Origin of the sequence: Burkholderia lata, from assembly GCF_000012945.1 — a bacterium.
Lineage (GTDB): Bacteria > Pseudomonadota > Gammaproteobacteria > Burkholderiales > Burkholderiaceae > Burkholderia > Burkholderia lata.
Genome location: NC_007511.1, coordinates 1,424,864 through 1,482,534, shown reverse-complemented (window position 1 = coordinate 1,482,534; position 57,671 = coordinate 1,424,864). Strand labels below are relative to the sequence as shown.

Annotated in this window: 45 protein-coding genes (2 of these 45 running past the window's edge); 25 read left to right on the top strand and 20 right to left on the bottom strand. The window is 67.7% G+C overall.

The genetic code is table 11. The features are described 5' to 3' along the window. Positions 1-342 carry the end of an MFS transporter gene (locus BCEP18194_RS29310; protein ID WP_011354910.1) on the top strand. It extends 1,023 nt beyond the left edge of the window, so 342 of the gene's 1,365 nt are visible here — the last part of the coding sequence; its start codon lies off the left edge, out of view; its stop codon occupies positions 340-342. A gap of 49 nt (positions 343-391) precedes the next feature. Here BCEP18194_RS29310 and BCEP18194_RS29305 read toward each other — a convergent pair whose 3' ends face one another. Further along, on the bottom strand, positions 392-1,360 hold the full coding sequence (locus tag BCEP18194_RS29305; RefSeq protein ID WP_011354909.1) for a LysR family transcriptional regulator: 969 nt from the start codon (positions 1,358-1,360) through the stop codon (positions 392-394). 363 nt (positions 1,361-1,723) lie between these two features. Here BCEP18194_RS29305 and BCEP18194_RS29300 point away from each other — a divergent pair, with 363 nt between their 5' ends. From BCEP18194_RS29300 to BCEP18194_RS29285, 4 genes are all read left to right on the top strand, one after another. After that, positions 1,724-2,899, top strand: a complete 1,176-nt coding sequence (locus BCEP18194_RS29300) for an HPP family protein (protein WP_011354908.1) — start codon at positions 1,724-1,726, stop codon at positions 2,897-2,899. A 132-nt stretch (positions 2,900-3,031) separates the two neighbouring features. Continuing rightward, entirely contained in the window at positions 3,032-3,445 is a 414-nt protein-coding gene (locus tag BCEP18194_RS29295; protein WP_011354907.1) for a MarR family winged helix-turn-helix transcriptional regulator, read from the top strand. Between the two features lie 20 nt (positions 3,446-3,465). After that, on the top strand, positions 3,466-5,253 hold the full coding sequence (locus tag BCEP18194_RS29290) for a chloride channel protein (RefSeq protein ID WP_011354906.1): 1,788 nt from the start codon (positions 3,466-3,468) through the stop codon (positions 5,251-5,253). A gap of 481 nt (positions 5,254-5,734) precedes the next feature. After that, positions 5,735-6,070: a hypothetical protein gene (locus tag BCEP18194_RS29285; protein WP_081436670.1), complete on the top strand. Its 336-nt coding sequence runs from the start codon at positions 5,735-5,737 to the stop codon at positions 6,068-6,070. An 88-nt stretch (positions 6,071-6,158) separates the two neighbouring features. On the opposite strand, the gene BCEP18194_RS29280 is transcribed toward BCEP18194_RS29285, so the two are convergent. Beyond that, on the bottom strand, positions 6,159-6,479 hold the full coding sequence (locus BCEP18194_RS29280) for a pyrimidine/purine nucleoside phosphorylase (protein ID WP_006478890.1): 321 nt from the start codon (positions 6,477-6,479) through the stop codon (positions 6,159-6,161). A gap of 209 nt (positions 6,480-6,688) precedes the next feature. Continuing rightward, complete coding sequence (locus BCEP18194_RS29275) at positions 6,689-7,591, bottom strand: LysR substrate-binding domain-containing protein (RefSeq protein WP_011354904.1); 903 nt, start codon at positions 7,589-7,591, stop codon at positions 6,689-6,691. A gap of 182 nt (positions 7,592-7,773) precedes the next feature. Between BCEP18194_RS29275 and BCEP18194_RS29270 the strand changes: the two genes are divergently transcribed. Together BCEP18194_RS29270 and BCEP18194_RS29265 are read left to right on the top strand one after the other, a co-directional pair. After that, positions 7,774-8,958 carry a M20 aminoacylase family protein gene (locus BCEP18194_RS29270; RefSeq protein WP_011354903.1) on the top strand — a complete coding sequence of 395 codons (1,185 nt, stop codon included), beginning with the start codon at positions 7,774-7,776 and terminating at the stop codon, positions 8,956-8,958. Between the two features lie 44 nt (positions 8,959-9,002). After that, positions 9,003-10,322 (top strand): MFS transporter, encoded by a 1,320-nt coding sequence (locus BCEP18194_RS29265; RefSeq protein WP_011354902.1) that lies wholly within the window; start codon positions 9,003-9,005, stop codon positions 10,320-10,322. Positions 10,323-10,409: 87 nt separating this feature from the next. On the opposite strand, the gene BCEP18194_RS29260 is transcribed toward BCEP18194_RS29265, so the two are convergent. The 5 genes from BCEP18194_RS29260 to BCEP18194_RS29240 form a co-directional block, all read right to left on the bottom strand. After that, a complete protein-coding gene (locus BCEP18194_RS29260) occupies positions 10,410-11,516 on the bottom strand; it encodes a porin (protein ID WP_011354901.1) in 1,107 nt (368 codons plus the stop codon). A 63-nt stretch (positions 11,517-11,579) separates the two neighbouring features. Beyond that, positions 11,580-11,999, bottom strand: a complete 420-nt coding sequence (locus BCEP18194_RS29255; protein ID WP_041493548.1) for a DoxX family protein — start codon at positions 11,997-11,999, stop codon at positions 11,580-11,582. Between the two features lie 185 nt (positions 12,000-12,184). Continuing rightward, on the bottom strand, positions 12,185-13,462 hold the full coding sequence (locus BCEP18194_RS29250; protein ID WP_011354899.1) for a cytochrome c: 1,278 nt from the start codon (positions 13,460-13,462) through the stop codon (positions 12,185-12,187). A 2-nt stretch (positions 13,463-13,464) separates the two neighbouring features. Beyond that, entirely contained in the window at positions 13,465-15,084 is a 1,620-nt protein-coding gene (locus BCEP18194_RS29245) for a GMC family oxidoreductase (protein WP_011354898.1), read from the bottom strand. Continuing rightward, complete coding sequence (locus BCEP18194_RS29240; RefSeq protein ID WP_041493268.1) at positions 15,084-15,590, bottom strand: sugar dehydrogenase complex small subunit; 507 nt, start codon at positions 15,588-15,590, stop codon at positions 15,084-15,086. The genes BCEP18194_RS29245 and BCEP18194_RS29240 overlap by 1 nt, the downstream gene beginning before the upstream one ends. Positions 15,591-15,894: 304 nt before the next feature. On the opposite strand from BCEP18194_RS29240, the gene BCEP18194_RS29235 reads away from it, so the two are divergent. Together BCEP18194_RS29235 and pbpC are read left to right on the top strand one after the other, a co-directional pair. Continuing rightward, the gene (locus BCEP18194_RS29235; RefSeq protein ID WP_011354896.1) at positions 15,895-21,954 is read left to right on the top strand and encodes an alpha-2-macroglobulin family protein; all 6,060 of its coding nucleotides are present in this window, start codon (positions 15,895-15,897) and stop codon (positions 21,952-21,954) included. Between the two features lie 10 nt (positions 21,955-21,964). Further along, positions 21,965-24,208: a penicillin-binding protein 1C gene (pbpC, locus tag BCEP18194_RS29230; protein ID WP_011354895.1), complete on the top strand. Its 2,244-nt coding sequence runs from the start codon at positions 21,965-21,967 to the stop codon at positions 24,206-24,208. A 23-nt stretch (positions 24,209-24,231) separates the two neighbouring features. Here the strand turns inward: pbpC and BCEP18194_RS29225 are convergent, their stop codons facing one another. Together BCEP18194_RS29225 and BCEP18194_RS38860 are read right to left on the bottom strand one after the other, a co-directional pair. Beyond that, complete coding sequence (locus BCEP18194_RS29225; RefSeq protein ID WP_011354894.1) at positions 24,232-24,858, bottom strand: LemA family protein; 627 nt, start codon at positions 24,856-24,858, stop codon at positions 24,232-24,234. A gap of 81 nt (positions 24,859-24,939) precedes the next feature. Next, positions 24,940-26,364, bottom strand: a complete 1,425-nt coding sequence (locus BCEP18194_RS38860) for a TPM domain-containing protein (protein WP_081436669.1) — start codon at positions 26,362-26,364, stop codon at positions 24,940-24,942. 213 nt (positions 26,365-26,577) lie between these two features. Between BCEP18194_RS38860 and BCEP18194_RS29215 the strand changes: the two genes are divergently transcribed. Continuing rightward, on the top strand, positions 26,578-27,267 hold the full coding sequence (locus BCEP18194_RS29215; protein WP_041493267.1) for a hypothetical protein: 690 nt from the start codon (positions 26,578-26,580) through the stop codon (positions 27,265-27,267). A gap of 39 nt (positions 27,268-27,306) precedes the next feature. Here BCEP18194_RS29215 and BCEP18194_RS29210 read toward each other — a convergent pair whose 3' ends face one another. The 3 genes from BCEP18194_RS29210 to BCEP18194_RS29200 form a co-directional block, all read right to left on the bottom strand. Beyond that, the gene (locus tag BCEP18194_RS29210; protein WP_011354891.1) at positions 27,307-27,828 is read right to left on the bottom strand and encodes a GNAT family N-acetyltransferase; all 522 of its coding nucleotides are present in this window, start codon (positions 27,826-27,828) and stop codon (positions 27,307-27,309) included. A 21-nt stretch (positions 27,829-27,849) separates the two neighbouring features. Then, positions 27,850-29,103, bottom strand: coding sequence for a multidrug effflux MFS transporter (locus BCEP18194_RS29205; protein WP_041493266.1), 1,254 nt, complete (start codon positions 29,101-29,103; stop codon positions 27,850-27,852). Positions 29,104-29,457: 354 nt separating this feature from the next. Next, complete coding sequence (locus tag BCEP18194_RS29200) at positions 29,458-30,354, bottom strand: glutamate/aspartate ABC transporter substrate-binding protein (protein ID WP_011354889.1); 897 nt, start codon at positions 30,352-30,354, stop codon at positions 29,458-29,460. A gap of 421 nt (positions 30,355-30,775) precedes the next feature. Between BCEP18194_RS29200 and BCEP18194_RS29195 the strand changes: the two genes are divergently transcribed. The 3 genes from BCEP18194_RS29195 (at position 30,776) to BCEP18194_RS29180 (ending at position 36,730) form a co-directional block, all read left to right on the top strand. After that, complete coding sequence (locus BCEP18194_RS29195) at positions 30,776-32,428, top strand: S8 family peptidase (RefSeq protein ID WP_011354888.1); 1,653 nt, start codon at positions 30,776-30,778, stop codon at positions 32,426-32,428. A gap of 712 nt (positions 32,429-33,140) precedes the next feature. Beyond that, positions 33,141-35,906, top strand: a complete 2,766-nt coding sequence (gene mgtA / locus BCEP18194_RS29185; RefSeq protein ID WP_011354886.1) for a magnesium-translocating P-type ATPase — start codon at positions 33,141-33,143, stop codon at positions 35,904-35,906. A gap of 80 nt (positions 35,907-35,986) precedes the next feature. Next, complete coding sequence (locus tag BCEP18194_RS29180; protein WP_011354885.1) at positions 35,987-36,730, top strand: transporter; 744 nt, start codon at positions 35,987-35,989, stop codon at positions 36,728-36,730. Positions 36,731-36,788: 58 nt separating this feature from the next. On the opposite strand, the gene BCEP18194_RS29175 is transcribed toward BCEP18194_RS29180, so the two are convergent. Further along, on the bottom strand, positions 36,789-37,073 hold the full coding sequence (locus BCEP18194_RS29175) for a hypothetical protein (RefSeq protein ID WP_011354884.1): 285 nt from the start codon (positions 37,071-37,073) through the stop codon (positions 36,789-36,791). Between the two features lie 99 nt (positions 37,074-37,172). Next, entirely contained in the window at positions 37,173-38,048 is an 876-nt protein-coding gene (locus BCEP18194_RS29170) for a LysR family transcriptional regulator (RefSeq protein WP_011354883.1), read from the bottom strand. A gap of 51 nt (positions 38,049-38,099) precedes the next feature. Between BCEP18194_RS29170 and BCEP18194_RS29165 the strand changes: the two genes are divergently transcribed. Then, positions 38,100-38,408, top strand: coding sequence for a hypothetical protein (locus BCEP18194_RS29165; protein WP_011354882.1), 309 nt, complete (start codon positions 38,100-38,102; stop codon positions 38,406-38,408). Between the two features lie 66 nt (positions 38,409-38,474). Here the strand turns inward: BCEP18194_RS29165 and BCEP18194_RS38855 are convergent, their stop codons facing one another. Beyond that, the gene (locus tag BCEP18194_RS38855; RefSeq protein ID WP_011354881.1) at positions 38,475-39,455 is read right to left on the bottom strand and encodes a hypothetical protein; all 981 of its coding nucleotides are present in this window, start codon (positions 39,453-39,455) and stop codon (positions 38,475-38,477) included. 253 nt (positions 39,456-39,708) lie between these two features. On the opposite strand from BCEP18194_RS38855, the gene BCEP18194_RS29155 reads away from it, so the two are divergent. From BCEP18194_RS29155 to BCEP18194_RS29135, 5 genes are all read left to right on the top strand, one after another. Further along, positions 39,709-40,803 carry a serine hydrolase gene (locus tag BCEP18194_RS29155; protein ID WP_011354880.1) on the top strand — a complete coding sequence of 365 codons (1,095 nt, stop codon included), beginning with the start codon at positions 39,709-39,711 and terminating at the stop codon, positions 40,801-40,803. Between the two features lie 43 nt (positions 40,804-40,846). Continuing rightward, positions 40,847-41,080 carry a DUF7661 family protein gene (locus tag BCEP18194_RS29150; protein WP_011354879.1) on the top strand — a complete coding sequence of 78 codons (234 nt, stop codon included), beginning with the start codon at positions 40,847-40,849 and terminating at the stop codon, positions 41,078-41,080. Positions 41,081-41,152: 72 nt separating this feature from the next. Then, positions 41,153-41,608, top strand: coding sequence for a MarR family winged helix-turn-helix transcriptional regulator (locus BCEP18194_RS29145; protein WP_011354878.1), 456 nt, complete (start codon positions 41,153-41,155; stop codon positions 41,606-41,608). Between the two features lie 67 nt (positions 41,609-41,675). Continuing rightward, positions 41,676-42,239 carry an isochorismatase family protein gene (locus BCEP18194_RS29140; RefSeq protein WP_011354877.1) on the top strand — a complete coding sequence of 188 codons (564 nt, stop codon included), beginning with the start codon at positions 41,676-41,678 and terminating at the stop codon, positions 42,237-42,239. Then, on the top strand, positions 42,236-43,690 hold the full coding sequence (locus tag BCEP18194_RS29135) for a DHA2 family efflux MFS transporter permease subunit (protein ID WP_011354876.1): 1,455 nt from the start codon (positions 42,236-42,238) through the stop codon (positions 43,688-43,690). Before BCEP18194_RS29140 ends, BCEP18194_RS29135 begins: the two co-directional genes overlap by 4 nt. Before the next feature lie 96 nt (positions 43,691-43,786). Here the strand turns inward: BCEP18194_RS29135 and BCEP18194_RS29130 are convergent, their stop codons facing one another. Continuing rightward, positions 43,787-44,386, bottom strand: coding sequence for a LysE family translocator (locus BCEP18194_RS29130; protein ID WP_081436667.1), 600 nt, complete (start codon positions 44,384-44,386; stop codon positions 43,787-43,789). Between the two features lie 95 nt (positions 44,387-44,481). On the opposite strand from BCEP18194_RS29130, the gene BCEP18194_RS29125 reads away from it, so the two are divergent. Beyond that, complete coding sequence (locus BCEP18194_RS29125; RefSeq protein ID WP_011354874.1) at positions 44,482-45,357, top strand: LysR substrate-binding domain-containing protein; 876 nt, start codon at positions 44,482-44,484, stop codon at positions 45,355-45,357. Between the two features lie 12 nt (positions 45,358-45,369). Here the strand turns inward: BCEP18194_RS29125 and BCEP18194_RS29120 are convergent, their stop codons facing one another. Further along, entirely contained in the window at positions 45,370-47,088 is a 1,719-nt protein-coding gene (locus BCEP18194_RS29120; RefSeq protein WP_041493541.1) for a SulP family inorganic anion transporter, read from the bottom strand. 493 nt (positions 47,089-47,581) lie between these two features. Here BCEP18194_RS29120 and BCEP18194_RS29115 point away from each other — a divergent pair, with 493 nt between their 5' ends. Then, complete coding sequence (locus BCEP18194_RS29115; protein WP_011354872.1) at positions 47,582-48,832, top strand: mechanosensitive ion channel family protein; 1,251 nt, start codon at positions 47,582-47,584, stop codon at positions 48,830-48,832. Positions 48,833-48,886: 54 nt separating this feature from the next. On the opposite strand, the gene BCEP18194_RS29110 is transcribed toward BCEP18194_RS29115, so the two are convergent. Beyond that, positions 48,887-50,308, bottom strand: coding sequence for a PLP-dependent aminotransferase family protein (locus tag BCEP18194_RS29110; protein ID WP_011354871.1), 1,422 nt, complete (start codon positions 50,306-50,308; stop codon positions 48,887-48,889). A 155-nt stretch (positions 50,309-50,463) separates the two neighbouring features. On the opposite strand from BCEP18194_RS29110, the gene BCEP18194_RS29105 reads away from it, so the two are divergent. Further along, the gene (locus BCEP18194_RS29105; protein ID WP_011354870.1) at positions 50,464-52,788 is read left to right on the top strand and encodes an FdhF/YdeP family oxidoreductase; all 2,325 of its coding nucleotides are present in this window, start codon (positions 50,464-50,466) and stop codon (positions 52,786-52,788) included. A 12-nt stretch (positions 52,789-52,800) separates the two neighbouring features. Continuing rightward, positions 52,801-53,721: a bestrophin family protein gene (locus BCEP18194_RS29100; protein ID WP_011354869.1), complete on the top strand. Its 921-nt coding sequence runs from the start codon at positions 52,801-52,803 to the stop codon at positions 53,719-53,721. A 36-nt stretch (positions 53,722-53,757) separates the two neighbouring features. Here the strand turns inward: BCEP18194_RS29100 and BCEP18194_RS29095 are convergent, their stop codons facing one another. Further along, positions 53,758-55,788 (bottom strand): FUSC family protein, encoded by a 2,031-nt coding sequence (locus BCEP18194_RS29095; protein WP_011354868.1) that lies wholly within the window; start codon positions 55,786-55,788, stop codon positions 53,758-53,760. Between the two features lie 145 nt (positions 55,789-55,933). Here BCEP18194_RS29095 and BCEP18194_RS29090 point away from each other — a divergent pair, with 145 nt between their 5' ends. Both BCEP18194_RS29090 and BCEP18194_RS29085 read left to right on the top strand, forming a co-directional pair. Beyond that, positions 55,934-56,836, top strand: coding sequence for a LysR family transcriptional regulator (locus BCEP18194_RS29090; protein ID WP_011354867.1), 903 nt, complete (start codon positions 55,934-55,936; stop codon positions 56,834-56,836). A 418-nt stretch (positions 56,837-57,254) separates the two neighbouring features. After that, a protein-coding gene (locus BCEP18194_RS29085; protein WP_011354866.1) for a DHA2 family efflux MFS transporter permease subunit crosses the window boundary here: on the top strand, positions 57,255-57,671 show its start. Its footprint extends 1,143 nt past the window's final position; only the first 417 of its 1,560 coding nucleotides appear in the window; it begins with the start codon at positions 57,255-57,257; its stop codon lies off the right edge, out of view.

The following is a 57,671-nucleotide window of genomic DNA, read 5'->3' as shown; positions in this document are numbered from 1 at the left end:
ATGGCGACGCTGCTCGTGCTCGCGAACGGTGCGTCGTCGAATACCGTCGTGATCGCACTGATGACGATCGCGTTCTTCGGCAAGGGGCTCGCGGCGGTCGGCTGGGCCGTGCTCGCCGACACGGCGCCGGAAGGGATGGTCGGCCTGAGCGGCGGCGTGTTCAACGGCCTCGGCAACATCGCCGGGATCGTCACGCCGCTCGTGATCGGCTATTTCGTCGCCAGCACGGGCTCGTTCGCGGGCGCATTGTGGTTCGTCGCCGCGCACGGGCTGCTCGGCATCGCCGCCTACGGATGGCTCGCGGGACGCTTCGAACGGATTCGCATCGCGCCGCGCGCATGAACCTCTCCGCGGCCCGTGCGGTTCGCGCGGACCACGCCCGCGCGTGTCGTCAGGCGCGCTTGCGGCCGCCCGGCGTCTGTTCGGTCGTCAGCCGGTCGAGTTCACGCAGGTCGTTCTCGAGCGCAGGCGTGAGCGTCGTGCGCAGGTGATCGAGGAACGTGCGGATCTTCGCGTCGAGATAGCGGCGCGTCGCGTAGACGGCATACACGCTCACCGTCTGCAGCCGGTACTCGGGCAGCACGCGGATCAGCCGCCCTTCGCGGATGTCGTCGAGCACCGTGTACAGCGCGACGCACGCGATCCCGCGCCCGGCGCGCACCGCGACGCACAGCGCGTCCGGCACGTTGACCTGGAACGGCGCGGGCTGCAGCTCGTAGACGGCCTCCTCGCCATCGCTGCGCTCGAGCCGCCATTCGCCGGCCGGCGACGCAGGCGTATCGAGGCGCAGGCACACGTGGTTCGGCAATTCGTCGGGCGACTGCGGCGTGCCGTGGCGCGCCAGGTATTCGCGCGATGCGACGAGCACGCTGCAACTCGTGCCGCAGGTCTGCGCGACATAGCCCGAATCGGGCAACTGCGACGCCGTCACGATCGATACGTCATAGCCCTCCTCGACAAGATTCGGCATCCGCTGCGCGAGCGTCAGCTCGACCGACACGTCGGGGTTGTCCTCCTGGTAGCGGACGATCGACGACACGACGTGACTCTGCCCGAGCCCCGTCATCGCGTGGATGCGCATCTTGCCGCTCGGCCGCAGCAGGGCGTTGCGCGCCTCCGCATTCGCGTAGTCGATTTCCGCGAGGATCGATTTCGCGCGCTCGAAATAGCGTTCGCCGCTTTCGGTGAGGCCGAGGTGGCGCGTCGTGCGATGCAGCAGCCGCGTCTGTACGTGCGCTTCGAGGTTCGATACCGCGCGCGACACCTGCGCGGTGGTCGCGTCGATTTCCTTCGCGACCGCGGTAAAACTGCCGCTTTCGACAACGCGCACGAACAGGCGCATGTTTTCGAGCATGTCCATTGAATTGGCTTGGGGAGAGTCAGTGGGGAGGCGTCGGCAGCGCTCGCGTCAGGTGGGGAACGGAACGCAGCCGCGAACCACGTCGAATCGATCACCGTGCCGGGAGAAAGGCGGGAGAGCGGGCATCGCGTACGTGGTTCTGGCATGACGGGGGATTCAGTGGCCCGAATTGTACGCCGCTGCAGACAAATTTGCGCGGTTCCCCGGCCTGCAAACTCTCATCGCATGAAAGGTTTTTGCAAGCAACGTGCGTCGTGCACGTGCAACGGCTTGATGCAGCGCGACAATTTGTATCACAACGCGATATAATTCGCGGCTTGTCGCTGCGCGCATCCGCGCTGTCACTTTTACCGCTTACCGTCCATGTCGTCAGGCTCCCCTTCGTCGCGCCGCTCGTTGCGCCAATGGCTGCACAGCTTCATTCCCCATCCGATGTCGCTGGGCTGGCGCGAGCGCCTGCGCTCGTGCACGGGCGCGCTCGTCGGCATCGCGACGGTCGGCGTGACGATGCGGCTGCTGCCCGGCGTGCCGGGCCTCGTGCCGCTGCTCGTCGCGCCGATGGGCGCGTCGGCCGTGCTGCTGTTCGCGGTGCCGGCGAGCCCGCTCGCGCAACCGTGGTCGATCATCGGCGGCAATCTCGTCGCGGCGACGGTCGGTGTCGCGTGCGCACAATGGATCGCCGATCCGATCACGGCCGCCGCGGTCGCGATCGCGTGCGCGATCGGCGGCATGTTCGTGCTGCGCTGCGTGCACCCGCCGTCAGGCGCCGTCGCGCTCACGGCGGTGGTCGGCGGCCCGGCCATCCATTCGCTCGGGTTCAGCTTCGTGCTGGAGCCGATCGCGCTGCAATCGGCCATCCTGCTGTCGGCCGCGCTCGCGTATCACGCGCTGACCGGCCACCGCTACCCGCACGGCGGCGCGCGGCCTGAAGCGAAACCGCAGGCAGGCGGCACCGCACCGGCGCGCGGCGGCTTCACGCGCGGCGACCTCGACGCGGTGCTGAAGCGCCGCGGCGAATGGCTCGACGTCGATCCGGACGATCTCGAAGCGCTGCTGCGCGAAACCGAGATGCAGGCCTATACGCGCACGTTCGGCCAGCTCTCGTGCGCCGACCTGATGACGAAGAATGCGATCGAAGTCGCGCCGTCGACGTCGGTGACGGCTGCACTCACGCTGCTCGATCGCCACCGCGTGAAGGCGCTGCCCGTCGTCGACGGCGAAGGCCGCCTGACCGGCATCGTCACGCGCGCCGACCTCACGCGCCAGCTGCGCCGTCCGACCCCGCTGTGGCAACGCCTGTCGGCGCGGTTGCCGCAATCGTTCGGCGGCCAGCCGGCGAGCGTCGCCACCGTGATGACGCGCGACGTCGCGTGCGTGCCGGAAACGATGCCGATCACCGCGCTCGTCCCGCTGTTTACGCATTCGGGCCACCACCACATTCCGGTCGTCGATGCATCGCGCCGGCTCGTCGGGATCATTACTCAGACGGATCTCGTCACGGGCCTTTATCGGCAGACCCAAATGCTCGAGGCCGCGTAACGCATGCGGCACACGTAACGCCATGTAACGGCCGGCGCAACGCGGAATGCATTCCATCCGCCCGAATTCGGCCATTTATATCATGTTGTGATATATTTCTCGCTACCGAAACTGACTGTCCGACCGCTCCCGATGAACGATACCCGACGCGCGCTGGCGAAAAGCGATTTCCAGCAACTGTCCGAGTTCCGCTACCAGATGCGCCGCTTCGAGCGCTTCTCCGAACGCGCCGCGCAAAGCGAAGGCGTGACGCCGCTGCAATACCTGCTGCTGCTGCATATCAAGGGCTATCCGCATCGCGAATGGGCAACCATCGGCGAACTCGCGGAACGCCTGCAGGCGCAGCATCACGGCGTCGTCGCGCTGGTCACGCGCTGCGAAGCGCTCGGCCTCGTGAAGCGCAAGACGAGCGAAGCGGATCGCCGGCAGGTCGAGGTTCACCTCGAGCACGCCGGCGAAACGCTGCTCGCGCGTCTCGCGGCCATGCATCGCGCCGAGCTGAAGTCGCTCAAGGACGCGTTCCAGGTTCCCCAGATCGATTACTGACCCTTGCCCTTTCCACTCCGATGAACGCACCACACAAACGCGATTTCGCGACCAACGACCGCCTGCCCAGGATCGCGTTGCTCGCCGCCGGGATCGGCCTGCTCAGCACGCTTGCCGCATTCGTGCTGTTGAGCCTGATCCACCTGTTCACGAACCTGTTCTTCTTCCAGCAGTTCTCGTTCGCCGATCGCTCGCCGGCGAACAACACGCTCGGCGCATGGGTGATCGTGATCCCGGTGATCGGCGGGCTGATCGTCGGGATGATGGCGCGCTTCGGTTCGGAAAAGATCCGCGGCCACGGCATTCCCGAAGCAATCGAGGCGATCCTGTTCGGCAAGAGCCGCATGTCGCCGAAGGTCGCGATCCTCAAGCCGCTGTCGTCCGGCGTCGTGATCGGCAGCGGCGGCCCGTTCGGCGCCGAAGGCCCGATCATCATGACGGGCGGCGCGCTCGGCTCGCTGATCGCGCAGTGCGTGCACGTGACCGCCGCCGAGCGCAAGACGCTGCTCGTCGCCGGTGCGGCCGCCGGCATGACGGCCGTGTTCGGCACGCCGGTCGCCGCGGTGCTGCTCGCGGTCGAACTGCTGCTGTTCGAATGGCGTCCGCGCAGCTTCCTGCCGGTCGCGCTCGCCTGCGCGGTGGCCGGTTTCGCCCGCGCCGTGTTCTTCGGCGTCGATCCGCTGTTTCCGCTGACCACGGCGGCGCCGACGCCCGTCGCGCTGCTGTCGTGCATCGTCGCGGGCCTGCTGTCGGGCATGCTCGCGTGCGGCCTGTCGGCGGCGCTGTACCGCGTCGAGGACACCTTCGCGAAGCTGCCGGTGCACTGGATGTGGTGGCCCGCGCTCGGGGCGATCGTGATCGGCATCGGCGGCTGGCTCGAGCCGCGCGCGCTCGGTGTCGGCTACGACGTGATCGGCGACCTGCTGCATCAGCACATCGCATTGAAGATCGCGCTCGCGCTGTTGATCGTGAAGGCCGTGATGTGGGTGATCGCGCTCGGCTCGGGCACGTCGGGCGGTGTGCTCGCCCCGCTGCTGATGCTCGGCGCCGGCCTCGGCACCGTGCTGTCGCCGATGCTGCCGGGCGGCGACCCGGCGCTGTGGCCGCTCGTGTGCATGGCCGCGACGCTCGGCGCCACGCTTGGCGCGCCGCTGACCGCGATCGTGTTCGCGTTCGGCCTCACGCATGACGCGAACGCGCTGCTGCCGCTGCTCGCGGCGACGCTCGTCGCACACGGCTTCGCGACCATCGTGATGAAGCGCTCGATCATGACGGAAAAGATCGCGCGCCGCGGCTATCACATCTATCGCGAATACGGCGTCGATCCGCTCGAGCGGCACGACATCGGCGAAGTGATGACGTCCGCCGACCTGCTCGTCGCGATCGACGGCGCAGCGACGCTCGATGCCGTCGAGTCGCAATACTTCGGCGCGAAGCAGACGCACCGTGCGTACCCGGTCGTGCAGAACGGCCGCCTGCTCGGTCTCGTCGATCGCGCGACGCTCGATGCGCAGCGCGCACAGGCCGCGGCCGACACGCCGATCTCCGGTGCATTCGCCAACCGTGAGCCTGCGGTCGCGCAAGCGCACGAAACGTGCCGCGTCGTCGCGTCGCGACTCGCGGTGCTCGGCCTCGAACGCCTGCCGGTCGTCGACGACGAGCAATCGATGCGCATCACGGGCATCGTGTCGCGCAGCGACCTGATCAAGCCCGCGCTCCAGCACTTCGACGACGAACAGAAGCGCGAACGCTTCCGCCCGATCGTCCCGGCCAACCTGCGCGACATCGGCACGCGCAAGGCCGGCTGACCCACCGCGCGGCGCACCACTCTCGCCGCGCACGCCCCGCTCGCATCACCGCTTCCTTTCGATGCGGCATGCCCCTCGCGTGCCGCATCGCCTTCCGCCGCTTCCCGTGTTTAAAGTTGGTTAACAATTCGACGGACGAAAGTTTGTCATCATGGTGCTCATGCGACGGGGCCATCAATCAGCCATTCCACTTCGCGATCAAAAAATGAGTTGCGGCACGGCATGCACACGCATGCCGCTCGCCGCGACCGTCACGTCACCACACGACCAGGCAGCGCGCCGACCACGCAACGCATGACGTCGTGCCGCACACGATGCATGCCGTGCCGCAGCAAAGTGCACAGCATCCGAGCCGTCATTTGGCAAGCGCGTTAACAACTTGTTTCGGAATAGCCGGAACCGTGCTCGCCCAATGCAATCTCACTGTTACGCAGTCCTGCTGCGCATCCCACTCAATCAATCACGACTCGAGGGAGATAACGTGAACGCGAAATACTTACCGCTCATCGCATTGACCGTGGCATTTTCTGCTCATGCAGCCGATTCTGCCCTGCAAAACGTGGGACAAAGCCAGAAACCCGCCGACCAGGTCGCGCAGTGCATCGCCAAGACCTGGGCCGACAAGTCACAGCAGCAAGTGACGTCGCAGTATGAACTCGCGAACGGCCTCGCCATGGCCGTGTATGCGCCGGGCCAGCAGCCGCCGAATGGCGCTGCCGCCATCGTGCGCCCGGCCAACGCCGCCAATGCGAAGACCTGGGTGGGTTTCCGCGGCGGCGATGCATCGTCGGCCGGCGACATCAACGCCTGCCTGTAAAGAGAACAGGCGCTCCGGAAGGCCTTGCGCCCTCCGCTTGCGACAAGCCCCGCTTCGGCGGGGCTTTTCTTTTGCTGCGCGGGTGGTGTTACAGGTAGCTGCAGACGTAATCGAGCGTCTCGAGCACTTCGATGTCGAAGCGGCTCTTGCCCGGCACCGAGAACGATTCGCCGGCGCCGTAGGTCTGCCATTCGCTGCTGCCGTCGAGCTTCACGCGGCACTTGCCGGCCTGCACTTCCATCAATTCGGGTGCGTCCGTGCCGAAGTTGAGCGCGCACGGCAGGATCACGCCGAGCGTCTTGCGCGTGCCGTCCGGGAAGAGCACGGTATGCGACACGCACTTGCCGTCGAAATAGACGTTCGCGCGCTTGACGACCGATACGTTGTCGAATTGGGTTGCACTGGTCATGAAATGCCTCTGATTGCTGGATGCCGGATGGCGATGTTGTTGGAGGCCGGCCGGAGCGGCGGGCCGGCCGCTATGATACCGGCTCGCGCGGCAAGCGCCGGAATGGCCCGACCGCTGCGCAAGCCGCGTGCCTGTCAACCGACGGCAATGCCGCTCGGGCAATCGTCAGGATGACGATGCATTGAAGGTCGCCAACCGCGGGCACCGGTTCACCCCAGCCCCTTGCGCCGCGCGGAATCGCGCAGGCAGTCGAGCAGCATCGCCGCGGCCGGCGTCAGCGGGCTGTCGCGACGCGTGATGACCTGCACCGAGACGCCCGGCAAGCGCTCGCGGATCGGCAGCACCGCGAGCTGGTCGCGCGCCCACTCGCCGTGCAGCAGTTGCTCGGGCATCGACGCGATCAGGTCGCAACCGGTCATCAGGCTGTGCGCGAGCCCGAAGCTCGGGCATTCGACGACGCGTGCCGGCACCGGCAGCCCGTAGGCGACGAACGAATTGAACAGCACCTGTGTCGAGCTTTCCGGCGACGGGTTCATCAACCAGTCGGCCTCGACGAGATCGGCGAGCGACGTGGCCGACGCAAGCGGATGCCCCTTGCGGGCGACGATCAGCGACCGGCTCGAATAGAGTTCGGCGTGATCGAATTCGGCTGCCAGCAGTTCGGGCACGACGACGGCCACCGCGAAATCGAGTGAGCCATCGTGCAGGCGCGGCAGTGCGACGCCCGGAAACCCTTCGATCAGGTTGACGCGCGCCACCGGGAAGCGGCGCCGGAATGCGCGAAACGCATCGGGCAGGATCGTCACCGCGGCGGCCGGCGTGATCGCCGCCGCGACGGAGCCCGTCATTGCGCCCTGCGCCTGCTCGATGTCGTCGCGGGCGCGCTGCATTTCGGCGACGATCAGCCGCGCGCGCACCTGCAACTGCTGGCCGAACGCGGTGAGCTGCACGCCGCGCGCGGTGCGCACGACGAGCGACACGCCGAGCGCGATCTCCAGTTCCTTGACCGCCTTCGTCAGCGCCGCAGGCGACACGTTCAGGCGCCGCGCGGCCGCGCGAATGCTCCCCTCTTCCGCGACGGTGACGAACGCTTTCAGCTGATGGTATTTCATGGCGGCGACGCGTGATCCGTGGAAACCCTGTGCTGCGCGGCACACGCTGGCTCAGGGTATTCCCGAGCGGCAACCGGTGGTGAGCACCAAAGCAATTTATCAGCTTCTGGTACACAAAAGAAATTTATATGCTTGCTCGTCATATGTGCGCCAAACGCCCCACCTGCCCCACAGGAGACACCATGCTGCAAGCCGTGAACCCCGTCATCCCCGGTATCGCCGCGATCGCACCCGAGCTGGTCGAAGTGCGCCGCCGCATCCACGCTCACCCCGAGCTCGCATTCGAGGAAACGCTCACGAGCGATCTCGTCGCCGAGCTGCTCACCGGCTGGGGTTATGAAGTGCATCGCGGCATCGGCAAGACGGGTGTGGTCGGCGTGCTGCGCGAAGGGCAAGGCACGCGCACGGTCGGGCTGCGCGCCGACATGGATGCACTGCCGCTCGCGGAAACCACGGGCCTGCCGTACGCAAGCCGCCACGCGAACAAGATGCATGCATGCGGCCACGACGGCCACACCGCGATGCTGCTGTGCGCAGCGCGCCACCTCGCAGCCACGCGCCAGTTCTCCGGCACGCTGAACCTGATCTTCCAGCCGGCCGAGGAAAACTTCGGCGGCGCGAAGGCGATGATGGACGACGGCCTGTTCGACCGCTTCCCGTGCGACGCGATCTTCGCGATCCACAACATGCCGGGCCGCGCGGCCGGCGACATGGCCTTCCGCACCGGCGCCGCGATGGCGTCCGCCGATCGCGTGACGATCACGCTGCGCGGTGTGGGCGGCCACGGCGCGATGCCGCATTTCGCGCGCGATCCGATGTCGGCCGCGGGCAGCATCATGGTCGCGCTGCAGACGATCGTCGCGCGCGAGGTCGACGCGCAGCATGCGGCCGTGATCACGGTCGGCAGCGTGCAGGCCGGCGAGACGTTCAACATCATCCCCGAAACCGTCACGATGAAACTGTCGGTGCGTGCGCTGAACGCCGACGTGCGCGCGCTGCTCGCGCGCCGCATCGAAGCGCTCGTGAAAGGCCAGGCGGAAAGCTTCGGCGTCACGGCGGAAGTCGACTACGACTACGGCTACCCGGTGCTCGTCAATCATGGGGAGCCGACCGCGTTCGCGGCCGGCATCGCGCGCCAGATGCTCGGCGCCGAACGCGTCGAAACCGACGCCGCGCCGCTGATGGGCAGCGAGGATTTCGCGTTCATGCTCGAAGCGCGCCCCGGCTGCTACGCGTTCATCGGCAACGGGATCGGCAGCAAGGGCGGCTGCATGGTGCACAACCCCGGCTACGACTTCAACGACGACATCCTCGCAATCGGCGCGAGCTACTGGGTTCGCGTCGCCGAAGCCTGGCTCGCGGCCTGACGGCCCTTCATCCCATCGTTTCGCGCCCAACCGGGGAGCCCCACATGGAAACGTCCGCCCTTTCGTTCGCCGGCACGCCGGTCGATGCACGCGCCGCCGCGAAGAAACGCCGGCTGATCGCGGCCGCCGCCGTCGGCAACGCGCTCGAGTTCTACGACTTCACGGTCTACAGCTTCTTCGCCGTCCTGATCGGCAAGCTGTTCTTTCCCGTGCATTCTCCGTTCGGGCAATTGATGCTCGCGGTTGCGAGCTTCGGCGTCGGCTTCGTCACGCGTCCGCTCGGCGGGCTCGTGATCGGCATGTATGCCGACCGCGCCGGCCGCAAGAAGGCGATGATCCTCACGCTGTTGCTGATGGCGCTCGGCACCGCGATGATCGCGGTCGCGCCGACCTTCGCGCAGATCGGCCTCGCCGCACCGCTGCTGCTCGTGCTCGCGCGCTTGCTGCAGGGGTTCGCGTCGGGCGGCGAAGTGGGCGCGTCGACGACGCTGCTGCTCGAACAGGCGCCGCAGCATCGCCGCGGCTTCTACGCTTCGTTCCAGTTCTCGAGCCAGGGCCTCGCCGCGCTCGCCGGTGCGCTGACCGGCGTCGCGCTGACGTCGACACTGAATGCCGCGCAGCTGGAAAGCTGGGGCTGGCGCGTGCCGTTCATCATCGGCACGCTGTTCGTGCCGATCGGCTACTGGCTGCGCCGCACCGTCGAGGAAGTGCCGGCCGCCGCGCCTGCCGCCGCGCACGACGAGCCGGTCGCATCGCTGCCGCTCGCCGACGTGCTGCGCCATCACGGCAAGGCCGTGTTCGCGGGCCTCGGCGTGACGATCGGCGGCACGTCGATCCACTACATCATCGTGTTCTACATGGCGATCTACGGCGTGCAGGTGCTGCACCTGCCGACGTGGCTGTCGATGACGGCCGGCTGCGTCGCCGGTGCGATCCTGATGCTCGTGACGCCGATCGGCGGCCACCTGTCCGACGTCTACGGGCGCAACCGGATCGTCTGGTGGACGCGTATCGTGCTGATGGCCTCGATCTATCCGGCATTCGTCGCGCTGAACCGCTGGCCGGGCGCCGCATCGCTGCTGTCGATCATCGCCGCACTGTCGATCGTGCATGCGATCAACATCGGCGCGACGGGTGCGATGCTCGGCGAACTGTTCCCGCGTGCGGTGCGCGCCACCGGCGGCGCGCTCGTGTACAGCATCGGCGTCGCGATCTTCGGCGGCTTCGCGCAGTTCTTCGTCACGTGGCTGATCGCGGCGACCGGCAATCCGAACGCACCCGCGTGGTACGCGATCGGCTGTGGCGCGATGACGCTGCTCGCCGTGCGCTGCATGGATGAAAAGGCCGGGAAGGCACTCGACTGACCGGTGGCCGATGCGGCCGCGTGCCGCAAACGAAAAAAGGCACGGGTTCGACGACCCGTGCCTTTTGCGTGTCTGGCGTTGCGCCGCTCAGAACGTATGCATCATCCCCACATACGCACCCGTCTGCGACTCGCCCGTCATCGGGCTCGTCCCCGACGTCGCGTCGCGCGGCGTCGCGAGCAGCGAGAAGTTCGAGTTGCCGCCGTTGCGCACATATGCGACCGTGCCGTACAGGAACGTGCGCTTCGACAGGTTGTACGTGGTGCCGAGCACGTACATCATCGCGTGGCCCGACGGATCGTGCGACGCGTCGCCGCCGCCGTCGCCCACCTTCACGTAATAACCGCCGCCCGTCACGGCCCATTGCGGCGTCGCCGAATAGGTCGCGCCGAGCCAGTAGTGATCGGCGCGATCGGCCACGCCGGCCGGGCTGTCCGGCGCCTGGTAGTGCGTATACGCGCCCTGGATCTTGAACTTCGACACCTTCACGTTCGCACCGACGAAGTACTCGCGCGACGCGGTGAAGATGTTGCTGAACTTGCCGTTGTTGTCGCGCAGTTCGTCGTAGATGCCGCGCACGTCGAGCAACGGCGAGTGATACGAGATCATGATCCCGTCCGAGCGGCCGAAGTCGTCGGCCGCGCCGTAGTTGAAGCCGCGTGATTGATTGCCGAACGCGTATTGCGCCTGCACGTCGAAGCCGCCGATCACCGGGCTGTGATACTCGATGTTGTTGCTGGTCTGCTGCCAGTTGCGGCCGCGCACGAGCGATGCCGACGAAAACGCCTGCTGCACGAACGGGTCGAATTCCCACACACCGTCGCTGTCGATGAACAGGTTGCGGCCGGCCTGCAGCTGGCCCCACGTGTTGCTCTTCAGCCCGACGTACGCACGCCGCGACCACATGCGGCCGCCGCCCGTCTGGCCGTTCATCACCTGGAATGCGGTTTCCAGGTTGAAGACCGTCGACAGCCCGCCGCCGAGATCCTCGATGCCCTTCAACCCGAACATGCTGGTGCCCCAGTCGCCGCTTTCGGCGCTCCAGCGGGTCCCGCTGCCGCCGTTCGGCTTCGCGATGTGGTTCAGGTATTCGATGCCGCCGTCGACGCGGCCGTACAGCGTCACGCTCGTCTGTGCAAAAGCGGCCGCCGGTGTGGCAGCCGCGATCAGCCATGCGAAATGTTTGAGTCGCAAAATGATGCCCCCTCGGAGTCTCGACCTTCCAGCGCGTGCCCCATGCGCGCGCCCCGGGTCTGTTTATCCGCGATCGATCGAATAACGTCCGGGGCCCGCCGCGCAAAGCGCGAGCAGACCGCCGGCGATCGCGATGTTCTTGTAGAAATGAATCATGTTGTTGCTCTGCTCGCCGCCCGTCATCGTCCAGTAGTGGTGGCCGATGATGCCGGTGCCGATCGTATAGAGCGCCAGCAGCAGTGCAAGCGCCCGCGTCTGGAAGCCGACCAGGATCGCGATCCCGACGAACAGCTCCATCACGATGGAAATCGCGGCGGAAATGATCGGCGCGGGCGCGCCTTCGGAACCCATGAACGCGATGGTCCCGGGGAAGTCGACGATCTTCTTCCAGCCGAACATGATGAACAGGATCACGAGCAGGATCCGGGCAAGCAGCAGCAGCACATCGCGCTGGGACGCGAGAAACGGTTGATTCGGTGTCATGGTGTCGATCAACGAAAACGATGCGCGTCGCTGGAACAGCCCCGGCGCACCGGATTGCGAATGAACCAGGACGGGCGGCCGCCTGCGCCGCCCGCCCCGCTCTGCAACAACCGGCATCGGGCAACAACCCGATGTGCTGTGCTCCTCCTCTTGTCAGTTATCGCCCTGCTTCGTCACGCGCCGCATCAACGCAGCTTCGCGACGTCCTGCTCGGTCACCTTCGCGGCCGGATTGCCGAACTGCCCGGTCAGGTAGTTCGTCAGCGCGGCGATCTGCGCATCCGACAACTCGTGGCGGAACGCCGGCATCCCGACGTCCTCGCTGCCGGCCTTGCGTTCCACGCCGTTCAGGATCACCTGCACGAGGTTGGTCGGATTCGGCGCGCCGACCGTCGAGTTGTGGAACAGCGGCGGGTAATAGCCGTCCGGCGTGCCCTTGCCCTGCATCTGGTGGCAGGTCGCGCAGTTGCCGAGATAGAGCCGTGCCGGATCGATGCCCGACGACGCGAGCGCGACGCCGCGCAGCGTCAGGCCATCTTCGGCCGGCTTGCCCCACGACGAGCGCGACTGCTTCGCATCGCCGCTGGCGACGGCCGGCACCGTGCGAATGTACGTCGAGATCGCACCGATGTCGGCTTCCGTCATCTTCGAGAAGCTGTGCTCGACCGCCTCGGCCATCGGGCCGGCCGCCTGCGCGAGACCGGGCACGCTGCCGGTGCGCAGGTACTGGACGAGCTGCTGCTGCGTCCAGCCGCCGATCCCCGCGTTGGCGTCGGACGTGATGTTGTAGCCGTCCCAGCCCGCGAGCACCGAACCCGACAGGAAGCCGCCGCCCGTCTCGTCGAGCGACTTCTCCTGCATCGCGATGCCACGCGGCGTGTGGCACGTGCTGCAGTGAGCGAGACCCTGGACGAGATACGCGCCGCGGTTCCACTCGGCGCTCTGCGCCGGCTTCGGCTCGTATGCGCCGTCCTTCAGGAACAGCCAGTTCCAGATTTTCAGCGGCCAGCGCATGCTCAGCAGCGCGGGGATCTCGTTCTTCGGCGGCGCCTGCTTGACCGGCTCGACGCCGTGCATGAAGTACGCGTACAGCGCCTGCACGTCGTCGTCGTTGATCTTCGCGTACGACACGTACGGCATCGCCGGATACAGGTTGTCGCCGTTCTTCGACACCCCGTGGCGCACCGCGCGCTCGAAGTCCTCGGCCGACCAGTTGCCGATGCCCGTCTCGGGATCGGGCGTGATGTTGCTCGTGTAGATCTTGCCGAGCATCGGGATCGGCATGCCGAGACCGCCCGCGAACGGCTTGCCGCCCTTCGCGGTGTGGCACGCCATGCAGTCGCCCGCGACCGCGAGATATTCGCCGCGCTTGACCAGCGCCGGATCGGCCGCATCGGCCGCGCGTACGAGACCCGGCAGCGCAAGGCAGCCGGCGAGGAGGAAGGTGAGAGTAGATTTCCGCACGGTCAGACTTCCTTCTTCAGCGTGTCCGACATCCGCAGCGCAAGCGCCGCGATCGTCAGCGTCACGTTCACCGTACCGACGGTCGGCATCGTCGAGCTGCTCGAGATGAACAGGTTCGGATGGTCGAACGCGCGGCAGTCCTTGTCGACGACCGAGTCGCGTGCATCCGCGCCCATGATCGTCGCGCCCGTGATGTGGTTGTTCGGCGCGAACTCGTCGTTGAAGACGACTTCGGTGCCGCCCAGCACCTTCGCGGCCGTCGCGTAGACCTCGCGCGTGTGCACGGCGCCGCGCTTCACGTAATCGTCGATCGCATACGTGATCTCGGGGCGCGGGATGCCGACCGCGTCGGTGGCCGTCTTGCTCGGCACGATGCGGTTCTCGGGTTGCGGCAGGATTTCGTGGAAGCAGTCGAACTGCACGAAGCGCGCGGAACGGTCGCGGATCTGCGCGTCGAGCTCCTCGGGCTTCATCAGCTTGCCGCCCTTGAAGATCTTCTGCGTTTCCTGGTTGATGCGCGACATGTTCGACAGGTGGATCTTCTTCGCGGCTTCGTTCGCGCGGAACGGGCCGTCGCGGAAACCGATCAGCGACGTCATCTCCTGCGGGCCGCGGCCCGGCCACAGCTTCTCGTTCGCGTAGAACGACACGCCGGTGCCCGGGTGGTCCATCAGGTTGCGGCCGACCATGTCCGAGCTGTTCGCGACACCGTTCGGGAAATCGCGGTTCGCGGACATCAGCAGGATCTTCGGCGTCTCGATGCCGTTCGCGGCGATCACGAAGTACTTGCCTTCGACGCGGTGGTCGGCGCCCGTCTTGTCCTTGTAGACCGCGGCGGTGATGCGCTTGTCCGGCCCGGTCTCGAGCTTGTAGACGACCGCGCTGTCGATCAGCTTCGCGCCCGCCTGCTCGGCCTTCTCGACGTGCACGATGCCGTTGTACATCGCGCCGATCGGGCAGATCGGCATGCAGTTGTTGTTCCCGCAACAAGTCGGCCGGCCGTCGTACGGGCGGCTGTTGCGCGCGACCGGTTCGGTCACCACGTGGAACTTCGGGTCATAGCCGTTGAGCGCGCTCTTGATCGTCTGCTCGTTGAACGACAACGGCAGCGGCGGCATCGGGTACGGCTCCTTGCGCGGCGAGTACAGGTCTTCCTCGGGGCCGGGGCCCCACACACCGAGTTCCTCTTCGGCGCGCTGGTAGTAATGCTCGATGTCGTCGTACTGGATCGGCCAGTCGCGGCCGACGCCGTACACCGTCTTCATCTTGAAGTCGTTCGGGATGAAGCGCCATGCCGATGCGGCCCAGTGCCACGTCGTGCCGCCCACCGCACGGATGTACTGCGAGTTGAACTTGTGCTCGCCCTTCAGGATCAGGTAGTCGTTCGGCGGGCCGTATTCCGGATGCGGCGCCCACGCGCTCGACGGGTACGGCGCCATGAAATCGGTCTTGTCGACCTGGTTGCGGAAGCGTTCGACGATTTCCCAACGCGGCATGCGCGGGCCGGCTTCCAGCAGGATCACGGACTTGCCCGCCATCGCGAGCTGGTGTGCAACGATCGCGCCTGCGACACCCGACCCGACGACGACGACGTCGGCCTTTTGCGTATCGGTATCGGCCATCAGGCTTGCCTCTCGATCGGTTTTTCGGCCCAGAAGCCGGGTTTGTTGGGGCAATACGACGGGATCACGAGCGTATCGGATACGACGCTGAACATTAATGCTTCTTCGTAGGTAATCACGACGTTGTCGACGATGCCGAGATACCACGCTTCAAGAATCTTCAGCGCGAGTGCTTCCTGATCGGGATTCAGCGAACCGGACGCGAGTGCGCCGGCGAGTTGCGGCAGGCTGTCGGCCGTCTTGAACGAGCCCTTCTGCAAGGCCTGCAGGAAGCGCTGGCCGAGCACGCGGCTCAACCCCTTCTTGCCTGTCAATGCTTCGGAGAGCGTCATGAACGTATCGAGCGGCGCGGTGCCGGGATCGTCGGCCAGGGCCCGCAACGCCAGCGAGCCCGTGAGGCCCGCCGCCGTCAGCGCCAGTGCGCCCTGCAGCCATTGACGCCGTGTGATGCCTGTTACGGCTGCGTCGCCAGTGCGACGCGAGTGGGGAGTGTTGTCGTTGTGCATGTTTCCTTCTCTCGAACACCGGATTCGGGAAAACCACGCTTGATATTTCTCAAACATTGGCGCGGACCTGAAATGTACGCGCACAAATCGGATCGAACAATCTTTTTATAGTCCATTAAATGTTCCGCAATCCGAGACAATCGACATTTCGCTGCATTTTTGTGTCGTTGACGCGACAAATCTGCGGCACGCACACCAGTGTCGCACGTCGACGACACACTGTGCGGTGCGATGCGCGCGCATGTCGGTCGGTTAGAATCGCGTGCAATCAAACAGAAAGCTTCCCTCCGAGGGCAATCGAGCGATGAAGCAGCACGACAAACAGAACAAAGCAACGCGAACCAACCACACCACCCGGCTGCTCTGGCGCATCGGCGCCGTCGCAGCGCTCGGCGGCGCCACGGCACTGTCGCTGCATGCGGGCGCGGCGCGCACGGTGAGCGTATCGCCGCAAGGCACCGTCACCGAAGTCCGGCAGAGCGTCGTCAAGTTCGACGAACCGATGGTCGCATTCGGCTCGGCCTCCGCGCCGAATCCCGCGCGCGTCACCTGCAACGACTCCACGGCCGCGCGCGGCCAGGGTCACTGGCTCGACGACAAGACCTGGGTTTACGATTTCGAAAACGACCTGCCGCCCGGCGTGCGCTGCTCGGTTGCGCTCAACGACACGTTGCGCTCGGTCGCCGGCAATGCGGCCAGCGGCCCGCGCCGCTTCACGTTCCAGACGGGCGGCCCGTTCCCGGTGAACGTGCGCCCCGGCTCGCGCGAGATCGAGGAACGGCAGATGTTCGTGCTGAAGCTGAACGGCCCGGCCGAACCGCGTTCGGCGCTCGCAAACATCTGGTGCGAAGCAGCCGGCATCGGCAACCGCATTCCCGTCACGGCCGCCGACGACGATGCGCGCAACGCCCTGCTCGATCACTTCGGTCTGAAGAAGGATGCCGCGCGCGTGCTGACGCTTTCGTGCGCGCAGGCGCTGCCGGCCAGCGCAAAGATGCAGCTCGTGTACGGCAAGGGCGTCACGAGCCCGAGCGGGATCCCGAACGAAACGGAACGACGCTTCGATTTCACCGTGCGCGCCCCGTTCGCCGCGAGCTTCTCGTGCGAACGCGAGAACGCGAAGGCGCCCTGCACGCCGCTGCGCCCGCTCACGCTGTCGTTCAACGCGCCGATCTCGCGCAAGAACGCCGAGGCGATCAAGCTGCGCGGCCCTGACGGAACGCTCGCGCCGACCTTCGCGGCCGACGACAAGAGCGAGGAAGTCACCACCGTCACGTTCAACCCGCCGCTGCCCGAACAGGCCGGCCTGACGATCGAATTGCCGTCGGGCCTGCGCGACGTGACCGACCGCTCGCTGTCCAACGCCGACCTGTTCCCGCTCGCGACGCGCACCGCGCCGATGCCGCCGCTCGCGAAATTCTCGTCGGGCACCTTCGGGATCGTCGAGCGCTTCGCGGAACCCGATTCGCCCGCGCTCGTGCCCGTCACGCTGCGCAACGTCGAAGCCGACCTGCATATCGACGGCCTCAACACCCAGGGCGCGCAATTCTCGAACCTGAAGGTCGACGACGACACCGCGATTCGTCAGTGGATGCGCACGGTCGACCGCTTCGACAACTGGTCGATGACGGCCGGCTCGATCGACAGCCAGATTCCCGGCCTGCTCGAACGCAAAGGCCAGCATCCCGTGTACGTGCCGCGCGAGGCCGGCGAAAAAGCGCCCGCGCCGAAGGATCGCCGCATCGACGTGCGCTCGCTGACGCTGCTCAAGGGCCAGCCCGGCGTGCAGGCGCTGACGCTGCCGAAGGCGGACCCGAAGGCGCTGCGCCCGTTCGAAGTCGTCGGCGTGCCGATCGACAAGCCTGGCTTCTACGTGCTCGAACTCGCGTCGCCCGCGCTCGGCCGCTCGCTGCTCGCGAAGCCGTCGAGCATGTACGTGCGCACCACGGTGCTCGTCACCAACCTCGCCGTGCACCTGAAACAGGGCCGCGAAAACAACCTCGTGTGGGTCACGACGCTCGACAAGGGCAAGCCCGTGCCGAACGCGCAGATCCGCGTGTCGGACTGCAACGGCGACGAGATCGCGTCCGGCAAGACCGATGCACAGGGCTTGCTCAAGATCGACGGCGCGTTCGAATCGAAACGCGCCTGCAGTTCGTCCGATTCGGAGCAACGCTTCGACGACTACTTCGTGTCGGCCCGCGTGAACGATCCGAAGACGGGCCCCGACATGGCGTTCGTCAGCTCGGGCTGGAACCGCGGAATCGAATCGTGGCGCTTCAACGTGCCGACCGACACCGATAGCGCGCGGACCGTGCGCGCGCATACGGTCTTCGACCGCACGTTGCTGCGCGCGGGCGAAACCGTATCGATGAAGCATTTCATCCGTGCCGAGACGCTGCAGAGCCTCGCGTTCCCGTCGCAATACCCGACGCGCGTGACGATCCGCCATCTCGGCACCGGCCAGACGTACAAGCTGCCGCTCACGTGGGCAGTCGACCACAGCGCGGACACGCAGTTCACGCTGCCGGCCGCCGCGAAGCTCGGCGAATACAGTGTCGAGCTCGAAGGCGGCCCGGAAGACGCACCGACCGCCACCTATTACAGCGGCAGCTTCCGCGTCGAGGCATTCCGCCTGCCGGTGCTGAAGGGGTCGATCGGCGCGCGCGACGCGCAGAAGAGCCCGCTCGTCGCCGTGAAGGAAGCGCCGCTCGCGGTGCAGATCGACTACGTGTCGGGTGGCGGCGCATCGAACCTGCCCGTGCAGGTGTCGGCGCTGATGAAGTGGGCCTCGCCGCCGTTCGCGGATCGCTTCGAGGATTTCAGCTTCACGCCGTATCGTCCCGAAGCGAGCGACGGCAATGCCGACGACGATTCGCAGGACGGCGACAACGCATCGGCGTCGAACAACGATCCCGACGCGACGAAGCTGATCGCCGACAAGCTGCCGCTGACGCTCGACCGCAACGGTGCGGGCTCGGTCACGCTCAAGGGCCTGCCCGACGTCGACGCGCCGAAGCGCATCGCGCTCGAAGCGACGTTCGCCGACCCGAACGGCGAAGTGCAGACGATTCGCGGCGACACGATCCTGTGGCCGGCCGCGGTGGTGGCCGGCATCAAGGCAGGCCGCTGGGTATCGGTCGGCCAGCGCGTGCCGGTGCAGGCACTGGCGGTCGACCTGCAAGGCAAGCCGCGTGCATCCGTGCCGATCGAGATCAAGGGCGTTGCGCACATCACGACGTCGTCGCGCAAGCGGATGGTCGGCGGCTTCTATGCGTACGACAACAAGAGCGACACGCGCGACCTCGGCGTGCTTTGCTCAGGCAAGACCGACGACAAGGGCCGCATGGCCTGCGACGCGACGCTCGAACAGGCCGGCAACGTGCAGCTGATCGCGGTGGCCAAGGACGGCGACGGCCGCACGTCGAATGCCGCGACGTCGGTGTGGGTCACGCGCGAAGACGAACTCTGGTTCGGCGGCGACAACACCGACCGGATCGACGTGATCCCGGAGAAAACCTCGTACGAACCCGGCGAAACCGCCCGCTTCCAGGTGCGCATGCCGTTCCGCTACGCAACCGCGCTGGTCGCGGTCGAACGCGGCGGCGTGATGGAAACGCACATCGTCGAGCTGAACGGCAAGAATCCGACGGTCGACCTGAAGGTCGGCGAATCGTGGGGGCCGAACGTCTACGTGTCGGTGCTCGCGCTGCGCGGCCGGATTCGCGAAGTGCCGTGGTACTCGTTCTTCACGTGGGGCTGGAAGGCACCGGTCGAATGGGCGCGCGCGTTCTGGCGCGAAGGCCGTCACTATGAAGCGCCGACCGCGTTCGTCGACCTGTCGAAACCCGCGTTCCGCTATGGGCTCGGCGAAATCAAGGTCGGTACGGGCGTGCACCGTCTCGGCGTGACCGTGACGACCGACGCGACGCGCTACACGGTGCGCAGCAAGGCACAGGCGCACGTGAAGGTCACGCTGCCGAACGGCCAGCCCGCGCCGGCCGGCACGCAGATCGCGGTCGCGGCCGTCGACGAGGCGCTGCTCGAACTGATGCCGAACAACAGCTGGGACCTGCTCGACGCGATGCTGCGGCGACGCGCGTACGGCGTCGAGACGGCCACCGCGCAGATGGAAATCGTGGGCCGCCGCCACTTCGGCCGCAAGGCCGTGCCGGCCGGCGGCGGTGGCGGCAGCGCGCCGACGCGCGAGCTGTTCGACACGCTGCTGCTGTGGAATCCGCGCGTGACGCTGGATGCGAACGGCAGCGCGACCGTCGAAGTGCCGCTGAACGACGCGCTCACGCGCTTCCGGATCGTCGCGATCGCGGCAGTCGGCGCCGACCGTTTCGGCACCGGCAGCACGTCGATCCGCAGCACGCAGGATCTGCAGCTGATCTCCGGCCTGCCGCCGCTCGTGCGCGAAGGCGACGCGTTCCGCGCACAGGTCACGCTGCGCAACACGACCGACCGCGCGATGCAGGTTGTCGTGACGCCGCGCGTGACGGGCCTCGACGTTGCACCGCAAACCGTTTCGCTTGCAGCGAATGCGGCGACCGAAGTCGCGTGGACGATCACCGTGCCCGAGCAGGCGCTCGACGCGGCTGGTGCGCTGAACTGGCGCATCGAAGCGGCCGAGCAAGGCGGCAAGCGCGCATCCGACGCGCTGGCGGTCGCGCAGAAGGTCGTGCCCGCGCTGCCGGTCACGGTACAGCAGGCGACGCTCGCGCAAGTCGACGGCACGCTGACGGTGCCGATCGCCTCACCGGCCGGCGCCGCGAACAACGCGCAAGGCCTGCCGCGCGGCGGCATCGCCGTGTCGCTGCAGTCGAAGCTTGCCGATGGCCTGCCCGGCGTGAAGCGCTGGTTCGAGCGGTATCCGTACCGCTGCCTCGAACAGCAGACGTCGCGCGCGATCGGCCTGCGCGATCCCGCGCAATGGCAGGCGCTGATCGCCCGCATGCCCGTCTATCTCGACAGCGACGGGCTCGCGAGCTACTTCCCGCCGTCGTCCGACGATTCGCATGCCGGCAGCGCGACGCTGTCGTCGTACCTGCTCGTGGTGTCCGACGAGGCAAGCCGTCTCGACCCGCGCTTCGCGCTGCCGGAAGACCTGCGCACGCAGCTCGAGGCCGGGCTCGCGCGCTTCGTCGACGGCCGCCTCGAGCGCAACACGTGGGCGCCGCGCCAGGATCGCGACCTGCGCAAGCTCGCCGCCATCGAGGCGCTGTCGCGCTACGGCGCCGCGCAGGGCCGCATGCTCGGCTCGATCGAGATCGCGCCGAACCAGTGGCCGACGTCGGCGGTGATCGACTATCACGCGATCCTGACGCGCGTGAAGGACATCCCGCAACGCGACGAGAAACGCGCGCAGGTCGAACAGATCCTGCGGGCGCGCCTCACGTACCAGGGCACGCAGCTCGTGTTCTCGACCGCGCGCGACGACGACCTGTGGTGGCTGATGACCAGCAACGAGACCAACGCGGCACGTCTCGCGCTGGAATTCGCGGGCGACCCGGCATGGAAGGACGAGATGCCGCGCGTGACGGCCGGCCTCCTCGCCTTGCAGCGCCAGGGCGCATGGCAGACCACGACGTCGAACGCGCTCGGCCTGCTCGCGGTCGAGCGCTTCTCGCGCACCTACGAGAGCACGCCGGTTGCCGGCGCGACGAAGGTCGCGCTCGGCGGCGACGAGCGCACGATCTCGTGGTCGCAGGGAGCGGCACTGGCACCGGCACCCGCATCCGTCGACACGCCGGCGTCGGCCACCCCGGCTACCCGCGCCGCCGCGGCCCGCAGCGTGATGCTGCCGTGGCCGCGCACATCGCAGGCGCCGACCACGCTGTCCGTCACGCAGGACGGCACGGGCCGCCCGTGGGCCACGATCGAAAGCCTCGCGGCGGTGCCGCTGCGTTCGCCGTTCGCAGCCGGCTACCGGATCACGAAGACCGTCACGCCCGTATCGCCCGCCGTCAAGGGCGTGCTGACGCGCGGCGATGTCGTGCGCGTGCATCTCGACATCGATGCGCAGAGCGACATGACGTGGGTCGTCGTCAATGATCCGGTTCCGGCCGGTTCGACGATCCTCGGTTCGGGCCTCGGCCGCGACTCCGAAGCCGCGACGCAGGGCGAGAAGACGCCGGACGGCGCATGGCCGGCGTTCATCGAGCGCGACTTCGACGGCTACCGCGCGTACTACGACTATCTGCCGAAGGGCAAATTCTCGGTCGAGTACACGGTGCGGCTGAACAACGTCGGCACGTTCGGGCTGCCGCCGACGCGTGTCGAGGCGCTGTACGCGCCGTCCGTGTATGGCCTGTGGCCGAACCCGCCGATGACCGTGAAGCCGGCCGAAGCGGGCAAGTAACGAGACCTTGATGATCGATCTGGCATTGCCGCGGCCGGCGCGTTTCGCCGGCCGCGTATTCGTGGCCATCGTGCTGGCGGCGCCGCTCGTCGCGCATGCGCTGCCGAGCTACGACGAAGTGCGCCGCAACTGGCGCAGCTCCGACTGGGTGCTGCTCGCGCGCGACGGCACGCCGCTGCAGCGCACGCGCGTCGACCTCACCGAACGGCGCGGCGACTGGGTGTCGCTTGCCGACGTGTCGCCCGCGTTTCGCGAGGCGATCGTCGTGTCGGAAGACAAGCGCTTTTATGAACACAGCGGCGTCGACTGGCGCGGCATCGCCGGCGCCGCGTGGGGCAACCTGTGGAACGAGCGCACGCGCGGCGCGTCGACCGTCACGATGCAGCTCGCCGGGCTGCTCAGCGATTCGCCGCGCCGGTCGGGCCAGCGCTCGCTGCCGCAAAAGGCGACGCAGGCGGTCAACGCGCTGCTGCTCGAACGCGGCTGGCGCAAGGACCAGGTGCTCGAGGCGTACCTGAACCTCGTGCCGTTCCGCGGCGAGACGATCGGCCTCGCCGCGCTGTCGCAAGTGCTGTTCGGCAAGGCGCCGTCGGGCCTCGACGCCCGCGAAGCCGCGATCGCGGCCGCGCTCGTGCGCGCGCCCAATGCCACGCCCGCGAAAGTCGCCGAGCGCGCGTGCCGGATCCTGCGCGACATGCATGCCGAGCAGGCCTGCGCGTCGCTCGACGGTTACGTGCAGCTCGTCATCGCGCGTCCGGCCAGCGCCGCGCGCGACGACGGCGCCGCCCTCGCCCCGCACTTCGCACGACGCATCGCGGCCGAGGTGCGGCCAACGGCCGGCGCGCAGGTGCGCACGACGCTCGATGCGCCGCTGCAGCGCTTCGCGCGCGACACGCTGGTGCGCGCGCTGACCGAACTCAACGCGCCGGCACACCGGCGCAACGTGCAGGACGGCGCGGTCGTCGTGATCGACAACGCGACCGGCGAGATTCGCGCGTGGGTCGGCTCGTCCGGCGCGCTGTCGAGCGCGCGCGACGTCGATGCCGTGCTCGCGCCGCGCCAGGCCGGCTCGACGCTCAAGCCGTTCCTGTATGCGCAGGCGATCGACGAGAAGCGCCTGACGGCCGCGTCGCTGCTCGACGATGCGCCGATCAACCTCGCCGCCGGCGGCGGCCTGTACATTCCTCAGAACTACGACAAGGATTTCAAGGGCTGGGTGAGCGTGCGCAGCGCGCTCGGCGGCTCGCTGAACGTGCCGGCCGTGCGCACGCTCGTGCTCGTCACGCCGCACCGCTTCGCGCGCACGCTGACCGCGCTCGGCCTGCCGCTCGCGCAGGAAGGCGACTATTACGGCTTCAGCCTCGCGCTCGGCAGCGCGGACGTCACGCTGCTGTCGCTGACCAATGCGTATCGCGCGCTCGCGAACGGCGGCGTTGCCCGCAAGGCCATCGACCTGCCCGCGCCGGCACCGGCGTCCGGCGCGTCGACCGCCTCGCCCGCCCGCGCGGCCGACGGCACGCGCGTGTTCAGCGAGGCAGCCAGCTTCGTCGTGACCGACATCCTCTCCGACAACAACGCGCGCGTGCGCACGTTCGGCTTCGACAATCCACTCGCGACGCGCTTCTTCTCGGCGGTCAAGACCGGTACGAGCAAGGATATGCGCGACAACTGGACCGTCGGCTTCACGTCGCGCTATACGGTCGGCGTGTGGGTCGGCAATGCGGACGGCTCGCCGATGTGGGACGTGTCGGGCGTCACGGGCGCGTCGCCCGTGTGGTCGGCCGTCGTCGGCTACCTGCACCGCGACCAGCCGAGCCGCGCGCCGCGCGCGCCGGCCGGTGTGGAGACGCGCCGCATCACGTTCGAACGCGATATCGAACCGTCACGCAACGAGTGGTTCATCGCGGGAACGGCGGTCGACACGATCCGGCTCGCCGCCCCCGTCACGCCGGGCAAGGACGGCGCACGCGCGCCGCTGACGATCGGTACGCCGACCGACGGCACGATCTTCGCGATCGACCCGGACATTCCGCCGAAGAACCAGCGAATCTGGTTCGAGCGCTCGGCCGGGCGCGCGACGAAATTCGCGTGGCGGCTCGACGACAAGGTGATCGGGCATGCCGATCGCATCGCATGGATGCCGTGGCCGGGCCGGCACCGGCTCGAACTCGTCGATGCGCGCGGCAATGTGGCCGATACGATCAGCTTCGAGGTGCGCGGCGCATTCGCGAAGGCGGCCGCGCGCAAGCCGTGAGCGCTTGAGCGCGTGAGCCGGCGTTACTCGCCGGCCGCGTTTGCCTTTGGCGGCTGCGGCCGGGCGGAGAAATCAAGCGTCGGCGCGGTCGAGATCGCCGCTTCGTTCGCGACGCCGAAATTCGGGCGCGGCTGGTAGTCGAAGATCTTCGCGATCAGGACGCCCGGGAACTGGCGGATCTGCACGTTGTAGTGCTGCACCGTCTTGATGTAGCGGCCGCGCGCGACCGCGATGCGGTTTTCCGTGCCTTCGAGCTGCGTCTGCAGATCACGGAACGCTTCGTTCGCCTTCAGCTCCGGGTAGCGCTCGGACACCACCATCAGCCGGCTCAGCGCCCCGGACAGCTCGCCCTGCCGCTGGTCGAACGCCGCGAGCGCGGCCGGATCCTTCGCCATCTCCGGTGTCATCTGCACGCTGCCCACGCGCGCCCGGGCCGACGCCACCTCGGTCAGCACGCGCTCCTCGTGCGCCGCGTAGCCCTTCACCGACGCGGCGAGGTTCGGCACGAGATCGGCGCGGCGCTGGTACTGGTTCAGCACTTCGGACCACGCGGCATTGATGTCCTCGTCGGACGACTGGATCGCGTTATAGCCGCACCCCGCGAGCGGAGCCAGCACGCAGCACACGAGCAGGATTCGAAACCATTTCATCGTCGGTAGTTTCCGGTTGAACGCTCCGGGCGGAGCGGTAGGTGAAAAGAATCAGGTGCGCGGGCACGCGGCGCGCGTGGGCTACCAGCGGCCCGATGCGCCGCCGCCGCCGCTCGAACCGCCGCCGCCACGGAACGAATCGGAGCTCGAGCGCGATCGGGAGCCCGACGAGGAAGACGACGAGCCGATGCCCATCAGCTTCCCCCAGATCACGGCGAGCACGCACAGCACGCCGAAGATGCCGGACAGCACTTCCTCGATCGAATAATCCAGCTCGCGCCCGATCGCGATGATCATGAACAGCGTCCCGCCCACGATCGCCGTGTATTTGCGCACGCGCGCCGACAGGAACAGGTTGATGCCGAGCAGGCACGGCGCGACCCCGGCCGCCGCCGGGACGAACGCCGCGGCGCCCAGCATGGCGGCGAGATTGCCATTGAAGATCGCGCCGACCGGCAGCACCACGATCGGCACGACGGCCGCCACGAGCCAGGCGGCCAGCAGCGTCACCCTGCGGCGCAGCTGGCGCCACTGCGCGATCACGCCCAGCACCACATTGGCTACCCCGAGCAGGAACCAGAACCGTACGCCGCCCGTGTTCGCGTGTTTCCGCACGAGCAGGCCGTTCGACTGGTACTTCGCGCCGCCGGTCCGTGCGTCGCGGGGCGGCGCATGCGTGGCATCGGTCGTGGTCGCCGCGTCCGTTTCGTATACGTCGTCGCGCCCGCCGGGCGCCGTCGCGGGTGCGGCCGGCTCAGGCATCGCGGCGTCCGCCGGCATCAATTGGCGCGTCAGTGCGTCCACCGCATCGCTGATGCCGCCTTCAATGCGGTTCTCGCGGAATGCCGGCACGATCCGCTCGCGGATGATCCGGCCCGCGACGATGTCCGGAATCGTGCCTTCGAGCCCGTAGCCGACTTCGATCCGCACGGTATGGTCGTTGAGCGCGGCGACCAGCAGCAGCCCGTTGTTGACCTCGGCCTTGCCGAGCTTCCACTGGTCGAATACGGTGGTCGCGAACTGTTCGATCGTCGACTGCCCGGTCGAGCCGACCAGCAGGACCGCGACCTGTACGCCGAGTCGTTGTTCGAGCGCAGCGAGGCGGTCGGTCAGCTCGGATGTGCAGGCGCTGCTGAGCACCCCCGTCGTGTCGGTCACGCGGCCTTTCAACGGCGGCGCGACCTCGGGTTTAGCGGCGACCGGATAGGCCGCTGCGGCGGCCACGTGCGTGCAGGCGGAGTCGGTTGGGGCGAAAAGCGTATTGGCCGACGACGCCTCGACGGCGGTGTTGCCGGCTTCGGCCGGCGCTGCGATGGCCGCGCTGCCGAACAGCACGACCGCGCTTGCCAGCAAGGCCGTGGTGGCCGTCCGGATGCCGCGCCTGCAGGTCGCGTCCTTCGTGCTGCGTGCGTGCCGAATACCGCCTCGGTTCCTGCCTGCCGACGAAGCCGGATCGCCCTCGCCACCCGGCGGGCACGGCCGGCCCGTCTGTCGTTTCAAGTTCATGTCGGAAACGGCGCGCCGACTCCAGCGAGGACGGCGCGTTCTCTCGTCGTTTTTAATCGTCCCGCAGCTTAACCAATTACGAAAGGAACTGAAAGGTTTCCGGCGCAGCGGACAAACGGGCAAGCAGCCCACGAATACGGAACCTAGAATGACTTGAACGGCGCCGCGTCCCCTGACGCACCGGCTGCGCCCTTCTTCCGGACACCCGCGACCATGAACCTGCACCCCAGGCGCTTCATCCGCCCCGCTTTGGGCACGCTCTGCCTCGCCACCCTCGCAACGCTTCAGGCGTGCAACGGCGATGCCTGCTTCGGCGTCGATGCCTGCTTCAACAACAACACGCAGACCGTCGCGCTCTCCGGCACGGCCGCGACGGGCGACGCGCTCGCAAGCGCGCAGGTAACGGTCAGTTGCGCGGCGGGTTCGGCGACAACGCTGACGGATGGCGGCGGCAACTACAGCGTGGCGGTCAACGCCACGCTGCCGTGCGTGATCACCGTGACGTCGGGCGGCACGAGCCTGCATTCGCTCGCGTACGCAGGCGGCACGTTCAATACGACGCCCGAGACCGAGCTGATGCTGGTCTATCTCGCCGCCCAGCTCGGCACGAACACGGCCACATTGATCGGCAATTTCCAGGGGAATTCGCGCTACCAGCAGGCGATGAACAGCGCGAACACCGTACAGGCCGCGCAATCGGCCGTGGTGACGAACCTGCAGCAGCGCTATTCGGTTGCGTTCGCGGCGCCGGCATTCCTGACCACGTCGTTCACGGTCGGGCAACCGGGTGTCGACAGCGATCTCGTCGCACTCGCGAAAGCCGGCGCGATCGACTCGAACGGGATGCCGGACCCGGCTGCCGTGTCGCTGCTGACGCAGGCCGGCGCGGCGCATCCGCTGTAAGCGGCCGGTGGCGGGAAGAAAAACGCCCGGTAGCGGGCGTCAGGTGTGCGCTTCGGGTTCGCCGTCAGCCAGCAGCGCCCACCGTTCGTGGTCGCGCCATTCGCCGCCGAGGCGCAGATAACGCGGCGAAAACCCCTCTTTCGTGAAACCGAGCCGCCGCACCAGCGCAATCGACGCGTGGTTGCCGGGCTGGATGTTCGCTTCGAGCCGATGCAGCCCGAGTTCGCCGAACGCGACGCCGATCGCCGCGCGCATGGCCTCGGTCATCAGCCCCTTGCGGCTGAACGCCGCCATGCCGTAGTACCCGAGATACGCGCTCTGGAACACCCCGCCGACGATCTCGTTGAGGTTCACCACGCCAACCACCGCCCCGGACGTGCGTTCGCGCGCGACGAGGCCGACGTTCGGCCCCGTCAGGCAGCGGCCGAACCACTGGTCGAATCCCGCCTGGTCGGTGAATGAGTCAACCCACGGCAGGTGGTGGCTCCGGCTCGCGCGGTTGGCGGCGATCAGGTCGGCGGCGTCGGTTCGGGCGACGCGACTCAGCAGGATCGGGTTCATGGGCTGGTCGACAGGTGCCACTCAGGCAGCCTCCTCGCGCCCGCACACGACGGACGCGGCCTGGGCCTGCTGCTGCGACAGGTACCGCAACAGCTTGGTGACCATCCACACGACGATGCACGACAGCACGACGAAGAACACCGCGAGTGGCGTCAGCACGTGAATCGACACGAAACCGGCCAGCCCCATCATCGCGGACGACACCAGCAGCAGTGCGCATCCGAGAATCGCGCTCGTCAGGCCGGCGATATGTGGAAACAGCGAATTGCCCTTGGCCATCAGCGTCGGATACATCGCGCCCGCGCAGAAGCCCATCACGAGCACCGGCGTCGCAAGCGTCCAGACGCGCAGCCCGACGGTCAGCGCCAGCACCAGCATCGCGACCGACGCGCCTGCCATCACGCGCGCGCCGATGCGCAGCCGTTGCTCGGCGCTCGGCAGCCCGGGACGGTGAATCCGGTTCGACAGGCCGCCGAGGAAATACATCAGCCCGATACCAAGTGCGAGATAGCCGAAGAAGGTCGGCGGCTTGTGCAGCGTGGTCTGCACCATGAACGGCCCGACGATGTTGAACACGAGCAGGATGCTGTAGCACAGCCCCTGTGCGAGGAAGCAGCTCTGGAACACCGGGCTCGCCAGCACCTTGCCCGCGTTCGTCATCAGCGTGCGTGGCTCGAGATGCACGGGTTTCGGCAAGGTTTCCCGGTAACGCCACAGCAGCGCCCACATCACCAGCGAGTACACCAGCAGGAACACGAGGCACGCGCGCCAGCCGAACCATTCCTGCAAGTGCGCGCCGATCACCGGTGCGACGATCGGCGCGAGCCCCCACGCGATCGACATGTACGTAAACGCGTGCATCAGCGCCTGGCCGGAGAACGAATCGGTGATGATCGCCTTCGCGAGCAGGTTGGTGGTCGCGATCCCGAAGCCCTGCAGGCAGCGCGCCAGCACGAACGTCTCCAGGTTCTGCGCGCCGAGCGACAACAGGCAGCCGATCGTGTAGATCACGAGCCCGAACGCGAGCACGCGCTTGCGCCCGTAAGCATCGGCCACCGGCCCGAAGATGAGCTGGCCGAGCGCATAGGCCGCCATGTAGCCCGACACGCTCGACTGGATCGCCTGCGGCGTGGTCGCGAACGAACGTGCCATGTCAGGCAGCGCGGGCACGTAGATGTCGATCGCGAGCTGGCCGGCAGACGCGAACAGACAGATCAGGAACAGCAGGAAACGCGGCGAATTCGACTCGCGCGCGGGAGTGAGCGTGGCGTTCATGACGACTGGGAAGGATGTCGGGCGGCAGCGGCGCAGCCGTGCGATGTTCGGATGGCGAACACGCGTGCGACGTGGCGAATCCCGTATTGTGCCTGTTGTCGGGTCGCGCAGCCGGATTCCCCTGGCGTGGACGAGGTTGAATGCCGATTGCGGCATGCCCGGAAATCCGCTCCCGGCGCGGCAGCGCTCGCCGGGGGAGCATCGCCGTCGGTAGAAAACCCGGCTGGCTCGGCATCCCGGTCCCGCGCGGGCCTGGAATGTGTGCGTGGCGCGTTTCGCCCTGCCGTGCTGTCGACACCGCCGGCACGAGCCGGCGGTTTTTCATTGCCGAACGTCGATCAGTCCCGCATCCCGTCAATACTGCGCCTGATCCGTCGGATTCCTGAACAGCTGCTTCATCTCCGCCGACAGCGGATAGTTGAGGCTCACGCCCTTGGGCGGAATCGGCTGCGTGAACCACTGGTTGTAGAGCTTCTCGGCGGCACCCGACGTCTGCATCTTCGCGATCACGCCGTCGACGACATGCTTGAACGCCGGATCGTCCCTGCGCATCATGCACGCGTAGTTCTCGTGAACGAGCGGCGTGCCCGTCACCGTGTACGCGCCCGGGTTGCGATCCTTCGCGATCTCGCCGTACAGCAGCGGCTCGTCCATCACGAACGCCACCGCGCGCCCGGTCGTGACGTTCATGAACGCTTCGGCGTGATCCTTCGCGCTGATGATCGTCATGTTCATCGCCTTCTCTTCATTGAGCTTGCGCAGCAGGCGCTCGTCCGACGTGCCGGCCGTCGTCGCGACCGTCTTGCCGGCCAGGTCCGCGAAGTCCTTCACGCCGGAATCCTTGCGCGTGCTGAAGCGGATGCCATAAAGAAAGATGCTGTTCGAGAACGCGGCCTGCTTCTGCCGTTCGAGCGTGTTCGTCGTCGATCCGCATTCGAAATCGATCGTCCCGTTCTGCAATAGCGGAATCCGGTTCTGCGACGTGATCGGGATTTCCTTCACCGCGAGGTTCGGCGCGTTCAGGTCCGTCTTCAGCTGGTCGATGATGCGCGCCGCGATGTCGCGCGAATAGCCGATGTTCTTCTGCTGGTTGTCCGAATACGAGAACGGCACCGACGATTCGCGAATGCCCAGCGACACGACGCCCGTGTCCTTGATCTTCTTCAGCGTGCCGGTGAGGGCCTGCGCGTGCGCGGTGCCCGCCAGCGCACAGGACAGCGCGACGGCCAGCCAGCGTAAGCGACGATCCATGCTTTTCTCCTGACGAAACGTTGATCGAATCGCGATCGTACGCCCGACAAAATTCGCGTCGCATCAGGGAAAGCGTAATCAACCTTCCACCGCGGCCGGGCCGTGAAAGATGTTTTCCGTACCGCGCAAACGAGCCCGCGCCGCACGTATCGCCCGACCGGCCGCGCACGGACTCGCCCCACCTTTTGTGCCACGCGTTCCAAACACGCGTTCATGCTGCAACGCACCAACGTAATCGTTTGCGCCCGCCCCGGTTTTTCTCGTGAAACGCACTCAAGAAGCCGCCGCGCAAGCCGTTACCCAGTGCATGGCGCGTCGCAGCAACCTTGCTGCAACCGTCAGACAAAAAAGACAAGGTCCGGGTCAGCCGGACCAGCGGCACCGCCGGCACGACGGTTATCTACGAGGATCGAGTTTCAACATGAGAACCAAGCTCAATTTTGCGCTGGCGCGCTCCGCACATGCGCGCATGCTAGCCGGCATGCTGTCCGCCGCCGCCCTCCTGCCCCTCGCCGGTTGCGGCGGTGGAGGCGGCGGCGACGGCAGCAACCCGTCTTCTTCCAACGCAGCGCCCGCCCCTGCCCCCACGCCGTCTCCCGCGCCGTCCAATCCCACGACCCCGCCCGCTTCCTCCGGCAGCAATGCCTGCGCGACGCAGCAGGCCGCCGTGCAGATGGCGGCGCAGGCCGCGCCGGTCGAACCGCCGATCGATCACCTGATCGTCAAGCTGAAGACGCTGACGGCCACGCGTGCGATGGCGGCCATCGACAACGGGACGCGGCTCGACGCGGTGATCCAGCGCTCGATGACGCGCTGGACGGCGCCGGTCGCCGGCAGCGCACGTGCCTATGCAAGCACGGTCGGGCAAACGCCGGTGAACGTGCAGGTCGAACGGACAATCTCGAATGGCGCGACCGTGCTGTCGCTCGGCCAGCGCATGGCCGCCACCGACGCAGCCGCGCTCGCGCAGGCATTCGCAGCCGATTCGGACGTCGACTACGCGGAACCGGATCACCCGATGCAGATCCGCGACACGCCGAGCGACCCGCTCTACAGCCAGCAGTGGTACCTGTCCGATCCGACCGCCGGTATCGACCTGCCGCCCGCGTGGAACGTGACCAAGGGTTCGCCGACCGTCGTCACGGCCGTGCTCGACACGGGCTACCGGCCGCACGCCGACCTCGTCGGCAACCTGCTGTCCGGCTACAGCTTCATCAGCAACGTCAACACCAGCAACAACGGCCTGACCCGCAGCCCTGATGCAACCGACCCGGGCGACTGGGTGACGCAGCAGGAACTCGACAACGCAAACGGCCCGTACTATCACTGCGCGAGCCAGCCGAGCGACAGCAGCTGGCACGGCACGCGCGTGATGGGCGTGATCGGCGCGACCGCCAACAACGGCACCGGCATCGCCGGCGTGTCGTGGCTCGGCCAGATCCTGCCGGTGCGCGTGCTCGGCAAGTGCGGCGGCACGACGAGCGACATCGCCGACGGGATGCGCTGGGCTGCCGGCATTGCGGTGAGCGGCGTACCGAACAACCCGCGCCCCGCGAAGGTCATCAACCTGAGCCTCGGCGGTGTCGGCGCATGCAGCTCGACGTTCCAGCAGGCCATCGACGACGTGACCGCGAAGGGCGTGACCGTCATCGTCGCCGCCGGCAACGACGGCCTGTCCACCGGGCTCGACCAGCCCGCGAACTGCCGCGGCGTGATCAGCGTCGGCGCCACCGACGCGACCGGCCGCCGCGCGTCGTTCAGCAACTTCGGTCCCGATGTCTCGCTGAGCGCGCCGGGCGTCAACATCCTGTCGACGTCGAATACCGGCACGACGACCCCGGGCTCGGACACCTACGGCCTCGCGAACGGCACCAGCCTCGCGACGCCGCAGGTGACGGGGGTTGCTGCACTGATGTTGTCGGTGAACGGCAACCTCACGCCGGCGCAGATCCAGCAGAAGCTGCAGGGCGGCACGCGCACGACCAAGCTCGCGGCCGGCACGTCGTGCACCGCGATGCCGGCGGGCTCGGGCATCCTCGATGCAGGGGCCGCCGTCGCGTCGGCCAACCAGTAACGCTCCCCTGCTCCGGCGCGGCCGCGCGCATGCCGACGTGGCGTGCGCGCGGCCGTTTCATTGAAGGCGATCCGGTGTGTCTCCGGTCGCGCGTCGACCCGATTACGTTTCTCGAAATAACGACTGACAAAAGGGTTGACGCTTCGCACAGCGACCCATTACCATCGCTCCCGTCTAATTACATGGAGTGTTCTGTGAACACCGATGCGAGTTGTAGTTGGTCCTCGACCAACTTGACTGCTGCCTGAGGAAAACGCGCAGAGCCTCGTCTTCTGCCGCATCCCGGGAAGCAGGATGCGGCGTCCTTCCGGCCTGACTGGCCAGATCTCCCGCCGAATTTTCATTGTTGTCGAATGCACGCGATGCGCCATCGCGCGCGTGCGTTCGTGTTGCGCGCAGCATCCGCTGCGTGCGCCTTCCGTTCGCGTGCCGTCCGGCCGCGCGCCTTCGTGCGTGCGTCGCTGTCGATCGCCCGCGCCGATTATTCGCAACCGACAGGAGTGCAGATGAACTCAGACGACAGTAGTCGATTACCGCTCGCCGGTGCGACGCTGCGCATCGCCCCTCCGGCCGCACCGCACGCGCCGGCGAGCGTTCCCGCCTTCACCGATCCACAGCCGATCGCGCCTGACGCGACGCGGCGGGGAGCGCTCGTGCGTCGATAACGTCACGGTCGCTCCCCGCCCGCCGCCTCGTGCGCAAGGAGCGACTCATGACGACACGACACAACACCTCGCAAAAGAAACAGCGCGGCTTCATCAAGGCCGGCGGCACCCAGCAGAACGACCCGCGCATCATGCGTGCCGCGCAGGAAGCGGCCCGTCCGCTCGACGACACGCTGAAGTCGCTGAACACCAGCACGCGCGGCCTCACCTACGACCAGGCCGCCGATCGCCTGCAGCACTACGGCCCGAACGAAATCGCGCACGACAAGCCCCCGCACTGGACCCGCCAGTTGCTGCTCTCGTTCCACAACCCGTTCGTCTACGTGCTGCTGGTGCTGGCCGCCATCAGCTTCTTCACCGACGTCTACTTCGCGGCACCCGACGATCGCGACTATGTCGGCATGACAATCCTGCTGACGATGGTCACGATCAGCGCGTTGCTGCGCTTCGTGCAGGAATTCCGTTCGCTGCGCGCGGCCGAGAAGCTGAAGGCGATGGTCCGCACGACCGCCACCGTGCAGCGTGCAATGACCGACACGTCCGAGCCGACACGCCGCGACGTGCCGATGCGCGAAGTGGTGGCCGGCGACATCGTGCACCTGTCGGCCGGCGACATGATCCCGGCGGACGTGCGCCTGCTCGCGTCACGCGACCTGTTCATCAGCCAGGCCGTGCTGACCGGCGAAGCGCTGCCGGTCGAGAAATACGACACGCTCGGCGCGGTCGCCGGCAAGTCCGCCAGCACGCGTGCGGCGGGTGCCGCGACCGATGCATCGGCATCGCTGCTCGATCTCGAGAACGTCTGCTTCATGGGCACCAACGTCGTCAGCGGCACGGCGACGGCCGTCGTCGTCGCGACCGGCGAGGACACCTACTTCGGCTCGCTCGCGCGCAACGTCGTGAGCCACAAGCGCATCGAGACGAGCTTCGACCGCGGTGTCTCGAGCGTGAGCTGGCTGCTGATCAAGTTCATGTTCGTGATGGTGCCGATCGTGTTCATGATCAACGGGCTGACCAAGGGCGACTGGCTGAGCGCGCTCACGTTCGCCCTCGCGGTGGCCGTGGGCCTCACGCCCGAGATGCTGCCGATGATCGTCAGCGCGAACCTCGCGCGCGGCGCGGTGGCGATGGCGCGCCGCAAGGTCGTCGTCAAGCGGCTGAACTCGGTGCAGAACTTCGGCGCGATGGACGTGCTGTGCACCGACAAGACCGGCACGCTCACGCAGGACAAGATCATCCTCGAACATCACCTCGACCTGTCGGGCTACAAGGACGAAGAAATCCTGCGGCTCGGCTGGCTGAACAGCTTCCACCAGAGCGGCCAGAAGAACCTGATCGACATCGCGGTCGTCGCGCGTGCCGACGAGATCGGCGAGCGCGTGAAGCCGCAGGGCTACAAGAAGATCGACGAACTGCCGTTCGACTTCGTGCGCCGCCGCCTGTCGGTCGTCGTCGAGGACACGCGCGGCACGCACCTGCTGATCTGCAAGGGCGCGGTCGAGGAAATGCTGGCCGTCTCCACGCACGTGCAGGATGAGGACGGCGTGCGCCCGCTCGACTTCGTCGCGCGCAAGCGGCTGCTCGAACAGGCCAGCGCGTACAACGAGGACGGCTTCCGCGTGCTCGTGCTCGCGACGCGCACGATCCCGCGCGGCGACGAGCGCCAGCAGTACCGCACCGCCGACGAACACGATCTCGTCGTGCGCGGCTTCCTGACCTTCCTCGATCCGCCGAAGGAATCGGCCGCGCCGGCGCTCGCCGCGCTGCGCGAAAACGGCGTCGCGGTGAAGGTGCTGACGGGCGACAACCCGATCGTCACGATGAAGGTGTGCCGCCAGGTCGGCCTCGAACCCGGCAAGCCGATCCTCGGCGCGGAAATCGAAGCGCTCGACGATGCGACGCTCGCGGAAGTCGTCGAACGCACGACCGTGTTCGCGAAGCTGACGCCGCTGCAGAAGGCGCGCATCGTCAAGGCGCTGCAGGCCAACGGCCACACGGTCGGCTTCCTCGGCGACGGCATCAACGATGCGCCCGCGCTGCGCGACGCCGACGTCGGCATCTCGGTCGACAGCGGCGCCGACATCGCGAAGGAAACCGCCGACATCATCCTGCTCGAAAAGAGCCTGATGGTGCTCGAGGAAGGCGTGATCAAGGGCCGCGAGACGTTCGGCAACATCCTGAAGTACCTGAACATGACCGCGAGCTCGAACTTCGGCAACGTGTTCTCGGTGCTCGTCGCCAGTGCGTTCCTGCCGTGGGAGCCGATGCTCGCGACGCAGCTGCTCGTGCTGAACCTGATCTACGACACGTCGCAGATGCTGCTGCCGTGGGACAAGATGGATCCCGAGTTCCTGAAGAAGCCGCGCAAGTGGGAAGCCGGCAACATCAGCCGCTTCATGCTGTGGGTCGGGCCGACGTCGTCGGTGTTCGACATCACGACCTACATCCTGATGTGGACCGTGTTCGGCGCGGGTGCGATGTATCACCTGAACGGCGGCACCGGCGGCCAGATCGTGATGAACTCGGGCTGGTTCATCGAGAGCCTGGTATCGCAGACGCTCGTCGTGCACCTGCTGCGCACGCAGAAGATTCCGTTCCTGCAGAGCACGGCCGCACTGCCGGTGCTGCTGTCGACGTTCACCGCGATCGCGATCGGCTGCTGGCTGCCGTTCTCGCCGTTCGCGGAGTCCCTCGGCTTCATGCACCTGCCGGGCACCTTCTGGCTGTGGCTCGCTGCAACGATGGTCGGCTACATCCTCCTCGCGCAGATCGTCAAGACGATCTACGTGCGCCGCTACAAGCAGTGGTTCTGAGCTTCCCCGCTTGAAGGCGTCGTGCCGGCCCGCGCCACCCGCGCGGGCCGGCAGGCTCGCCACGCACGACAGGTGATCCCATGAAAAGAATGCTTCCGCTCGCAGCCGCGAGCGCCCTCCTCGCACCGTTTGACGCCCTCGCCACCCATCCGCTCGTCAGCGACGACACGGGCACGCAGGGCAACGCAAACTGGCAGTTCGAGTTCAACGCCGAGGAAACCTCGAAACAGGAAGAAAACGGCCGCCACCAGCTGTGGAACGCGACGCTCACGCGCGGGTTCGGCGAGCACGCCGATCTCTACGTGAACGTGCCGTACACGCATCTGCAGACACGCACCGACGAGAACGGCGCCGGGGTCGGCGATGTCGAGATCGGCATGAAATGGCGGTTCGTCGAACGCGGTCCGCTGTCGATCGCGCTGAAGCCGAAACTGACGACGCCGACCGGCAACGATCGGCGCGGGCTCGGCACCGGCCGCGTGGGTGCCGGCGCAACGCTGCTCGCGCAGCTCGACGTCGCGCGGTTTTCGTTCCTCGCGAATGCGGGAATGACGGTCCAGTCGAATCGCCAGGGCGACCGGACGTCGATCTGGGCCGTATCGGGCGCGGCGATCTACAAGGCGACCGACACGCTGCAGATCGTGGCCGACATCGGCACGTCGCGCAACACGGCAAGCGGCGCCGGCACAAATCCCGCATTCGTGATCGCGGGCGCGATCTATTCGCCGAAGCCGTGGCTCGATCTCGACATCGGCTACCGGCGCGGGCTGAACGACCAGACCTACGATCATTCGGTGATGGGCGGCGTGACGGTGCGGTGGTAACGCATCGACGCCGCATGTCGAACCGCAACACGACGGGCCGCTTCGCGCGGCCCGTTTTTCATTGCGCGTCGTTCGCGCCGAACAGTTGCGCGCACACCGCGCGCCCTTCGTCGGTCAGCGCGGCGCTGCCGGTGCCGTCCTCGTTCAGTGTCGTCGCGCTCAGGCCAGCGGCGTCGAGCTGCGTCAGTACGCGGCGCAGCGTGCTCATCGGCAATTGCGTGCGCTTCGCGATCTTCGGCAGCGACCAGGTCTTGCCGGCCGGATCGCTCGCGGCATCGTTCAGCGTCGCGAGCGTCGCAACGAGTGCGGGATCGAGCGGGGAGTCGTCGGATTCTGAAGTCATGGGTTACGGTCGGTGAGCGAGACACTGGGGCTTTTGTTCGGCGTCCGGCACGCGATCGGGCGACCGCCGCCGGCCGAGGACACTATACCGCTTCGTCCATCATGCATTCTTGATCGCGGCACGCATGAACGACACGAAGCGCGTGGTGACGGGATCGTCGCGGTCCGATAGCCATGCGAGCCCGACGCGCCACTTCGCGTCCTTGCCGTCGAGCGGCAACACCGTCGCATCGCGCAGCAGATATTGCGCACGCGACGGAATGAACGCGACGCCCGCACCGGCCGCGACCGACGCGAGCACCGACTGCACGTCTTCGGCCTGCTGCGTCACGTGCGGCACGAAGCGGCGCTCGACGCACCACCGGTCGACCTGCGCGGCCAACCCCTGCCCGCGTGCGCGCTGCAACGCGATGAAGCCAATCTCGTTGAGTGTGCCGAGATCGGCCGGCACGCGCTTCAGGCCGAGATGCGGCGGCACCGCCAGCGCCAGCGCCTCGTCGATCACCTTGAACGACGACAGTCCTTCGTCCGACGGCAGGCGCAGGAACCCGGCATCGAGCTTGCCCGCGCGCAACCGGCGCGTCTGCTCCGCGGACGACAGGTCGCTCAGCGTGACGGCAATGCCGGGATTCCGGCTGCGAAACTCCGCGACGAGCTTCGGGACGAGCGTCAGCACCGACAGGCAGATGCCCAGCCGCAAATGGCCGCGTTGCCCGCTCGACAGCTCGCGCGCGCGGACGAGGATCTCGTCGGCATCGCGTACGAGCGCCTGCGCGTCGGGCAGGAAGCGCTCGCCGAACGGCGTCAGCTCCGCACCGTGCCGGCCGCGCTCGAACAGCTTGCCGCCGAGGCTCGACTCGAGCGCGCCGATCTGCTTGCTCAGTGCCGGCTGGCTCATGTGCAGCGCGTCGGCCGCGCGGCTGAAATGGCACAGCTCGGTAACGGTCAGGAACGTTCTCAGCAGTTTCAATTCCATTCTTAAAAGGAATCGTAACGATCAAAACATTCATTTTACCGATCGAATGCGATGACGTTCAATACGGACATGCCCTTTCAGGAATCGATCGTCATGTCTGTTGATCTCGTCTATGAATGTCCGCCCGACGACACTTCGTGTGCACCGGCCGCCATCGGCGAGTGCGCCGCAATTGCCGACCCGAGCGCGCCGAAGCGTCGTGCCGAACGTACCGAACGCGCTGACGGCCGAGGCCGCCGCTTTCGTTTCGGCGATGCGGTGGACGCGATGAGCGCGATGAACGACGCGCCACCGCGCCCCGTGACCGGCTCGATCGCGATCAGCTTCGCGGTGGTGTCGCGGCGCAACTGGCCGCGTTGAATGGCGTGCGGCACCCGTGCATGCTTGCCATGCCTGCCCTCGCCATCGCGACATCAAACGCTGCATTCACCCGAGCGCCAGGTCGGCGATATCGATGCGATAGATGTTGCCGTCCGTACCGACCGCATGAAGCACGCGACCGCGGCCAGTCATTCGAGCGATGTCGACCGGTACGGAACCATCGCCCTGCAAGCGATACGTGCGCACCAGTCGAGCTTCGCCACCGCCATCGATACGCACCAGGTACAACATGTCACGGTCCTGATACGAGCCGCAGAGCAGTGCCACGTATCCGTCGGGCCGCGTCACATCCTCCATGACCGCGAACGCATGGCTGCCGCTAACCGGCATCCGCGATGACCAGACGGTTTGCCGGTCACGCACGCGGGTCAGCGCGAATGTGTTGTAGTAGTAGATCCACGCGTCCCGATCGTCCGGAACATTGAGCGCATAACAGCAGTCGATCGGCCCGAACCCCGGCGACGGAGCAAACGCATAGCGCTGCTCGCCGGCCCGGCTCCACGCGATCAACCCTGGCGCACCGACCGGCGAATCCCAGCCCAGATTGCCGTACACGCCCTCGTCGAAATAGGACGTCCAGATTTCCCCCGCAGCCGTGGACTGCACGGCCTCGATGCCGTCGCCCAGCAGGATTGCGCCGTACGGCGTGCCGTCGCGTCGATAGAAGCGGCCATTCAGGTCGAAATCGTCGTCGCCGCGGCGGACGGACCGGCAGCACACCAGCAGCAGATCGTCGCCGACAGGCTGGATGTCGTGGATATTGAACGGCTCCTTGTCGATCATGCAGTCCAGGCGAACCTCGCCGCCCTGCCAGGCCATCACGCGATACCGGTGCGACGTTGACGGCACCGTTTTCGGAAAAGACGCACCGTTCGATAGCGTCCGGTCATCGAGCGGCTCCAGCGCAAACGCCATGTACAGTGCGTCGTCCGGTCCGACGTTGAAGGCAACCAGTTCACCCGTCGCGGACAGGCTGTCGATCGATACGCAAGACTGCACGGGCAACGCGTGCGGGCGGCTGGACATGGGCGCTCCTGGAAATGATCTCGACATCTTGCCGGCTGTTCCATCATTTGTCAGGCAGGCGCGACATATCGACGCGAATCGCCATGCAAAGCGGCGTCGACCTGCTGACAGTGCCTCCGAAACGCACCGAATCGCGCATCTTTTCCCGCCTTCAATCGTCATCGCCCCGCGATCGACCGTATAATTTTCCGCATCCCGCTGACCACCCATACATTCCACGCAGCCTCACCGCGCGTGAAAAGGAGACTTTCGCTTGACCGGCCTCATCGCGCGCCTGCCATTCGCCCGGACCACCCTGCTCGTCGCCCTGTCGATGCTGATGCTCGCCTTCTCGGCGAATGCATCGTCCACGCCACGCAACCCGCCGCCGCGCGCCGCGCACGCTCATGCGCCGGCGAAGGCCGTCAAGAAAGCCGTCAAGAAGAAGCCGGCCCAGCGCAACAAGAAGGCCGTCAAGCATCGTCGCCCGCGCGTGAAGCACCAGGCGGTCAAGCGTCACGCAGCACCGGCCCCGCAGCAGCGCCGCGCCAAGCGCACGACCGCCGTGCGCCCGCGCCCGGCCGACAAGCCGCGCCTGATGGCGAGCTGCGGCTACAGCCCGCGTGCGGTCAATTCCCTCCATTCACGCGCGGCCTACGTGCTCGACGTCGATTCCGGCACGCCGCTGCTGGCGCGCAACGCACGCACGGTGCGGCCGATCGCGTCGATCTCGAAGCTGATGACGGCCGTCGTCGCACGCGACGCCGACCGTCCGCTGAACGGCGTGCTGCGCGTCACCGCGCACGACCGCGACACGATCAAGTTCACCGGGTCGCGCCTGCAGGTCGGCTCGGAACTGTCGCGCCGCGAGATGTTCCATATCGCGCTGATGTCGTCGGAAAACCGCGCGGCCGCCGCGCTGAGCCGCGACTATCCGGGCGGGCGCGCCGCGTTCGTCAACGCGATGAATCGCGAAGCGCGCCGGCTCGGCATGCGCCATACACACTTCCGCGAGCCGACCGGCCTGTCGCCGCACAACGTGTCGACGGCAGAGGATCTCGCGAAGCTCGTCGGCGCGGCGGCGCAGGATCCGCTGATCCGCTATTTCTCGACGGATACGTCGACCACCGTGCGCCCCGGCGACGGCGAGCTGCTGTATGTGAATTCCGACCCGCTCGTCCGCTACCGCCGCCTGCCGATCCGGCTGCAGAAGACCGGCTTCATCAACGAGTCGGGGCACGGCGTCGTGATGCGCATGCGTGTGAAGGGCCGCCGCGAAACGGTCGTGCTGCTCGGCGCACCGACGCGCGCGGGCGTCTCGAGCGATGCCATCAAGATCCACCGCTGGCTGTCCTGCTCGATCCAGTAAGCGCGCACGGGCGGCCGGCGCGTTCATCGACGGGAGCGATGCCATGCAGGACGAATACCGCTTCAACGCATTCGGACGGCGGCTGGCCGTCGTCCGCAACAACGGCCGCTGGGCCGTGTTCGATCTCGGCACCGAAGGCAAGCGGCGCCCGGCCGACCTGCACATTCCGTCCGCGCTCGCCGCTGACGAACTCGCGCAATACCTCGGCGACCTGCTGCACGAGGACGCGACCCCGAGATACAGCGAAGTCGTCCCGGTCCCGCTCCGCGGCGCGTAACCACCCTCCTGCCGCACTCCGGCCCGGCGGACAATTCGACAGTTAAACTTGCAAGTTTAACTGTCGTGTCCTATGATCCGCCGCATGAACCCGCCACGCAAACCCGGCGTTTCTGCCGACATCGTCGCCGCCGACCTGACCCTTGCAGTCGGCCAGTTGATCCGCCGGCTCCGCTCCGAGATCGAATCCGGCGGGCTCGGCATGTCCCAGACAAGCGCGCTCGCGCGACTCGAACGGCACGGGCCGATGACGACCGCCGACCTCGCGCGCGCTGAAGCGATGAAGCCGCAGTCGATGAAGGCGACGCTCGCGAGCCTCGAGGAAGACGGTCTCGTCGAGCGCGAACCGCATCCGACCGACGGCCGCCAGATCCTGTTCCGGCTGACCGCGGCCGGCCTCGACGCCCGGCTCAAGCGCAACGCCGCGAAACACCAGTGGCTCGGCGCCGCGATCGCGCAGCTCGATCCCGACGACATCGACACGCTCGCCGCCGCGATCCCGCTGATCCGCCGCATCGGCGAGCAATGAATCCGGCCGGCGCGCGCCACGGCATTCGCGCGCACGGCTTTCTTCGTCCCTTTCACGGAGTCCCATCATGAGCGCAACCCGTCTCGACACGAACACCGCACTCGTCGTCATCGACCTGCAGAAAGGCATCGTCGCCCTCCCCACCGCGCACCCGGTCGAACCGGTGATCGCGCACACCCGCACGCTGCTCGACGCATTCCGCAGCCGCGGCCTGCCGGTCGTGCTCGTCAACGTCGCGGGCGGCGCACCGGGCCGCACGCAGCAGCAGGTGCGCCTGGACGCCCTTCCCGCCGACTGGGCCGAACTCGTGCCCGAACTGAACCGGCAGCCGGGCGATCACGTCGTGACGAAAAAGACCTGGGGCGCCTTCACCGGCACCGACCTCGACGCGCACCTGAAGGCGGCCGGCGTCACGCAGATCGTGCTGACCGGCATCGCGACGAGCATCGGCGTCGAATCGACCGCACGGCAGGCGCATGAACTCGGCTACAACGTCACGCTCGCCATCGATGCGATGACCGACCTCAACGCGGACGCGCATGTGAACAGCGTCGAGCGACTGTTCCCGCGCCTCGGCGAGACGGGCACGACGCAGGACATCGTCGCGCTGCTCGACCGGCGCGGCGAGTGAGCGACCAACACGCTCGGCCGACGCAGGACCACGCGGCCGGCCGGCCCGATCCGTCGATCTGGAAGGTCAGCGCGGTCGCAGTGCTCGGCTCGCTGCTGTCGCAGCTTGACGCGACGATCGTCAACGTGTCGCTGTCAAGCCTCGCGACCGACCTGCACGCGAGCCTCGCGACGATCCAGTGGGTGACGAGCGGCTACCTGCTCGCGCTCACGCTGGTGCTGCCGCTGAACGGCTGGCTCGTCGACCGGATCGGCGCGAAGGCGCTGTATCTGTGGTGCTTCTCGGCGTTCACGCTCACGTCGGCGCTGTGCGGGCTTGCTTGGTCCGCGCCATCGCTGATCGCGTTCCGCGTGCTGCAAGGCGTGAGCGGCGGGCTGCTCGCGCCGATGGCGCAGATGATGATCGCGCGCGTCGCCGGCCAGCAGATGGCACGCGTGATCGGCTACGCGGCCGTGCCCGTGCTGCTCGCGCCGATCCTCGGCCCGGTCGTTGCGGGCGCGATCCTGCAGCACACGTCGTGGCGCTGGCTGTTTCTCGTGAACCTGCCCGTCGGCGTATTGGCACTCGCGCTGGCCGTGCGGTTCCTGCCCGGCGACCGCGACGACACGCAGCCGCGCGAACTCGACTGGGTCGGCCTGGCGCTGCTGTCACCGGGGCTCGTGCTGTTCCTGTACGGCATCGAGCGGATCAACGAAGCGCTCGGCATCGCGGCGATCGTCACGGCCGCGCTGTTGCTCGTGGCGTTCCTGCGCGTCGAAACGCGCAAGGGCGACCACGCGCTGATCGACCTGGCGCTGTTTCGCGGCAAGGTGTTCGGCGCGGCCGCGTCGACGCAGTTCCTGTCGAACGGCGCGCTGTTCGCGGGCCAGATGCTGATTCCGGTGTTCCTGATCCAGGCGTGCGGCCGCACGCCCGGCGAGATGGGCTGGCTGCTCGCGCCGATGGGGCTCGGCATGCTCGTCACCTACCCGTCGATGGGCGCGCTGACGAGCCGGTTCGGCGTGCGCCGGCTGGCCGCCGCCGGCGCGTTGCTCGCGCTGTTCGCGACGCTGCCGTTCGTGTTCCTCGCGCTGACCGGCTACGACCCATACCTGCTCGTGCCGGCGCTGTTCCTGCGCGGCATGGGCCAGAGCGCGATCGGCGCACCGTCGATCTCCGCCGCGTATGCGTCGGTCGAGCGCCGCAACCTGCCGATGGCGACCACCTCGCTCAATATCGTGCAACGTCTCGGCGGCCCGACGTTCACGACGGTCTGCACGCTGTTCCTCGCTTGGCGGCTGCAGGCCGAATCGGTGACGAGCGGCGGCACGCAGGCCAGCGCGTACGCGTGGGCCTTCGGCCTGCTTTGCGTGCTGCACGCGGCGAGCTTCGTCACGACGCTGCGGCTGCCGTTGTGGTCGGCCGGTGCAGGCGGGAAACCTGCCGGCGCCGCGCGCGCCGGTTCGCGCTGACCACGGCCGCTGCGCCGCGCTATGTCGCGCCATGTCGCGCTATGTCGCGCTATGTCGCGCTATGTCGCGCCATGCCGCGCTGCGCGCGCAGCGGCGCTACGGCAGCCACATCGGCACGATCGACACCACGAGCAGCACACCGAGCCCGGCATTGAGCCAGCGCCACTGCCGCTCCGTACGCAACACGCGCGCGAACAGCAACCCGGCGAAACACCATAGCGACAGCGACGCCATCGCGGCCACGCCGAACGCCAGTCCAAGCAAGACGCCGAGCCGTGCCGGACCGGAGGCGAGCGCGGCGAACGACGCGGCCGCACCGAGCGTCATCGCCCAGCCTTTCGGGTTGTGCCAGAGCATCCAGACGCCGCTGACGAACCCCTGCGGCCGATGCACCGCGGCATCGAGCCGCGGCTTGCCGCCGCGCCCGATGCGCACGGCCAGCCACACGAGGTACACCGAACCGAGCGCCTTCATCGCGAGTTGCAACGCGGGCAGCGCAAGCAGCACGCCGCCGAGCCCGGCCGCGGCAGCGGCGGCCATCGACGCCAGGCCGGCCGCGATGCCCGCCATCAGCGGCAGCGAACGCCGATAGCCGAAATGCGCGCCCGAGGCGGTCGCGAGCGTCGTCGCGCCGCCCGGCGTCACGGTGGACACGATCACGAACAGCATCAGCGGCAGGTAGTCGCGGAACGGCACGGAAGCTCCCGGTTGTCGTCGTCGAAGCTCCGTTTTACCCGCGCCCCTTCCATTACGACAGCGAAAGCTTTTTATGCCTGCCATTAGCGATCATAATGCGTCGCATGGTACGCAATCTCGACATCGCGCTGCTGCGCGCCTTCGTCACCGTCGCCGAGCATCGCAGCATGACGGCGGCCAGCCGCGCGCTGCACCTGACGCAAGGCGCGATCAGCCAGCAGGTCGCACGGCTCGAAACGCTGTCCGGCCCGCTGTTCGTCCGCGAGCACCGCAACCTGCTGCTCACGGCGGACGGCGAGCGGCTGCTCGGGCAGGCGCGCCGGCTGCTCGCCGTGCACGATGCGCTGCTGACCGACATGACGGCCGGCGCAGTGGAAGGGGCCGTGCGCGTCGGTGCGCCGCAGGATCTCGTGTCCTCCTGCCTCGCACCGATCCTGAAAGGCTATGCGCAAGCGCATCCGCAGGTCGCGCTCACGCTCGTGTGCGCGGCATCGCCGGAGCTGCGCCGGGGGCTCGCGCAGGGCGAACTCGACGTCGCACTGATCGAGGCGCCGGTCGGGCCGTCGCGCGGCGAGTGCATCGCCGTCGACCGCCTGGTCTGGGTCGGTGCGAAAGGCGGCACCGCGTACCGGAATACGCCGCTGCCCGTGTCGATGGTCGCGCAGACTTGCGCGTTCCGCCCGACGGTACTCGACGCGCTGCGCGGCTGCGATCGCGCGTGGCGCACCGTGTTCGAGAACGGCAGCATCGATGCGACGGCCGCGACCGTGCGCTCCGATCTCGCCGTGACCGCCTGGCTCGCGTCGACCGTGCCGGCCGACCTCGACATCCTGCCAGCCGGCAGCGGCCTGCCCGCACTGCCGAACTTCGCGATCAACCTGCATCTGCCGCGCGGCCAGCGCACGCCGGCCGCGACGGAACTCGCCCGCCACCTGCGCAACGGCTTCGCGCGCGTGCGGGCGGCCGCCTAGCGCCGGTTCCCGCTACACGATGCCTGGCTCCTGCGGCGCCGGTGTCGTACCGGCAGCCTCCAGTGCCTGATGCAGCGTCGGGAAAATGCACGACGCGCCGACGATTTCCGTGATCCGGTGGCGATCCATGTCGGCGCGCAGGTAGCGGTTGACGCGCCCGAACAGCACGCCGATCCCGCGTGCCTGCAGCATCTTGACGAGGTCGGCCAGCGTCCGCGCGGCCGAATAATCGATGTCGGTGATCGCGCCCGCATCGACGACGAACCAGCGCGTCGGCATCGGCGCCGCATCGACGAGCTCGGTCACTTCGGCGGTGAACAGATGATCGTTCGCGAAGAACAGGTCGGAGCCGAACCGGTAGACGATCAGCCCCGGCGCCGTCATCGCGCCGCGTCGCGCGGGCACCGGCTGCCACCGTCCGTTGCCTTCGACGGGTTCGAGCACCATCGTGTGCGGCTGGTAGCTGTGGCGCACGTGCCGCATCAGCGACAACGCGACCGCCAGCAGGATGCCGTGCTCGACGCCGACCGTCACGACGGCCAGCGCCGTCACCAGCGCGAGCGTGAACTCACCGGGGCTTTCCTTGCGGATCGCGGCGAGGCTGCGCACGTTGATCAGCCCGAGCGCGATCGTGAACACGATGCCGGCCAGCACCGCATGCGGCAGGTACTGCAGATAGGTACTGAAGAACAGCAGGACCACCGCCACCACGGCCGCGAACGCGAGGTGCCCGATCTGGCTGCGCACGCCCGCGCCGTCGGCCATCGCCGTCTGCGTCGGGCTGCCGTTGACGACGAACGCGCCGCCCACCGCCGCCGCCGCGTTCGCGGCCGCGAGGCCGAGGATGTCGGCGTTGGTATCGACCTCCTCGTCGTACTGCTGCGCGAACACGCGTGCGGCGGCCGCACTCTGCGCAATGATCATCACGAAACACGACGCGGCGACCGGCACGAGATCGAGGAACTGCTGCCACGTGACGGACGGCCAGCGCAGCGGCGGCAGCCCGCCGGCGACCGGCCCGAGCACCGCGATGCCGTGCGCGGCGAAGCCGAACGCGGAGCTGGCCGCGATGCTGCCCGCGACCGCGATCATCGGCATCGGCACGCGTGGCAGGAACCGCTTGCACGCGAGAATCGCGACGACGACGAGCGCCGCGAGCGCGAACGTCGGCCGGTTCGTGTGGACGAGATGCGTGACGACGTAGTCGAGCTGCGCCAGGCTGCGCGACGCCGGGTACGGCACGGCCAGCCCGAGCATGTCGCCGAGCATCGCGATCGACACCTGTACGCCGACACCGGCGAGAAAGCCGACCAGCACCGTGCGCGACAGGAAATCGGCAAGAAAACCCAGCTTGAAGATGCGCGCGAGCAGCAGCATCGCGGCCGTCAGCAGCGCGACCATGCCGGCCAGCGCCACGTACTCGGCGCTGCCGGCCGGGGCCATCGACGACAGCCGGCTCGCGAAAATCGTCGCGGTCGCGGAGTCGGCGGCCACCACCAGATGCCGCGACGCGCCGAAGCACGCGAACGCGATGAGCGGCAGGAACACCGTGTAGAGGCCCGTGACGGCCGGCATGCCGGCGATGCGTGCATAGCCGAGCACCTGCGGGATGTCCATCGACGCGAGCGACATGCCCGCGAAGATGTCGCGGATCGCCCCGCCACGACGGATCGGGAGGATGCCTTTCAGCAGCCGCACGCCTGACGCGCGGCTTTCGTTGGAATCTTGCATGCGTGGAATGCGTGAATACGGGGTGACGGGGTTCGCAAAAGCGTTCGCGCATCGTGCCCCGGGCAGGCATCGCATGGCAAGTGCACGAAGGCGGTGCGTGTCGCTCACCGTCGGCGCCGGGCCGCACGCAACGACGAACGGCCCACCGACGATCCATGCGACGCCCGCATGATTGCATGGATCGCCGTTCACGCGCATTGAAGCGCGAAGGCCCGCCATAGCGGGGCCGAGCCGATCCCGTGCCGGTGTGCAACGCATCCGGCCGCACGCGCATGCGGCGGCTTGCGGTGACGCGCTTTCGTCACTCGCCCTCACCCGATTACAGAGGAGACCTGCGCAATGGTGAGGAAGTTCGGGAGCCGCGCACCCCGCATTCCCGGCAACGTACACGGAACCCGATGGCACAATCACGGTCCCTTTCATGTGCCCTTCACCGGGCGCGCGCCGCGCCGCGGCGCCGATTCAACGCACGAGAAGGCCCCTGTTTGCCCCTATGACCCTGAACGAATCCTGGTTTGCGCCGCTCGTCGGCATCCTCATCCTGCTCGCCGCCGCCGGCGCGATCACCGCCGTCGTCCATTTCCTGCTGTTCCGCGTGGTCGCGCGGCTCGCACGGCTTTCCGCCACGCGCGTCGACGACGCGCTGTTCGAGTTCGGCGCGTTCAAATGGCTGAACCGCATCGTCCCGTTCGTCGTGATCAAGCTCGGGCTCGGCGCGGTGCCCGGCATCCCCGAGACGGCCGCCGAGGCCGCCGACAAGGTGCTGTTCGCGCTGATCGTGTTCCTCGTGACGATGACGGTCAGCGCGACGCTGTCCGCACTCGAACACACGCATCGCACGTACCAGCGCGACCAACACGACCAGCCGCACCTGTCGCTGAAAGGCGCGATGCAGCTCGTCAAGCTCGTGATGTTCATCACGGCCGCGCTGGTCGTGATCGGCGACGCGACCGGCAAGCAGATCGGCCTGCTGCTGTCCGGCATCGGCGCGATGTCCGCGGTGCTGATGCTGATCTTCAAGGACACGCTGCTCGGCCTCGTCGCGGGCGTGCAGCTGTCGTCGAACGACATGCTGCGGATCGGCGACTGGATCACGATGCCGTCGGCCGGCGCGGACGGCACCGTGATCGACATCACGCTGAACACCGTCAAGGTCGCGAACTTCGATCACACGATCATCACGGTGCCGACGTGGAAACTGATCACCGAGAGCTACCAGAACTGGCGCGGGATGACCGAAGCGGGCGGGCGCCGCATCAAGCGCGCGCTGTTCGTCGACGCGACGAGCGTGCGCTTTCTCTCAAACGACGAGATCGAACGGCTCGAACGCCTGACGCTGCTGAAGGACTATCTCGAGGACAAGGTCGACGCGATCGAGCAATGGAACGGCACGCTCGGCGCGGCCGGCGACTGCCCGGCGAACCGCCGCCAGCTGACGAACCTCGGTACGTTCCGCGCGTATGTCGCGAACTACCTGAAAGGCCATCCGCGCATCCGCCGCGACATGACCTGCATGGCGCGGCAACTGCCGCTCACGGCCGAAGGCATTCCGCTCGAACTGTACTGCTTCACCGACACGACGACGTGGGTCGACTACGAGGCCATCCAGTCCGACCTGTTCGATCACCTGATCGCGGTGTTGCCGGAATTCGGGCTGCGCGTGTACCAGCACCCGTCGGGCTTCGACATGCGGCAGATGGTCGGCGCCGCGCAAGCCGGGCTGCAGGCGCCGCACGCGGGTTGATGCGCGCGATGGCGGCCGGTGACCGGCCGCCGCTTGCCGCGCGGCCCCCTGCACTCACCGCGCCGCGCACTCCGACGCGAGCCGCCCGAGCACCTTCAATGCATCCTCGATCTGCCGCGACCACGGATAGCTGTAGTTGAGCCGGATGAAATGCCGGTAATCGGTGCTCGCCGAGAACATGTGCCCCGGGCCGACCGTGATCCCTTGAGCGAGCGCCACCGCATACAGCTTCATCGCGTCGACCTGCGGCGGCAGCTCGACCCACAGCACGTACCCGCCCTGCGGCTGCGACAGCCGCGTGCCTTCCGGGAAGAAGCGCCGCACCATCGCGCTCATCAGGCTCGCCTGCTGCGCGTACTGCTTGCGCATGCGCCGCAGATGGAAATCGTAGCCGTCGTATTTCAGGTACTCGGCAATTGCGAGCTGCTCGATTGCAGGCGTCGCAAGCGTGTTCAGGAATTTCAGCTTCTCGACCTGGTCGCGGTAGCGGCCCGGCATCGCCCAGCCGATCCGGTAGCGCGGCGACAGGCTCTTCGTGAACGACGCGCAATGCAGCACGAGCCCGTCGCGGTCGAACGACTTCAGCGCGCTCGGCGTCGTGTCGCCGAAGTGCAGCTCGTGATAGACGTCGCTCTCGATCGCCGGCACGCCGTGCTTCGCCAGCAATTCGACGAGCGCGCGCTTGCGCGCGTCGGGCATCTCGAACCCGAGTGGATTCTGGTAATTCGGCATCACCATGCACGCGGCGATGTGCTCGCGTTCGAGGATCCGTTCGAGCGCATCGAGATCGATGCCGTCGACCGGGTGCGTCGCGACTTCCAGCGCGCGCATGCCCATCCGCTCGATCGCGTGCAGCATCGCGTAGAAGGTCGGCGACTCCACGGCAATCGTGTCGCCCGGCTTCGCGACGGCCTGCAGGCACAGGTTGATCGCCTCGGTCGCGCCGATCGTCACCACGATCTCGCCGGGTTCGACCGCGATCCCGCGCTCCGCATAGCGCCGCGCGATCTGGCGGATCAGCTCCTGGTTGCCGGGCGGCAGATCGTCGATCACGCCCCAGCGCGTGCGGCGGCGGCCGATCGTCTGCGCATAGCGCGCGAGACGCTGCACCGGAAACTGCGACGCGTCGGGATACGGCGAGCCGAGCGGCACCGCGTCGTCGCGCGAGATCGAGCGCAGCGTCGACAGCACGAGCCGGCTCACGTCCACGGCCGACGGCTCGGCGGCCGGCGCCGACATGTGCAGCTCGGCCTCGGCCGGCGCCGACGCGCGCGCGCGGACGAAATAGCCCGATTGCGGCCGGCTTTCGATCAGGCCGCGGCTTTCCAGCACGAGGTACGCGCGCAGCACGGTCGTGACGCTGAGCTGCTGCTGCCGGCTTGCCTGCCGCACCGACGGAATCCGCTCGCCGGGCCGGTACACGCCACGTTCGATCTGCGCCTGGAGATCGTCGGCCAGTTGTTCGTAACGCTTCATGCGCCTTCCTTTCAACTTCCCTTCAACAACACAGTTGCGATCCGCACTGCCTGAATGGCCGCAACTGTACTCTTTTTTGAAGCGAACAGGTGTACACACAGCCGGACCGGGGCCGCGCGTACTCTGCACCCATCGACCCCGACACCCGCTGCATCATGAAAAAGAAATCCGCCACCGCGCGCATCGAACCGTACACCCACCCGGCCGCCGGCTGGGGCGCGCTGAAAGCCGTCACGATCAACCTGATCAAGGAAAAGGTCGCAGGCGGCAACTACCGTACGCTGCTGCGCCAGAACCAGCCGGACGGTTTCGACTGCCCGGGCTGCGCGTGGCCCGACCGCCAGCACGCATCGACGTTCGAATTCTGCGAAAACGGCGTGAAGGCCGTGGCCGCCGAAGCGACGAGCAAGCGCGTGACGCCCGACTTCTTCGCCGCGCACACCGTGACCGAGCTGCTCGAGCAGTCGGACTTCGAACTCGAGCAGCACGGCCGGCTCACCGACCCGATGGTGTATGACGCGCAGACCGACCGCTACGTGCCGATCGCATGGGACGACGCGTTCGAGCTGATCGCGCGCCACCTGCGTGAGCTGCCCGACCCGAACCAGGCCGCGTTCTACACGTCCGGCCGCGCCAGCAACGAAGCGGCGTTCCTGTACCAGCTGCTCGTGCGGCTGTACGGCACGAACAACTTCCCCGACTGCTCGAACATGTGCCACGAGGCGACGAGCCGCGGGCTGCCGGCGTCGGTCGGCGTCGGCAAAGGCACCGTCACGCTCGACGATTTCGAACACGCGGACACGCTGCTGATCTTCGGCCAGAACCCGGCCACCAACCACCCGCGGATGATGGGCGAACTGCGCGAGTGCGCGAAGCGCGGCGCGACGATCGTGTCGATCAACCCGCTGAAGGAACGCGGCCTCGAACGCTTCGCCGATCCGCAAAGCCCGATCGAAATGCTGACGATGTCGGGCACCAAGATCGCGTCGACGTTCATCCAGCCGACGATCGGCGGCGATTTCGCGCTGATCAAGGGGATGGCGAAGCGCGTGCTCGAACTCGACGACGCCGCGCGCGCCGCCGGTGCGCCGCGCGTGCTCGACACCGCGTTCATCGGCGAGCACACGGCCGGCTTCGACGCATTCGCCGACGACCTGCGCAACGAAAGCTGGTCCGCGCTGACGGCCGAAAGCGGCGTGCCGTACGAACAGATCGACAGCCTCGCGCAGCTCTATGCGCGCAGCGAGCGCGTGATCGCGACGTGGGGCATGGGCATCACGCAGCACAAGCATTCGGTCGCGACCGTGCAGATGCTGACGAACCTGATGCTGATGCGCGGCAACATCGGCCGCCCAGGCGCCGGCCTGTGCCCGGTGCGCGGCCACTCGAACGTGCAGGGCAACCGCACGGTCGGCATCGAGGAAAAGCCGTCGCAGGCGTTCCTCGACCGGCTCGGCCACGTGTTCGACTTCGAACCGCCGCGCCACCACGGCCTCGATGTCGTCGAGACGATCGAAGGGATGCTCGAAGGCCACGTGAAGGTGCTGATCGGCCTGGGCGGCAACTTCGCGATGGCGACGCCCGACACGCCGCGCACGTGGGAAGGCATGCGCCGTTGCGACCTCTCCGTGCACATCACGACGAAGTTGAACCGCAGCCACCTGATCCACGGCCGCGACGCGCTGATCCTGCCGACGCTCGGTCGCACCGAGATCGACCTGCAGGACAACGTCGCGCAAGGCGTGACGGTCGAGGATTCGATGAGCATGGTCCACGTGTCGTACGGGATGAACAAGCCGGCGTCGCCGAACCTGATGTCGGAGCCCGCGATCGTCGCGCACATGGGCCATGCGCTGTTCGGCAACGGCAAGATCGACTGGCTGGCCTACAAGGACGACTACGCGAAGATCCGCGACGCGATCGAGGCGACGCTCGACGGCTTCTACGACTACAACACGCGCATCGCGCGGCCGGGCGGCTTCCACCTGCGCGTCGCGTCGCGCGACCGCGAATGGCTCACGCCGACCGGCAAGGCGAACTTCATCGCGCACGCGCTGCCGACCGACACGCCAATCCAGCGTGCCCGCGCGCTGCACGGCGAACGGCTGATGACGCTGATGACGACGCGCTCGCACGATCAGTACAACACGACCGTCTACGGGCTCGACGACCGCTATCGCGGCGTGTTCGGCCAGCGCCGCGTGGTGTTCGCCAACCGTGACGACCTCGCGATGCTCGGCCTGAAGGCCGGCGAATGGGTCGACATGGAAACCGTGTGGCACGACGGCATCGAGCGGCGCGCGGACGGCTTCCTGCTCGTCGAGTACGACATCCCGCGCGGCTGCATCGGCGCGTACTACCCGGAAACGAACCCGCTCGTGCCGCTCGACAGCGTCGGCGACGTATGCAACACGCCGACGTCGAAGTCGATCCCGGTGCTGCTGCATCGCGCGGCCGCGCCGGCGTCGATCGCCGCCTGACGGAGCGCAGCGATGATCGTTCGTCCGCGCGAGCATTGGCTGCGGATGCTGCTCGTCTGGAACGGCTCGGTGTTGCCGACCATCCTGCCGCAGCTCGTGCTGACGCTCGCGATCAGCCTCGTGGCGGTATGGGGTGGCGGCCGCGTGCTCGGCGAGAAGGTGCCGCTGAACCCGACGCCGTTCACGCTGATCGGCCTCACGCTCGCGATCTTCGCGGGGTTTCGCAATAACGCGAGCTACGAACGCTACCGCGAGGGGCGGCAACTGTGGGGCGGGGTTCTGACCGCCACGCGCACGCTGGTGTCGCAGGCGCTCTGCTACGGTGCGATCGATCGTGACGATGCCTCGCGGCGCGTGTTCGTGCGCAAAGTCGTCGCGTTCGTCTATGCGCTCAAGCATCAACTGCGCGGCACGGATCCGGCCGCGGACCTGCGCGGGCTGCTCGACGGCGCCACCTATGCGCGCGTCGCCGCTTCGCGGTTCCGCCCGGTCGTCATCGTGCACGAACTGCGCGAAGCGTTCGCCGCACGCGCCGATGCGGGCCACCTCTCCGACACGCGGCTCTGGATGCTCGACGCGCGCCTCGACGATCTCGTGTCGATGGTGAGCGGCTGCGAACGGATCGCGTCGACGCCGATCCCGTTCTCGTACGACGTGCTGCTGCACCGGACCATCTACGCGTACTGCGTGCTGCTGCCGTTCGGCCTCGTCGATTCGATCGGCGCGGCGACGCCGTTCGTTACCGTGTTCGTCGCCTATACGCTGATCGCGCTCGACGCGATCGCGCATGCAATCGCCGAGCCGTTCGGCGACGGGCCGAACCATCTCGCCCTCGATGCGATGACGCGCCAGATCGAGCGCACGCTGCTCGAACTGAACCGCGAGCCGCTGCCGGCGGAAGTGACGCCGGGCAAGGCCTATCGGCTCAGTTGACGCACTGCCCGCCGCACACGCGCGTCGGGCACGCCGTCAATCCTGGCGGCCTCGCAGGAAGCCATCGTGCGCGGCCGCCGTCTCCGCGATCGTTCTCAACAACACCGCACCGCGCAGCAGCGCGCGGCCGTCGTCGCTATCGACTTCGGTCACGCGCCGCAGCAGCACGCGGGCTGCCGCGTTGCTGGCGCGCTCCAGCCGCGCAAAATCCGCGTGCCCGACCCGCCCTCGCACCAACGCGACCGCACGCCGCGCCGCCGGCTCGCGTGCCGCCAGGTCGGCCAGCGCCAGCAGGCTGTCGCCGATCGTCCAGGCCGCGAGCAGATCGCTCAGGTCGCGCTCGATCAGGTCAGGCGGCAGACGGCCCGCGAAACCGAGTTCACGCCCGAGACGGTCGGCCGTACGGCTCAGCCACGCACTCGCCCGCCACGCCCGCGGGTTGCGTGCGATGCGCGCCAGGTCGTCGCGCACCGCGCGATGCAGGCGCCGCCGGCTCGTGCCGGGATCGCCGGGAAATACGAGTGAGAACACCAGCGCCCCGAACGCGATGCCCAGCAGCGTGGCAAGCGCCGAATTGAGAAAGGCGGCGTCGCCGATGCGCGCCGTATTGTCCGGCGACGTGAAATTCCAGAAGAAGATCGAGAAACCGCTGCCGATGCCGGCCGTGCGCGGATTGCGCATCGCGATACCCGTGCCGATCATGAACACGCCGAGGATGTACGCAAGCATCTCGAAGCCCGACACCGCCGGCAGCAGCACGAAATTGCAGAGCGCGCCCGCGACCGCCGCGCAGGCCGCCCCTTTCAGGAAGCCGACGGTGGCGCCGACCGAGTTCGGGCGCGTCGAGAACAGCGCGCAGACCACGCCCGTGATCGCGACGAACCCGGCGCCCGACGGCCATGCGGTGACGATCCAGAGCGCCGACGCGACCAGCACCGCGATGAACGCGCGAATCCCGTTGTGCCACGCGAGTACCGGATCGTGGTGGAACGCATAGCGCACGCGCGATGCCGGCGGATTCGGCCGGTCCAGCTGCGCCTTGCCAGCATAGGCGGCGTCGAACCCGGCAAGCAGTGCCGCCAGCCGGTCGAGCGTGAGCAGGCGCGACGGGTCCGAGCCGGCCGGCTCCGCGGCCTCGGCACGCACCGCGTCGTCCACACGCGCACGCAATGCGGTCAGCGCGGGCCCCGCTTCGCCCGACGCGGCCACGCCGTCGAGCACCTGTGCGGCATCGGCGACCAGCGGGTCCGGCGTGCCGCCGCTGCGCGCCGCGTGTTCGTGCAGCGCCTGCCCCGCGGCCTGCGCGGACAGCACGCCCAGCACCGCCGCGCGCAGATGGCCGATCGCGTTGCGCACCGGCGGTGCGCCGGCAGCCGCATACTCGGCCGCCGTGTCGAGTTCAAGTGCATCCGCGAACAGCCGGTGCACGGCCGCGCCGTTCGACTCGCGGCGCAGCGCGCCCGCACCGACGGCCACCGCGCGGTCGAGATAGCGCGCGAGCCGCGTGCGGACATCGGCCAGCGGCGAACCGGGCGCGAACACCGTCTCGAACGCCGCGCCGCACAGGATGCCGACCACCACGTACAGGAATCGCGCGGTCGCGATGTCGAATGCGTGCAACGGCGCGGAAACGGCGTCCATCGCGATGATCGCCGCCGTATAGCCCGCGAGCACCGCCGCATACGCGCGGAAATTGCGCAGGAAGGTCGCGACGCCCGCGCACAGGCCGATCCACGCGGCGAGCGCCGGCAGGAACAGCTCGGGCGTCTGCGCGAACGCCCCGGTCAGCACGAGCGCGACGGCCGCGCCGACCGCGGTGCCGAGAATCCGGTACTGGCTCTTCGACAAACCCATCCCGCGGCTGCCCTGCGCAACGATCCACACCGTCGACGCGGCCCATTTCGGGTCGTCGAGATTCATCCGGAAGGCGATGTAGAGCGCGAGCAGCGACGCCGCCGTGTTGCGCAATGCGAAGCCGAGGGCGCCGGGCGGCAGCGTGGGCCGGGCATCGCGCAGCGCGGTGCGCACGGCCGCGAGCGGCGGCAGAGGGGGTAACGCGAATTTCATGCGGCGAGCATACGGGGGCGCGCCGTCGCTACTAAGAGGCTCAGACAGGATGCGTTATTGCACCGGGCAGGATAATCGCCGCCGCACGAAGCGATTCGGCTGGCGAAGGTAAGATGCGCGCAGGTCGAACACTGAAGCACACCGTATGGACTTCGAAAGCATCCGGATATTCCTGCGCGTGGTGGAGCGCGGCAACTTCACCGCCGCCGCCACGCACCTCGACATGCCGCTCAGCCGCGTGAGCCGCAAGGTCAAGCAGCTCGAGGACGATCTCGGCGTCCAGCTGCTGTACCGCACCACGCGCCGCGTCTCCGTCACCGAGGCCGGACGCGACTACTACGAGCGCTGCCTGCGCGCCGAGGACATCCTGCTCGATGCGGACCGCCAGGCCCGCGCCCTGCGCACGGCGCCGGAGGGCATGCTGCGCGTGCTGGTGCCCTACTCGATCGGCCTGTTCGAACTGGAGCCGGCGCTCGCCGAGTTTCGCCGGCGCTACCCGCTAGTCCAGCTCGTGCTGATCTACGACAACAACCCGCTCGATCTCGTCGAGCACGGCTTCGACGTGGCGCTGCGCGCGGGCGTGCTGACCGATTCCAGCTACATCGCACGCTCGCTCGGCTGGTCGCAGGCGAAGCTGGCCGCGAGCCCCGCCTATCTCGACCGCGTCGGCCGGCCCACCACGCCGCAGGATCTCGCGCAGCACGACCTGCTGCTCGTCGGTCGCGACGCGCCCGGGCTGACGCTGCGGCTCACCAATGCGGCCGGCGAAGTGGCCGACGTGCCGGTGCGGCCGGTGCTGATCACCAACGAATCGGTGACGGTGCTGCGCCAGGCCGCGAGCGGCGGCGGCATCGCGCTGGTCTCGACGCACTACACGGCCCGCCGGCTCGAACGGAACGAGCTCGAAATCGTGCTGCCCGACTGGCACCGGACCGACGACGTCGAACTGCACGTGCTGTATCCGCGGCGCGCGACCCTCGACAGCAAGGTGCGCGCGTTCGTCGAATTCCTGGCGGAAGTGTTCGACGATTGGCGAACCGCACCCTAACCGGCACGGTTCGCACGCCGATTATTGCAGCAAGCGAAATCGATTAATGAGCCGGCCCGTGTTGATGGCGGCTCGCCACATCGTTAGCCTGTCGCGATGCAAAACCATTCCACACGCGACGGCAGCCGCCTGACCGCTGCCCGCAGGCGCGTCACGCGCGTCCCGCCTTCCTGACCGGCAGCATCCCGCCTCCCGAAGCCCGCCACGGCTTCGTGCATCCGATCGAGCAGCACGTCGTACGCGTCGGCCCCCTCTACCGGGCCGCGTCGCGCGCGCCGCGCCCCTTCCGTTCAGCAGCCGCGCCGCGCCTGCGTCGCTTTCGCGCGCGCGCGTGCGTGCGCGGTCGCGTGCGACGGCGTGCGCCCGCAGCAACGGGCCGCAACCGTTGCGCACCTTACGCCCCTTACGCAGGAAACCCATGTCCTCTCCGTCTTCTTCAGCGCCGCTATCGGGCGGCCGCCTCGCGATCGGCACGATCGCGGTGTCGCTCGCGATGTTCATGAACGTGCTCGACTCGTCGATCGCGAACGTCGCCATTCCGACGATCTCGGGCGACCTCGGCGTGTCGGTCGACGAAGGCACGTGGGTGATCACGATCTTCGCGGCGGCGAACGCGGTATCGATTCCGTTGACCGGCTGGCTCACGCAGCGCTTCGGCCAGGTACGCCTGTTCGTCACGTCGATCCTGCTGTTCGTGTTCGCGTCGTGGCTGTGCGGGATCGCGCCGAACCTGCCGACACTGCTCGCCGCGCGGATCCTGCAGGGCGCGGTCGCCGGGCCGCTCGCGCCGCTGTCGCAAGCGCTGCTGCTCGGCGCGTGGCCACGGCAGAAATCG

Bases quoted from the DNA above. Each gene is read 5' to 3' on its own strand.
- BCEP18194_RS29305 (WP_011354909.1), bottom strand. From the start codon at position 1,360: ATGGACATGCTCGAAAACATGCGCCTGTTCGTGCGCGTTGTCGAAAGC.
- BCEP18194_RS29300 (WP_011354908.1), top strand. From the start codon at position 1,724: ATGTCGTCAGGCTCCCCTTCGTCGCGCCGCTCGTTGCGCCAATGGCTG.
- BCEP18194_RS29295 (WP_011354907.1), top strand. From the start codon at position 3,032: ATGAACGATACCCGACGCGCGCTGGCGAAAAGCGATTTCCAGCAACTG.
- BCEP18194_RS29290 (WP_011354906.1), top strand. From the start codon at position 3,466: ATGAACGCACCACACAAACGCGATTTCGCGACCAACGACCGCCTGCCC.
- BCEP18194_RS29280 (WP_006478890.1), bottom strand. From the start codon at position 6,479: ATGACCAGTGCAACCCAATTCGACAACGTATCGGTCGTCAAGCGCGCG.
- BCEP18194_RS29275 (WP_011354904.1), bottom strand. From the start codon at position 7,591: ATGAAATACCATCAGCTGAAAGCGTTCGTCACCGTCGCGGAAGAGGGG.
- BCEP18194_RS29270 (WP_011354903.1), top strand. From the start codon at position 7,774: ATGCTGCAAGCCGTGAACCCCGTCATCCCCGGTATCGCCGCGATCGCA.
- BCEP18194_RS29265 (WP_011354902.1), top strand. From the start codon at position 9,003: ATGGAAACGTCCGCCCTTTCGTTCGCCGGCACGCCGGTCGATGCACGC.
- BCEP18194_RS29255 (WP_041493548.1), bottom strand. From the start codon at position 11,999: ATGACACCGAATCAACCGTTTCTCGCGTCCCAGCGCGATGTGCTGCTG.
- BCEP18194_RS29245 (WP_011354898.1), bottom strand. From the start codon at position 15,084: ATGGCCGATACCGATACGCAAAAGGCCGACGTCGTCGTCGTCGGGTCG.
- BCEP18194_RS29240 (WP_041493268.1), bottom strand. From the start codon at position 15,590: ATGCACAACGACAACACTCCCCACTCGCGTCGCACTGGCGACGCAGCC.
- BCEP18194_RS29235 (WP_011354896.1), top strand. From the start codon at position 15,895: ATGAAGCAGCACGACAAACAGAACAAAGCAACGCGAACCAACCACACC.
- pbpC (WP_011354895.1), top strand. From the start codon at position 21,965: ATGATCGATCTGGCATTGCCGCGGCCGGCGCGTTTCGCCGGCCGCGTA.
- BCEP18194_RS29225 (WP_011354894.1), bottom strand. From the start codon at position 24,858: ATGAAATGGTTTCGAATCCTGCTCGTGTGCTGCGTGCTGGCTCCGCTC.
- BCEP18194_RS38860 (WP_081436669.1), bottom strand. From the start codon at position 26,364: ATGAACTTGAAACGACAGACGGGCCGGCCGTGCCCGCCGGGTGGCGAG.
- BCEP18194_RS29215 (WP_041493267.1), top strand. From the start codon at position 26,578: ATGAACCTGCACCCCAGGCGCTTCATCCGCCCCGCTTTGGGCACGCTC.
- BCEP18194_RS29210 (WP_011354891.1), bottom strand. From the start codon at position 27,828: ATGAACCCGATCCTGCTGAGTCGCGTCGCCCGAACCGACGCCGCCGAC.
- BCEP18194_RS29205 (WP_041493266.1), bottom strand. From the start codon at position 29,103: ATGAACGCCACGCTCACTCCCGCGCGCGAGTCGAATTCGCCGCGTTTC.
- BCEP18194_RS29200 (WP_011354889.1), bottom strand. From the start codon at position 30,354: ATGGATCGTCGCTTACGCTGGCTGGCCGTCGCGCTGTCCTGTGCGCTG.
- BCEP18194_RS29195 (WP_011354888.1), top strand. From the start codon at position 30,776: ATGAGAACCAAGCTCAATTTTGCGCTGGCGCGCTCCGCACATGCGCGC.
- mgtA (WP_011354886.1), top strand. From the start codon at position 33,141: ATGACGACACGACACAACACCTCGCAAAAGAAACAGCGCGGCTTCATC.
- BCEP18194_RS29180 (WP_011354885.1), top strand. From the start codon at position 35,987: ATGAAAAGAATGCTTCCGCTCGCAGCCGCGAGCGCCCTCCTCGCACCG.
- BCEP18194_RS29175 (WP_011354884.1), bottom strand. From the start codon at position 37,073: ATGACTTCAGAATCCGACGACTCCCCGCTCGATCCCGCACTCGTTGCG.
- BCEP18194_RS29170 (WP_011354883.1), bottom strand. From the start codon at position 38,048: ATGGAATTGAAACTGCTGAGAACGTTCCTGACCGTTACCGAGCTGTGC.
- BCEP18194_RS29165 (WP_011354882.1), top strand. From the start codon at position 38,100: ATGACGTTCAATACGGACATGCCCTTTCAGGAATCGATCGTCATGTCT.
- BCEP18194_RS38855 (WP_011354881.1), bottom strand. From the start codon at position 39,455: ATGTCCAGCCGCCCGCACGCGTTGCCCGTGCAGTCTTGCGTATCGATC.
- BCEP18194_RS29150 (WP_011354879.1), top strand. From the start codon at position 40,847: ATGCAGGACGAATACCGCTTCAACGCATTCGGACGGCGGCTGGCCGTC.
- BCEP18194_RS29145 (WP_011354878.1), top strand. From the start codon at position 41,153: ATGATCCGCCGCATGAACCCGCCACGCAAACCCGGCGTTTCTGCCGAC.
- BCEP18194_RS29140 (WP_011354877.1), top strand. From the start codon at position 41,676: ATGAGCGCAACCCGTCTCGACACGAACACCGCACTCGTCGTCATCGAC.
- BCEP18194_RS29125 (WP_011354874.1), top strand. From the start codon at position 44,482: ATGCGTCGCATGGTACGCAATCTCGACATCGCGCTGCTGCGCGCCTTC.
- BCEP18194_RS29120 (WP_041493541.1), bottom strand. From the start codon at position 47,088: ATGCAAGATTCCAACGAAAGCCGCGCGTCAGGCGTGCGGCTGCTGAAA.
- BCEP18194_RS29115 (WP_011354872.1), top strand. From the start codon at position 47,582: ATGACCCTGAACGAATCCTGGTTTGCGCCGCTCGTCGGCATCCTCATC.
- BCEP18194_RS29110 (WP_011354871.1), bottom strand. From the start codon at position 50,308: ATGAAGCGTTACGAACAACTGGCCGACGATCTCCAGGCGCAGATCGAA.
- BCEP18194_RS29105 (WP_011354870.1), top strand. From the start codon at position 50,464: ATGAAAAAGAAATCCGCCACCGCGCGCATCGAACCGTACACCCACCCG.
- BCEP18194_RS29100 (WP_011354869.1), top strand. From the start codon at position 52,801: ATGATCGTTCGTCCGCGCGAGCATTGGCTGCGGATGCTGCTCGTCTGG.
- BCEP18194_RS29095 (WP_011354868.1), bottom strand. From the start codon at position 55,788: ATGAAATTCGCGTTACCCCCTCTGCCGCCGCTCGCGGCCGTGCGCACC.
- BCEP18194_RS29090 (WP_011354867.1), top strand. From the start codon at position 55,934: ATGGACTTCGAAAGCATCCGGATATTCCTGCGCGTGGTGGAGCGCGGC.